The following is a 57,671-nucleotide window of genomic DNA, read 5'->3' as shown; positions in this document are numbered from 1 at the left end:
TGTGACCCGGAAATCGTCGGTGGTTTGGCTGGGGATGATCTTGAGGGTGTTGCCCAGTTCGTCAATGATCCTGGCCGCGCCTTTGACGTGGCAGGCGGTGCCGTCGCACACGCGCACGATGTGACGCCCACGGGGGTGCAAATAGAACTGCGAATAGAACGTGGCGACGCCGTAGATCTTGCTCAACGGCGTGCCGGTGCGCTCGGAGATGACTTCCAGCACCGGCGCGGGCAAATAGCCGTATTCATCCTGCGCATGCTGCAAAATGGGGATGAGCGCGCCTTTCTGATCGGCGTATTCGGCCAAAATCGGTTCTAACAGGCTCAAATCAACGGATGGCTGTGCCATGTGGGCATTCCTCTCCAATCAAGATCAATCGTTTTCTGATCGTGCAGGGCAGCCTGCCGGTCCATGTTGACACGCTGCGATTATAGCGCGGCGACCGGCCGCACCCTATGACAAAAGTCATATCCTCAAGTCAATTTGTGCAATTTGGCACAAACCTCAACCAATGTCAATGGCAAGCCGCGCCGGGCAGCGCAGCGCCGCGGCCAGTTCCGGGATGGTGAGCGCGGTCAGGCGAACCCGTGTGCGTCCGATCATTTCGTTCAGGCGGTGCGCGTCGCCGTTTTGCACCAGGGGCCAGGCGCCCAGCATGGGGAATTGCGCTCGCGCCTGCGCCGGGGTCAGACGGGCGGAGATTTCGAGCGCCGGCGCGGCGAGATCGGGCGGCACGAAGCCCAGGTTGGCAAGCAGGCTGAAACTGGGGCGATCCACATGGCAGGGAATGACCAGGCCGCCCAGCGCGTTGACCTGCGCGGTCGCCTCCTCGATGCTGAACGCGGTGGAGGTGAGCAGAAGGGGTGTGTGGTGACGGATGAACTCGCCCGTTGCGTCCACCACGAACTGCCCGCCGAAATGCTCCGGATCATTCATGAGCGGCGGCAGGCTGGCATCCACCCGCGCCTGCCAGGCGAAGGCGGCCGCGTTATTGTCGAACAGGCAGAGCAGGTGAACCTCCTCCCGCGTCTGCACCTCCATCCCCGGCCAGACCGTCAGCGGCGTGCCGGCCGCGGCCCGCTGCACCGCCTCGACGTTGTGCGTGGCGTTATGATCGGTCACTGCGATCAAGTCCAGCCCCAGCGCCAACGCCCGGCGCACGATCAGCGGCGGGATCATCTCCACCTCCGCGCAGGGCGACAACACCGTGTGCAGATGCAAATCACAGCGAACCCAGCGCCCCTCAGACCCCCAATCGAAGATCAGAGATCCGAGATCAGAGATCGGGTACGTGGAAGACGGGAGTTGGCTGGTCTCCGCTCTCACTCCCCCCTCACCCCCATGCCCGCCAACTGCCCCACCACCGTGAATGTGCCGGCCGGGGTGCTGAACAGGGGGACATTCTCCTGTTCGGCGCGGGCCAGGGTTTCGGCGCTGATGGTCGCGCCCTCGGTGATGATGACGCCGGCCAGGTTGAGCAGGCTGGCCACCGCAACCACATTGGGGTGCGCCTGCAGCGTAACCCACAAGGCGCCGGCTTTTGCGGCCGCCATCACGCAGCTCAACAGGTCGGCCGCATAGCCGCTGAGCACCGGGCGGTCCAGCGAAGTCGTGGGGGTCATCAGGGTTAGTTTGAGTGCATCTGCGATTTCCTGCAATTGCATCTGATCTCTCCGTCATATCTCGCAAAACCAGGGGCTACGTGTGGTTGCCGACGAGGAAAACGGCGCGCAAGGTGGTGCCGCGTCCCAGGGCTGAGTCCATCTCGACCGAGTCACTGTAGCGCTTGATGTTGGTAAGCCCCATGCCGGCGCCAAAGCCCAACTCGCGCACCCAATCCAGCGCCGTGGTAAAGCCGGGTGCAAAGGCCATCTCGATATCGGCAATGCCCGGGCCGTCGTCCGCGGCGCTGAGGGTGATGCGATGGGGGCTGATCTCGACGCGCAGCTCACCGCCATGGGTGGCGTGGATGACCAGGTTCAGCTCGGCCTCGTAGGCGGTGATTGCCAGGCGCCGCACCAGGGCCGGATTGGCGCCCAGGCGTTCCAGCGCACGCTTGACCTTGCTGGACGCCTCGCCCCCGCGCGTAAAATCACGTGGAGCCACCTGATAGCGTAGCAGCAGGCTGGTCTCATCCGACACAATGTCATCGAAGATGTGGCTGGCGCGGTAGCGGCGCATCTCCTCGTCCTGCAGGCGGCGGTTGAGGGTGCGCAGCAGCCCGCGCGTGATGTCGCTGGCGGTGACGATGCCGACCAGGCTACCGGCGTCGTCCAGCACCGGCAGACGGCCATAGCCGTGCTGGGCAAACAGATTGACCGCCTTGACGGCCCGGTCATCGGTGCGCACCGCCATCACCGTCGGCGTCATGTGATCGGCCACCCGGTCATCGGCGCGCTGGTCTGCCAGTGCTTTGATCAGGTCCTGGATGCTGATGATGCCGAGTAGGCGCCCATCCGCGGGGTCCACCACCGGCGTGCCGGAGATGCGCCGTGTGCGCATGATCTCCATCAACTCGGCCAGCGGCGTGTCCGGGGTCACGGTGATCGGCGTGGCGGTCATCACCTCCTGCACGCGCAACTCATAGACCAGTTCCTGCACGCGGGTCAGTTCGTCCCGTTCTGGGGCGGTGATAGCCGTGACGGCTGCGTTTGTCATCACGGCTGCTCAGGTCGAAAGTCGGCCAGGCGGTTGTTGGGCAATCCCGCCTGATAGAGGAGACCGCAGGCCTGGTACATGCTATAGTCGCAGGCGATGAGGGGAATGTGCAGCTCGTCGGCCAGCTCGATCGTGGCTGACGGCGGCTGCTTGCCGCGCACGAAGACGATGGCGCCGACGTTGGCCATTTCAGCCGTGCGCACCACCTGCTGGTTGGTCAGCCCGGTGAACAGCAGGCTGTTGCCGTCCGTGGTGAAGGCCAGGACGTCGCTCATCAGGTCGGCGGCCCCGCCAGAGGTCAACTCCAGCTCTGGGTTGTCGGTGTTGTTGACAATGCGGCCGTTGAGGATACGGAGAATTTCGTGTAGTTGCATACAGTCTGATCGTTCCAATCGCTGGCTCAGGCCGGCGGCATGGCCGTGATCTCACGCGCGCGGATGAGCAGAACCAGTTCCCCCATACTTGGGGGCCAGGGGGCCCGTGATCTCACGCGCGCGGATGAGCAGGACCGGCACCGTGGCCTGGCGCAGCAGCTTATCGGCGACGCTGCCGAAGACCCAACGGTTGATGCCAGAACGACCGTGGGTTGACATAACGATTAAGTCGGCTTGAACAGCGGCCGCCAGGGCCAGAACTTCTTCGGCCGGATGGCCGTAGCGGACATCAACATGGCAAGGGGCGCCCCAGTCATTGATCTGCGCGGCCACCTGTGTCAGGTACGCGCGCAGATCGAGCTCCAGTTGTTCCAGCTCACGTCGCGCCATGTCCAGGTGGTCTTGTGAAATGTAGAATGGGTAAAGGCTGACCATCGTGACGGAGCGGTCCTGCAGCAAGGGCGCGACCGACAGCAGATAGACATCAACCGGTTCAGGGCTGGCTGCAACCAGCGCCTGGACGTGTGGCAGAGCCTGCTCGGCAAATGCAGAGCCATCGAGCGGTACCAGAATATGGCGATACATAACTCCCTCCCTCGTCACCGATTATAGCGACGCGGAGACCGCGATGCTATGATTGGGGTCATAGGGCAGGGAGCAGAGGGCAGAGATCAGAGATCAGAGATCAGAGAGCAGAGATCAGCAGCAGTTCCAAATGTAGCCTGGTTTTTAACCACAGAGATCACAAAGAACGCAGAGAGGTGGCCGATTTGCGTCTGATCTGCCGTTTCTTTGTGTTCTCTGTGCTCTTTGTGGTTGAATGTGTGCTACATTTGGAACTGCTGAGAGATCAGAGGGCAGAGATCAGAGAACTCAGAGAGGAATGCTGAACGAGGACGATCTTTTGTGAAAACGCCGGGAATGCTGGCGATTTTCTGCGAAAACGCGTCACTACTCAGCCTGCCCCTGGCATCGGATGAATCCGACGCCTGATACCCCTGGAAACCCGCTTCAGCGGATTGCGGACGGCGTTTCGAACCTGCTTCAGCAGGTTTTCGCTATTTCAGCCGCCGATTTCAATCGGTGGCTGAAATCGGTGAGCGAAAGTGTGAGCCGCAGACTCTGGCCCGCACATCATTCGTCTTTCACGCACCTGATCTCCGATCTCTAATCTCCGGTCTCCACTCAGTATCCTTACTTGACGCCAGCTTTGGCTAGAATTTCCAGGGTTTCTGCACCGAGTACGAGCCGAATGTCCAGGTTGGCCTGGTCAGGCGGTGGATTGCGCACTTCGGAGGCGGTGACGTTGAAGATGGTTGCCAGTTGCCCCAGGGTGTAACGCTTATCGGTGTAGGTCATCAGGGTGGCGCGTGCGTAGGTCGAAACATCGGCGTCGCCCAGTTGCTCAACCACGAAGCCGAGCGATTGCAGCCAGGTGGCTGTGCGGCGCGCCAGGCCGGGCGTTTCGGTGCCGTTCAGGAGGATGATCCTGGCATTTTCGGTCGTCAGGCGTTGACGATCGAGGGTGACGGTTGTGGTGGGCGCCGTCGTGCCGGTGATGGGTTGACCGCCGGCGAGCGGGGGCGGCGTCCCTTCCGGCATCACGATTGGCGTGGCGAACAGGCGATCCACCACCGCGCGAATCTTGTCGCGATCGGGGATGAGAATCCACGCACCAGCTTCCGAATAGGTGCATTCGCCCAGGGAGCAATCAATGACAGCCTGCTCGATCTGATCGAAGTCCACCTGGCGCCCCAACTCGGCCAGGGCCAGCAGACGATCGAGCGGAAGGTCGGTCTGCACCGATTGGGCCAGGGAGCGCACCAGGCCGGGCAGATTGCGGATAAGGGTGGGCAGCATGCCCTGGCTGAGAATCTTGTTCTTGAGGGCCAGGATCACCTGCTGCTGGCGCCGGGCGCGGCCAAAGTCGTTATCAACGTGGCGCGTGCGCGCGTATTTCAAGGCCAGGGTGCCATCCATGTGCTGCAACCCCTTGGGGATGAACAGCGGATCGAACCCGTAGTCGTCACTGGGATAGGTTGGATCGTTCAGATCACGCGGTACATCAATGTCAAGGCCACCGACGTAATCAATGATCTCGCGGAAGCCTTCGAAGTTGAGGCGCACATAGTAATGAACCGGGTAACCGATCAGTTCGCTGACCGTTTGCTTGGCCAGCGCCGGCCCGCCGCCGGGATAGTCCTTGAGATCACCGATGCGGTGCGCGGTATTGATCTTGTTGTAGATCTCGTAGCCGGGAATCTTGACCCAGGTGTCGCGGGGAATCGAGAGCATGCCAACCTGACCGTGCGCAGGGTCAATGGTGATCAGCATCATGCTATCGGTCAGGCCGGGAATGGTCTGGGAAGGGCGTTGATCCACGCCCAGGATCAGGATGTTGACGCGTTCAAGTCGCGAGACATCCCAGGTTGGCGCCGGCTGCACGACAGACGCCGGTTCGTCGGGGCTGGGTGTCTGCACCGGATCCGACGCGCTGGATGCGCCATTTTGTCCCGGTAGCGGCAGATTGCTGAAGGTGATGGCCGGCAGCTGGGAGGTTTGGGCAATCACCTCGCGTGCCCAGTGGAAGAGTAGGAAGCCAGCGTAAACAAACGTGAACAGGAAAGCGGCCAGGAGCACAGTCAGCACCAAGCTGGCCCACCGTGAACTACGTGGGGCAGCCACAGGCCGCGGACGCATCGTACTCAGGCTATTGATCGTTTTCGATGTCGAACTCATGGCGGCGATTATAGCACACACGCACAAGGTACCCAAATGGCCGTCAGGAATTCCAAATGTGGTTGCTGAAGACATCTGGAGACATCTGGAATGAAGGTTTTAGCCGGTTATTGGGCACTTGAGAACCCTGTGGCAGACCGGCTGAAGCCTCGATTCCGGGTACAGTCACGGGAATGCGCCTAGCGCGGAATGTCCGCCCGATAGAGCGCGGTGCTGGTCAGCAGGAAGAAACGCGCGCCTGGCTCATCCACGAACAGGCTGCGTAAGCCGCGCAGTTTTTGTCCGTCCGCCTCGCGGAATTGGCGCGTGTAGACGCCGTTCTTGTCGAACTGGAAGATGCCGCCGTTGCCGGCTGCGCCCACGTAGAGGTTGCTCACCTCCACGCCGCCGTCAATGCCAACGAATAGCCCAACCGGCTCTTGCAGCGGGTCGGGGAGACCCTGCAGCGAGAATGGTTCGGCCTGACCGCTGCGGAATTTTTGCACGCTGCCATTGGCGAGCAAAATCCAGACGTTGCCATCAATACCCATGTCTACGGCGCCGGTCAGGTCAATCGGTGTTGTCGGCGGGAAGTATTGCTCTGGCGCCGAATCGTAGGCCAGGTCAGCGCCTGGGCGATACTTGAGAACCTGCTGGAGGGTGCTATCGAGCACATAGAAATTGCCCGCGTAGCTGGCAGTCAGGCGCGGGCCTTTCCACATATCGCGCATGGCCACCGGTCGCGCCTTCAGTTCCCACGGCGCACGGAATTCATACAGCATACCGGTGGCATCCAGCACGAGTAGGGTTGAATCGGTGCGCGGGCCAACCGGCGGCGCCCACACCATGTCAATCAATTCACCGACGACGAGTGAGCCAACCGACTGTCCTCGCGTCACGAGCGGGCCGCCGTCATTGGGCTGCAGACCGTCGCCCTGTTGGTTGAGCCGATAACGCTCCACGGTGTCGCGCCCGCGGTCGAGGATGAAAATATCGGCTCCATCCACCAGCACGCGTGCCAACTCGCGCCCGGTGCCCTCGAATTCCTTCAGCGGCGCCACCAGGTAGAGCGGCACGACCCGATTGACGCGATCCAGTTCGGCCCGGACACGCCCCTGCACATCTTGCGCCTCTAAGTTGCCCGGCTTGAGGGCCAGTGCATCGGTGATCTTCGTCTGGGCGGTGGTGAGCTGGGCACGCGCCTGCGTTTCATCCAGCGACGCCACGGCCGCGATGGTTGTCTGCGCTTCGTCCAGCAGCGATTGGAAGCGCTGTTCGCGATCGCGCGCGCGCAGCACATACATCACCGCGACGATCGTCAGGATGATGATCGGAATAGCAATCGCCAGGATCAACGGCAGCCGCGAACGCGAGGCGGGTTGGGCGGGCGGACGCGGGCGTGGTGGACGCGCCGCGGCCGCCGGTGCTGCACTGGTCTTGGGAGCGGGCGCCATAGCGCCGGTGGGGGGCCGCGTGGCGCCGCTCTTGCCGGGGGTATCCGGCAGGACGCGTTTGATGAGCGTGCGCCCGGCTTCTATGAGGTTGCTGCCACCCGGCTGACGCGCGTCGGTGCGGCTCGGTTGGCGCGGCGCGGCGGTCGGCGGCGCGGTCACGGTGGGCGCAGCCAACTCGGCATCCTCCCACCAGGCATCTTCATCGGCCCAATCGGCGTTGCTGCTTTCCTCATCGTCTGTCACCAGGGGGATGACAAGAGGGCGTTCTGTCGTCGCTGCTGCCTTGCTGCTGGTTGCTGGCGCTGCTGTAGTTGGCTGGGTGCGTCCCGGCGACGGGGCTGCTGTACTGGCGCTCTCTTTGACCATGACGATCAGGGCCGTCAGGTGCGCATCTTCGGCTAGTTGCACCAGGTAATCGGTGATGGTGGTGAGCCTGGGGGCTGTGGCCGCGCTGGCCAGCGCTTCCAGGCCGGCCTGCGTGGCCCAGTCGCTCTCCAGCAGCAGAATGACGTTGCCCGGCTCGATGCGCGTGTGGTAGAGGTCAATCATCGGTGCATTGTCGTCGCCCAGCGCGTCCTGCGGCGGTTCGGCGTAGACCGGGAACATCTCAACGGTGGCCGGGTGCGTGACCATGACCGTGGCCGGGCCAGCCTGTGCCAGATAGACGTGATCCTGCCACAGCGCCACGCAGCTCATGCCGCCACGCCAGCGCTGATCTCCGCTGCGGCCGGCGTTAGCCTCGCTCAGCAGGCGGTGCCCCTGTGACACGGCCGTGTGCAGGATGTCGTCCACGTTGCCCGATGTGTTGTAATAGGTGGACTGCACCTCGCTGAGGACCTGACGGTAGAGCCGGCTGCGTCCATCCTGCGGTCCGGTTAACTCTAAGAGGAGGTACAGGTTGCCTTTGGCTTCGCCTGGCTCCACAGCGCGCACGTTGGGGGCGTGGTCGCGGCGCTGACCGCGGGCGACTTCTAACTGACCGATGGTTGTTTGCAAAACGGTGCTCATGGTTTACCTCCCCTGTACGGGCGGTCTGCGTGTTCATACTGTCTGTGCTGACTGCCCGGCGGGCAGCCTGGGTTTATGCTTCGGCTTGGATGATGGGCGCCGCCGCGTGCAGCAGGCGTTCGATGCGTTCCGGCGCCACTTGGCGATAAGTGAAGTAACGCTGTAGCGCGGCTTGCGGCGTTAGCTCTTCGATACTTCCGGTGTCGCCAGACAGACGCAGGCGTACACTGCGCCGGACATCGTGCGTCAAGGTTGCGACATGAAAGGCCGGCGCCAGCGCCTTGCTGATCTGTTGATCGTCAATGAACTTCTCGATCTCCGGCGTGGTGTGGATGATCAACTTGACCACCGCGTCCGTGATCGGTTGGCGCTCGATGGCGGCGATGATCGCGGCGGTCGGCTCGTCCGCGGGCGCTTCCACATTGATGCTGACAAACGGCCGGGCGTTGACCTTGTGAAAGCGCCAGTTTGCCCTCTGCCCTGGCTCACTGAGTTCGACCATGACAAAACCCTTGTCCTCGCCCGCCTCGCCGAAATCAATCCGCTCCAGGCTGCCGGGGTAGACGATGGGCGGATCCGCGTCCAGGCTTTGGTGCTTGTGAATGTGCCCCATGGCCACGTAGCTGAGTAACGGATGGGAGACCAGGCTGCGCGGCAACGTCAGGTCATAGCCCAGCATCACGCTGCGCTCAGAGCCAAAGACCGCGCCCTGCACGGTGCCGTGGGCCGTCATGATCGCGGGCAGATCGGGGCGCAGTTTGGCGAAGAGGGTGCTGAGCACTGTATCCAATTTGCCCAGCAGGGTCTGGTTGATTTCTTCCAGGCTCAGGCCGGTGTACTGGTCGCGGGTGAGCAGGGCGCTGCGCGTCACCCAGGGCAACGCCACCAGTTGCAGAGCGCCGTGCCGCGTCGTGATGGTGAACAGATCCGGTTTGCGGGCCACGATCACGCCGGGAACTTCGAGGGTATTGAAAATTTCCAGGCTGTGCGCCTGACTGCTGGCATTGGGCACGTCATGGTTGCCCACCAGGAGAAAGACCGGGATTTGATGGGTGACCGCCAGGTGATGAATACGCCGGGCAAATTCACGCTGGTAGGTTGGGCTGGGATCGCGTGTCTTGAACGCGTCGCCGGCGAAGAGAACCAGGTCAACCGGGCCGGGTCCCTCTTCCTGCACGGCGTAGGCGATCAGTTCATCGAACACGCGCAGGAAATCGAGCGCGCGCGTCGAAAGGCCGGTCTCAGGATCGAGGCGGCCATAGTTCTCAACACCCAGGTGCAGATCGGCGAAGTGTAAGACACGAATCATGTTACCATTTTACTACGATATGCAAAAAGCGTAAAGTAGCGGACGCGGTCAACCGCTATGCGTGGACGACCGCAAGAGTGCCGCCTGAGCAGTTACCCGCAAGAACAGAAAGATGTGCCTTGACACGCCTTAGCGCTTGCCGGTCAGGGCGCCGGTGACTTCCTGGCGGTTGTGGAAAAGCTGGCGCGCACCGAGCACGCGGTACGCGGCTTCGAGGCCCTTCAGTGCCCGCGCCACCAGGATTTCCGCGTGTTGTTCCGGCAGTTTGAGGGTGATGAAGCCCAGACCCCCGCCTTGCAGCCAGGCGGCCGCACGCGTCATCACTTGCACCGAGGCCAGGGCGTCCATGCGCAGGTCATTGGTGATGACCACGAAGCGCTGCGCGCCCGGATCGAAATTTTGCACCAGGCCGCGCACATGGCGCACGCCGGGCATGTTCAGCAGGCGGCCGTCCAGGTCTGCCGGGTCAAGAGCGACGACATCGAGACCGCGCAGGCGCAGGATGCGTGTCCAGCCGCCGGGCGCCGCTCCCAGGTCGAGTGCGGCGCCGCGCGTGGGCAGTTCCAGTTTGAAGACGTCCAGCGCCTCCAGCAGCTTGAACTCGCTGCGGCTGATCTGCTCGCCCTCCTCACGGGCAAAGCGCATCTGGCCGCCCGACCAGGTGCTCAAATTCAGGCCGACCGGCGAGATCCCCAGGTAGGCTCGCTCCGCGGTGGCCGTCAGCGAGAGCACCTGGGCCGGCGCCCGCACATCGAGCGGCGCGCCGGTCAGCGTTTGCAGGAGGGCAGCCAGGCGCTGGTTGATATCAAAACGCGCCAGGGGCCAGGGGCCAGCGCCTACCAGGCGGCTCTGCACCGAAAAGGGGAGGTCAGCGTCCAGCCGCGCCGCCAGCGGCCTGGCGACATCTTCCAGACGGCTGAGGCCCGGCTCACCGCCCAGGAGCGGCGCCACCGCATGCACAGGGTGTACGTGCCGTACCCAGATGGGCGGCGCGTGTTGCCAGGCCGGCAGCAGGGTCTGCATCGGATCGGTCACCGCGACCAGCAGCGTGCCAGGTTCCAGCCGGCGCACCACCTCGGCGCCCGCGGCGGCGCGGCGCACCTCCGCGACAGCGGCTGCCTCCGAAGCAGGCGCCGCTGAGAGAATCACATGATCCGCAGTGTGGGTATTTTCCATGCCCGGATTGTACTCTGCCTGCAGGCTGGCTGCAAACCATGCGTGGCTGGCGCCGCGCTGACTTGCCGCCGCCCGCTGCGCGGTGTTACAATAGCTGCTATGATGGATGTGCAGGCGGCCGTGGCCGCAGCGATCAGCGCCTCAGCGCTGTTCGACCCGGACGAGTTGCTGGTGGTGGGCGTCTCAGGCGGCGCTGATTCGCTGTGCCTGCTGCACGTCCTTTGCGCTCTGCCGCCTGCGTTTGCGCCGCGCGTTCATGTCGCTCACCTGCACCATGGCCTGCGGGGCGCGGAGGCCGATGCCGACGCGGCCTTTGTCGCCGGCCTGGCCGCGGCCTGGCGCCTGCCCTGCAGCGTCGGTCAGGCCGATGTCGGTGCGCAGGCGCGCGGCGCCGGTCTTTCGCTGGAAGAAGCCGGCCGCCGCGCCCGCTACACCTTTCTGGGCACGGTTGCGCAGTCTGTTGGCGCCCGCACCGTGGCCGTGGCGCACAACGCCGATGACCAGGTAGAAACCATCCTCATGCACTTCTTGCGCGGCAGCGGTTTGTCCGGCCTGCGCGGCATGTTGCCGCTCAGCCCGCTGCCCCGGCCGCCCTGGGGGCGCGCGGTGGTAGATCGCCCACTGGAGACACGGGCCGGCGCGCCGGCTGCTGTGGACTTGCGCCTGGCGCGCCCCTTGCTTGACGTTCCCCGGCCGGACATCGAAGCGTACTGCCGCGAACACGGTTTGACGCCGCGCGTCGATCGCACCAATCTCGATGTCACCCTCTTCCGCAATCGCCTGCGCCATGAACTGCTGCCTTTGCTGGAAACCTATAACCCCGGCGTGCGCGCGGCCCTGCGGCGATCGGCGCAGGTGGTCAGCGATGAACAGCAGGTGCTGCGCGAGCTGCTGGCGACCCTCTGGCCGCAGGTGGTTACGCACAGCGACGCCGGCGCGGTCACGTTCGCGTTGGCGCCCTGGCGCCAGTTGCAGGTGGCCTGGCAGCGCAGCCTGCTGCGCGAGGCCATCCACCGTCTGCGGCCCGGCCTGCGCGATGTCGGCTTCGAGCATGTGGAACGGGCGCGCCGCCTGCTCATCAGCCCCGCCTGCGCCACCGGTCATCGTGTAACCCTGCCGCGCGGGCTGGTACTGACGGTCGGCTATGCCTCGTTCACGCTGGCGGATGACCAGGCCCGGCCGGATGATCACGCCGGGCCACAGTTGCTTGTACTCGCACTGCCGGTCGCCGTGCCGGGCGTGACCTGCCTGCCGGCAAGCAGTTGGCGGCTTGAGGCCGAGATGCGGCGGCCGACTGAGTTGCCGCTCGCCTGGCGAACAGAGCCGCAGCCCTGGCGCGCCTTTCTCGACGCCGATGTGATTGGCCCGGCGCCGTTTCTGCGCGCACGCCAGCCGGGCGATTGGTTGTACCCGCTCGGCCTGGGCGGTCACCGCACCTCCCTCAATGCCTTCATGATCAATCACAAGCTGCCGGCCGCGCTGCGCTCCCGCTGGCCGTTGTTGGTCGGCGCACAGGGCATCGCCTGGCTTTGCGGCCTGCGCCCAGACGAGCGCGCACGGGTACAGCCGGGCACGCAGCGGGTGCTGTGCCTGACCTGGCGCTACCTGCCTGCGGAGACCTTGTTTGAGCACGGGGAATAGGACGAGGATGACGAGGAGATGAATATGAAAGAGCCGCACGTGGTGCTGAAGCCGGGCAAGGACAAGCCGCTGCGCCAGCGTCATCCCTGGGTGTTTTCCGGCGCGCTGGCGCACATCGTGGGGGAGCCGGCCGATGGGGACGTGGTGCCGGTACTCGATGCGAACGGGCAATGGCTGGCCCGCGGCTACCTCAACCGCCGTTCGCAGATCACGCTGCGCCTGCTGACCTGGCAGCAGGACGAGGCCGTGGACGACGAATTTTGGCGCCGTCGTCTGCAGCAGGCCATCCGCGCGCGTCAAGCCCTGGCCGCCAGTCAGACCACCGACGCCTATCGCCTGGTCAACGCCGAAAGCGACGGCTTGCCTGGCCTGATCGTTGACCGCTATGGCGACTGGCTGGTGGTGCAATTGCTGACGGTTGGTGTGGCGCAGCGCCAGGCCCTGCTTGTGCGCCTGCTGAACGAACTGCTGGCCCCGATGGGCATCTACGAACGCTCCGATGTGGATGTGCGCAGCCATGAGGGTTTACCGCCCGTCAGCGGGCTGCTGTCAGGCGCGGCGCCGCCGGCGCCGTTGTGGGTGTCCGAGAATGGACTCCAGTTTGGGGTCAGCCTGGCCGAGGGTCAAAAAACTGGCTTCTACCTGGATCAGCGCGAGAACCGTGCGCACTTCGCCGTCACGTTGGCAACGATGCCGGGTGCGCGGGTGTTGAACTGCTTTTCCTACAGCGGCGCCTTTGGCGTTTACGCGTTGACCGCGGGCGCTGCTCATGTCACCAACCTGGATAGTTCGTACGCCGCGCTCCTGTTGGCCGAGGAGAATCTGCGCCGCAACCGCTTCGACCCCGATACGCAGGCGGACGGTTTGGCGGGTGATGTCTTCCAGGTGCTGCGTGACCTGCGCGGCCAGCGGGCCAGTTTCGATGCCGTTATCCTCGATCCGCCCAAATTTGCCCATGCCCAGGCGCAGGTGTCCGCGGCTACGCGTGGTTACAAGGACATCAACCTGCTGGCGCTGCACCTGCTGCGTCCCGGCGGTTTACTGGCGACCTTCTCCTGCTCCGGCCTGGTCAGCGCCGATCTGTTCCAAAAAGTGATCTTCGGCGCTGCGCTCGATGCCGGCCGCGAGGCGCAGATCATCGGGCGCTTCACGCACAGCGCCGACCATCCCGTGCTCCTGAGCTTTCCGGAAGGGGAGTATCTCAAAGGGCTGCTCTGTCGTGTCTGGTAATTACGCGACGACGGTCGGTTCGGCCATGTCGCCATCCCACCAGGCATGCGTCATGCGCACCGAGTTGAACGCCGCGCCCACCCGGCCGTGGCGATCGAGGACGATCAGCCCGGCCCAGCCGCCCGTTCGTGCGGCCAGAAAGGCCAGGGCCGCCTGCGCGGCGGCCTGCGGATCAAGACCCCGCTCCAACGCTTCCACGGCGCGGCGTGCCAACACCACCCGTGCAATCGTTTCACCCCAGCCAGTGGTGACGCAGCCGCCGGCCTGACTGTCAGCATAATAACCACAGCCCGGCAGGGGTGAATCGCCCACGCGCCCTGGTTTTTTCCACGACATGCCACCGGTGGAGCAGGCCGCGGCCAGGTTGCCGTGGATATCGAGAGCCACCGCGCCCACCGTGTCGGCCACCGCGCCCCGCTGCTCGGCCGCAAGAGTGGCAGCGAAGTTGGCCTGCTGCACATGCGCAAACTCCTGTGTGCGTGCAGGCGTCAGCAGCGCCTCGGTTGACACGGCGGCGACGCCCTGCGCCTGCGCAAAGGCCTGTGCGCCCTCGGCTGCGAACAGGATGTGCTCGCTCCTCTCCATGACCAGGCGGGCGACGGCAATGGGGTTGGCCACATGGGTGATGCTTGCCACGGCGCCCACGCGCAGATCGCGGCCATCCATCAGGCCGGCGTCCATCTCGATCGTGCCGGCGCTGGTCAGGCAGGAGCCGCGGCCGGCATTGAAGGCGGGCAAGTCTTCCAGGATCATGACGGCCGCTTGCGCCGCATCCAGGGCCGACTCGCCGCGCGCCAGCAACGCATAGCCTGCCGTCACCGCTTGTCGAATTCCGGCCGCATGGGGGGCACGCTGGGCCTCGCGAATGTTGCCGGCGCCGCCATGAACGATGATGGCAAATGGCATTCGAATCTCCTTTTCGTTGCTGTGCGCAACGGACAAAAAGAACCGGTTTGCAGGCCGCTGGTAGAATCTACCTGGCTGCAAACCGGATCAAGGGCTTGTCAAGAAACAACGTTCAGTTCTTGGAATTACGCGGTCTGGCGCAAGCGCAACGTACGCACAACGATGTCTTCCTGCTCATTGCGGAAGTCGTCTGTCCGTCGGTGCTCGCGATCCTTTTCCGTGCGTTTCTGACGGCGGGTGTCCTGCTCCACATCCTGGTCCATGGCGGCCTGCAGGGCCAGGGCCATCGCAGTGGGGCCGGCTTCTTCGCCGTCCTTCAGATAGTCCAACCACTCCTCTTTCCCGCGCTCGCGTTGGTTACCGCCGCGGTCACGTCGGGGACGACGATCGCCGCGATCAGCGCCGTTGCTACCGCTACTGCCGCTTCCGCCGCTTCCGCCGCCACCACCGCGCTCAGCACGGTTACCGCCGCTGCGTGGCTCACGCTCGCGTCGAGCGCCGCCCATGTCGGGCATTTCTTCGTCGGACCGTCCGCGTCCGCGGCTGGCAGCCTCGCTCATGCGCGCACGGTCACTCATCTCCTCGAGCGTCGGCTCCGGTGGCGCTACCAGTGCGGTTTCTTCTGGTCGCAGCCCCTTCAGGCTGAGGTCAATGCGCTGGCGGCGGCGATCCAGGCTGACAATTCTAACCTCGACCTCATCGCCCACATTCGCCACATCTTCGACGCGGCGCACGAAGCCGTCTGACATCTCGCGGATGTGCAGCATGGCGTCACGGCCGATGCCGATGTCCAGGAAGGCGGCGTAGGGCACGACTCGAGTCACGGTGCCAGTGACGAGATCGCCCTCTTGCAGGTCGCGGATGGTCTTGGTGCCCGGCTCGATCAGGGTCAGACTGATACGATTACGATCGCGGTCCAGTTCTTTGATCCACGCCTTGACCGGGTCGCCCTCTTTGAGGCGGTCACTGACCTTGCCCACGCGGCCGGTGGAGAGTTCAGAGATGTGAACTAAGCCATCGGTGCCCACGCCGATGTCAATGAACGCGCCAAACTCGGCGACGCGGCGTACCACACCGTCAATCTCCATGCCCACACTGAGAACTTTGACAACTTTTTTAGGTGGGATCACGCGAATGGGGAGGTTGCCAGGGCCATTACCGCGATTGCGGCGTCGGCGCCCGCTGCGCTCAGCGGAACCCTCCTGGGCTTCGGGTCTTTCGGTCTCATCCGGAGTCTCTGTCACTGTGACCGCCGTGTCTTCTTCTGCGGCTGGCGCCACGACTGCGCTCATCGTGTCAGCAGAACCCTCCTGGGCGTTGGGTTTCCTGGTCTCATCCGGAGTCTCTGTCACTGTGACCGCCGTGGCTTCTTCTGCGGCTGCTGCCACGACTGCGCTCATCGTGTCAGCAGAACCCTCCTGGGCGTTGGGTTTCCTGGTCTCATCGGGAGTCTCTGTCACTGCGGCCGCAATGGTTTCTTCTGCGGCTGGTGTCACGACTACGCTCATCGTGTCACTGGAGGCGGTCATGTCGTTTGGTTCCTGAAGATTTTCCTGCACTGTGCTTCCTCACTTCATACCCAGGCGCCGCTGTGAAAGACGGCGCCTGACTCATTTCTCACACCCATGGGTACCAGGATCAAGAATTTTTGACTGTCTGGTTCAACGGCCCACGGGGTGGCAGTGTTCTGACACTTATTCAATTCTCGTTCCTCGCGCCATTCATGCGCGCTGGCCATGCCGAAGCGAGTGCTTGAGTTGACTCTTGTCCACGCAAGGAAGAGCACTGCATGATCAACGGATATGGTGGGCATAGGGGCGTGCGAACAATTATACTATTCTAGCAATTAACGTGGGCCATTATACAGACGTTCGTGCCTCATGTCAAACCCACAAACCGCCCTTGTCAAGCCAATGGCCCCTGTCAGTCAGGCTACCGGTTCACCCGTGGGAGGCGGAGATGCGGCCCGGCGCAGGCGATAGGTGAACACCGCCAAGCCGGCCAGACCCGCGGCCAGCGAAAAAAACTGTCCCAACGTCAAACCCAGGGCCAGCGGCGTGCCCAGGCGGATGAACTCGACCAGAAACCGTCCGAGCGGATAGGCCACGACGTAGAGGTTGAAAATGGAGCCGGGCGGCCATTGCCTGGAGAAGCGCCGTGCCAGCCACAGCAGAACCAAGCCAACGCCCAGATTCCAGAGCGATTCGTACAAAAAGGTAGGATGAAAGCGCGCGGCTTCGGTAAACTCGCCCAGGGGTGGGCACAGATACGGAGAGATGCGATGCGCACAGTCAATGGCAATACCCCAGGGCAGATTGGTAGGCCCGCCGTACAGTTCTTGATTGAAAAAATTGCCCCAACGGCCCACGGCCTGGGCAAACGGGAGGCCCACGATGGCGATGTCGGTCCATGACCAGAAGGGGAGGCGTTGGCGCCGCGTGTACAGGTAGAACGCCAGCAGCCCGCCACCCAACGCACCGAAGATGCCCACACCACCTTCGCGGGTATTGATGATGCTCAAGGGATTGGCGAGATACCCTTGCAAGTAAGCCGGGTTTTCCAGGGATGCGGTGATCACAAATTGTAGCCGGGCGCCGATAATGCCGCCGATAAGGCACCACATGAAGACCGACCAAATATGATCGGGGTCCTGCCCCCGCCGTTTCGCCTCGCGGCTGTCAATGTAGGCCGCGGCCACGGCACCGACCACAATCAGCAGGCCATACCAACGCACCAGGGCTACCGAACCGATTCGAATTGCAACGGGATCCACGCCTGTCCTCCATTCATGTAACTGCTCAGCGCAGCAGAGCGATTGAAATCGCGCCTCAAGGGCGTAGCGGCCGGGCGTCCACCTTCGTGGACGCGATGCTGGTCGGCGCAGGCCGACCTGGCGGCGGAACGCCCCTTCGCCCCGAATTCATTCGGGGCCGCATTGTAACCCTGTCCGTGTGCCTTGTCAAAGATGCCAACAGACCGGGCTGCGTGATTTGAGGGCCGTTGATCTTGTGGTATACTGCGCTGAACTCTGGTCAGAACACAGTCGAGCTTGCACAAGGCAAGCTCTCTCAAGGCAAAAAGGGAACGTTGAAAAAGGAAACGTTGGATGGAGCCAGATAACAAGGCCATTTCATGGCACAGCCAGCCCGTCGAATCTGTCGTCTCCCATTTGGAAACGCGTTTGGACAGCGGCCTGACGGCATCAGAAGCCGGCGCTCGCCTGCTGCGCGACGGCCCGAATGATCTGCGTGAGCACCCGCGACCCCCATTTTGGAAACTCGTCCTGGAACAACTGAACAGTTTCGTGGTGCTCCTTCTGATTGCCGCCAGCGTCATCTCGGCGCTGCTCGGCGACTGGGTGGAGGCCGGGCTGATCATGACCATCGTGGTGCTCAACTCGATCCTGGGCGTGGTGCAGGAGAGCCGGGCGGAGCAGGCCCTGGCCGCGCTGAAGAAGATGGCCGCGCCCGAAGCCGACGTGCTGCGCGACGGGCATCGTCTCAAAACACCCGCGCGCGAGTTGGTGAAGGGCGATGTCGTCCTGCTTGAAGCAGGCAACTATGTGCCGGCCGATTTACGCCTGGCTGAGACGGTCAATCTCAAAATTGACGAGGCCTCCCTCACCGGCGAATCGGTTGCCGTAGATAAGCACGCCAGCATGACCCTGGTCGGCGATATTCCACTCGGCGATCGCCGCAACAGCGCCTACATGAGCTCCCTCGTCACCTATGGTCGCGGCAAGGGCGTGGTGGTCAGCACCGGCATGCAGACCCAAATCGGCCTCATCGCCGACATGATCCAGTCGTTCGAACAAGAACAGACTCCGCTGCAGCGTAAGCTGGAAGAACTGGCCAAGACGCTGAGCACTGCCGCGCTGGTCATCTGTCTCGGTGTTTTCCTGGTCTCCGTGATTCGCGACACCGACCTGGGTCTCCTGCTGGCGGCCGACGGCGGCATTATGGTCTATCTGCGCACCTTCCAGTCCAAGCTGGTCGAGGTCTTCCTGATTGCGGTCAGCCTGGCCATTGCGGCCGTGCCCGAAGGCTTACCGGCCATTGTCACGATCAGCCTGGCGCTGGGCATGCGCGAGATGATCCGCCGCCATGCCTTGATTCGCAAACTGTCGGCGGTGGAAACCCTCGGTTCGGCCACGGTGATCTGTTCCGATAAGACGGGCACTCTGACCCAAAACGAGATGACGGTCGTGCGTCTGTGGGTACACCATGCTGAGGTGACGGTGGAGGGTCAGGGTTATCAGCCGGAGGGCATCTTCCGCCGCCCGGACTATGACAATCGCCAGGTTGAGGTGCGCGATGATGTGGAAGTGGCCGGCCTCCTGTGGGCCGGCGCGTTGGTCAACGATGCCGAGTTGGAGGAGTCCGGCCGCAGCGATGACAAGGTCACCTACCGCATGGTGGGAGACCCCACCGAAGGCGCGCTCCTTGTGGCCGCGGCGAAGGCCGATCTGTGGCGCCACCAACTGGAGCAGAGCTACCCTCGCGTGGCCGAGGTGCCATTCGACGCCGATCGCAAGCGCATGAGTACGGTACACAGGCTGCAGGTGGTGACGGAAGATGACGGCAGCCCGTTCCAGCCGGGGGCAACCGGCTATGTGGTTTGTGTCAAGGGTGCGCCTGACCTGCTGCTGCAACAGTCCACGCACCTTCTGCACCGCAAAGGCCCCCTGCGCCTGGAAGAGCATGACTATCACGAGATTGAGGCCGGTAACTCGCGCCTGGCTGCGCAGGCGTTACGCGTGCTGGGCGTGGCCTACCGCTACCTGCCTGAACTACCAGACGCCATAACGGCTGATGCCCTGGAGCATGACCTGGTTTTCATTGGCCTGGTGGGCATGATTGACCCGCCGCGACCGGAAGTGGCCCCGGCTGTGGTCAAGGCGCGCGCGGCCGGCATCCGCACGGTGATGATTACGGGTGACTATTCGTTGACCGCGCAGGCCATTGCCCAAACGATCGGCTTGCTGCGGAGTGATGGGCAGATTCACACCGGCGCCGAACTCGATACCATGACGGATGAACAGCTCCGGCGCGTGATCGAACACACCGACGTGTTCGCCCGCGTCAGCCCCCAGCATAAGGTGCGCATTGTTGAGGCGTTCAAGGCGTGTGACCATGTGGTGGCTATGACCGGCGATGGCGTCAATGATGCGCCGGCGCTCAAGCGTGCCAACATCGGTGTGGCGATGGGCATCACCGGCACCGATGTGAGCAAGGAGACGGCCGACATGGTGCTGACCGACGACAACTACGTTTCGATCGTGGGCGCTGTGGAGCAGGGCCGCATTATCTATGGCAACATCCGTAAGTTTGTCTTCTACCTGCTGAGCTGCAATGTGGCCGAGGTCGCCATCATCTTCATCGCGGCGCTGGCCGGCTGGCCGCCGCCGTTGACGGCCATTCAACTGCTGTGGCTCAACTTGTTGACCGATGGCGCGCCCGCGCTGGCCCTGGGCATGGAGAAGGGCGATCCCGATGTCATGCAACAGCCCCCGCGCCCTGCGCGTGAACCCATCGTTAACCGCGTCATGCTCGTGCGCATTGCCATTATGACCGTCGCGCTGACCACGGTTGTGTTGACGGCTTTTTGGATTGGCCTGCAGGAACATGGCAAAGACCTGGCCGAGACCATGGCCTTTGCGACTCTGGCCCTGGCCGAACTGCCCATCGCCTATACGACGCGCTCCGAACGTTACCCGCTCGTGCGCCTGGGCCTGTTCACGAACAAATGGATGCAGGCGGCCGTTGCGGTCTCCGCGTTGCTGACTGTGGCGGTGATCTTTGTGCCGTTCCTCAACGGGCCGTTCAACACCGTGCCCCTGACCCTGGCGCAGTGGGAACTCGTGATCCCGCTGGCTCTCATTCCGGCCCTGGTGGCTGAGGCCAGCAAGTTTGTCTTGCGCGTTGGTGACCGGCGCCGGCAGCACGCCAGCGCCTGATATGCTGCAAGCGCAGTTCCAAATGTGGTCGCTGAAGACATCTCTGCGCCATTGTGTGGCGCATCTGCGCCATTGTGTGGCGCATCTGCGCCATTGTGTGGCGCATGGAATGAAGGCTTTAGCCGGTTATTGGGCACTTGAGAACCGTGTGGCAGACCGGCTGAAGCCTTGATTCCGGGACCATTTGGAACTGCTGATTTGTTCCGGGTGCAGGCGAATGGCAAAATAGACCTTAGCGGGAATGACGCCGGCGCCACGACTTTTTGGAGGTTAGATCATGGCTATACGCTTACACTTTTTGCTTATTGGCGCCTGCCTTTTCGGTCTGCAAGCGGCCGTCGGCGCTTTTACTCCTTCTGGCTCACGTTCAGCCGCGGCCGTGCCGCTTGCTTCCTGGGCCGTGCAATACCAGGCCCCGGCGGGCATCACCCTGCGCGGTATTCGCATGTTGACGACTGACCTGGGCTATGCCGTGGGCGGCCCCGACTGGGGATTCCAGGGCGATCCTTACGTCCTTAAGACCACCAATGGCGGCGCGTCCTGGGGGCGCAGCAACCTGCCGGCGCAGGTTTCGGGTTGGCAAGGCGGCATTGATTGCCTTTCCACGGTGACCTGCCTGAGCGTGGGCATCACCGGCCAGGCGATTCGCACCAGCGACGGCGGCGTCACTTGGGCGCTCTCCGCCATGCCCAACTACGGCGGCTATCTCTACACCGCTTACCTGGCTAACAGCAGCCTGGTGCTGGCTGGCGGCACCAATGGCCATTCGTTCCGTTCCACCAACGGCGGCGCCAGTTGGCATGAGTTCTTTCCCGGCGGTAGTGTGGTGATTTGGGAGTTCGTCTGTTTTGGCAGCACCTGCTATGGCGCCGGTAATGGCGCCACGATGGCCATTTCAACCGACAGCGGCGCCTCCTGGACGCGACGCTTTGCGCCGCAGGGCGACCTGCTCGGCCTGCACTTTTTCAGCGCCAGCAGCGGCTACTTCGCCGGCCAGGGCGGCCTGATCTACTACACCACCAATGCCGGCCTCAGCTTCACTACCCAGATGTCTATCAATAGCGTTGATTTGTTCGACATCGAGATGGTCAACACGCAGGAAGGGTGGGCCGTGGGCGGCTATCGCGTGGGCGGTGAGAATTACGACGGCCGCATGTATCACACCATGAACGGTGGGGGCGCCTGGACGCGCATCACCGACATTCCCGCCACGGCGCTGATTTGGGAAGCCGACTTTGTGGACGCCAGCCACGGCTGGGCGGTGACGCACGACGGCAAGATCCTGGCCTACAGCGCCGGCCCCGCCGCCACCCCCACCGTCACTCCCACCTCTACTATGTCGCCGACACCGACGCCCACGCGCACCCCCACTATTTCGCCGACGCCGGCGGCCACGCCCACCGGAACACCAACGCCCCTGCCCAACAGCGGACACGTAGGCGGCGTTGTCTTTGACGACCTGGACGGCGACGGCATGCGGGATGTTGGCGAGCCGGGGCTGGCCGCGGCCCTGGTAGACCTGTTGTTGCCTGGGGGCGGGCTGGTCAGCCGCTTCACCACCGGCGCTGACGGCGCGTTCATCTTCCGCGATGTGACAGCCGGCGCCTATCGCCTGCAGGAAACCGATCCGCCCGGCTACACCTCACCGCCTTCCTCCAACCTGGTGGATTTTGAACTGCTGGCCGGCGCTACCCGCCTTTTCGATTTCCCGGATACCCGGATTCCCCCCACGGATGTGCCCACCCCAACCGCCACGCAAACGCCCACGCCGACGCCTACCGCGACGCCCACGCCCAACACGACGGTGCTGTGGGGGCAGGTGATAGCCGGCAACGATGACGCCACGCAGCGTCTCGGCAGCGGCCTGGTTGATCTTGTCAGCATTGTCTTGCGCCTGGGCAATTCGGCCGGCAACCACCTGGTGAGCGGCGCGCGCTTTGCCCAGGTGGACATTCCTTTCCATGTGCGCATCACGCAGGCGGCCGTCTTGCTCTATCGCAGCTATCACCCCGCGGCTTTTCCATCCGTGACGCTGAAGATCGAAGGCGCCGCGCTCGATAACCCGGCCGACTTTGCCACTATGCCGCCGCTGCAAATGCCGCGCACCGCGGCCAATGTCCCCTGGACGGTGACGAGCACCGAGCCGCTCGATTGGGTCTCCTCGCCGGACCTCAGCCGCGTGGTGCAGGAAGTGGTCAACCGGCCGGCCTGGCAGAGCGGCAACGCGCTGGCGCTGCTGTTGACGAGCGACCCCGCCAATGCCGGCTACTTCGATGCCCTGGCGTACGAGGGCAATCCGGTGTTCGCGGCCAAGCTGAGCGTGACCTATGCGGCGTGCCTGGCGGCGGATATTGATTGCAGCTGTCAGGTGGGCGTCAATGACCTGTTGGCCGTGGCCGCGCACTTTGGCCTGGTCAGCAGCGACCCGGCCTGGAACCGCCTGTACGACCTGGCGCCCGATGGCGTGATTGACGTGGCCGATGTGGCGGCCGCGGCCGGCGCGTGGGGCCAGTGGGGGTGCCAGTAGGCCATCATGACTATGCTTTCAACGGGCAAGCTGCCGCCCGCGCTGCTCGATCGCCTGTTGCACCGCTTCAGCCTGCCCGATGAGCGCCTGCTGGTTGGCGCGCAGCGGTGAGGATGCGGCCGTCATTGATTTCCGGACGACAGCCCTGCCGCCGGCCGGCTGCCTGCTGATTGCCAAGACCGATCCCATCACCTTTGCTACTGATGAGATCGGCTGGTATGCGGTTCATGTCAATGCCAACGATGTGGCGACGATGGGCGCACGGCCGCGCTGGTTTCTGGCCACGGTGCTGTTGCCGGCCGGGCAGACCAGCGTGGCGTTGGTGGAATCCATCTTCGCGCAGATCCATGCGGCTTGCGCCGACCTGGGCATCGCGCTGGCCGGGGGCCACACTGAGATCACCCACGGCCTCGACCGCCCCCTCGTCTGCGGCACGCTCCTGGGCGAGGTGGCGCCCAACGACCTGGTGATGACGGCCGGCGCGCAGGTTGGCGATGCGGTGCTGTTCATCCGCCAGGCGCCCATCGAAGGCGCTGCGCTGATTGCCCGTGAAAAAGCCGCTGATCTGCGCCGCCGCGGCGTGGACGAGGCTTTCATCGGTCGCGTGCAGGGTTTCTTGCACGACCCCGGCATCAGCGTGGTGCGCGCCGCACAGCTCGTGTGCAGCCAGGCGCCGGTTCACTCGCTGCACGATCCGACCGAAGGCGGTGTGGCTACCGGCCTGTGGGAGGTTGCGGCCGCGGCCAGCGTCGGTCTGCAGGTTGATCTGGCCCTGGTCCCGCTGCTGCCCGAAGCGGTGACGCTGGGCCAGATCTACGGTCTCGACCCGCTGGGCATGATCGCCAGCGGTGGCTTGCTGGCGACGGTGGCGCCTGCCGATGTGGCCGCGCTGGCGGCTGCCTGTCACGCGGCCGCCATTCCGTTCGCCCGCATCGGCCAGGTGGTGCCCGCAGCCCAGGGGGTGCAGGAATGGCACCCGCAGCGCGGCTGGGTGCCGCTGCGCGAGTTCGGCGCCGATGAACTGACGAAGATCTTCTGAATACCAGAAACCCGGTTTCTCACAGAAACCGGGTTTCTTTGTCTGGCCCTGATCAGAGACCCGGTTTCTCGCAGAAACCGGGTCTCTTTGATTCTACGCCGGCGGCGGCTCGTTTTCGGCGGCGGCCCGCAGGTCGTCTTCCAGGTCGCTTAGAAAAGCGGACGGCTCTGCGTTTTCGGAGAAAACGCAGAGCGCATCGTCCGTCGTTGACATAAGTGCTTGCTCACCCGCGGCGACCGATGGCTGCGCGGGCGCCAGGGGCAACTGCGCGACCGGCGGTTGTGAACCTGGCGGTGTGGCTGTCGTGCTGCGATAGGTTTGCGTGCCGAAGCGCGTCAGCACGATGGCGCCCAGGCCGAGCGCTGTGATGATGAACCAGAAGAGCCAGCCCAGGCATGGCACCGCGCGCCAGAGCAGCGTAATCAGGATGATGCCCAGGATGGCTTCCAGCAGCGGGCTGGGATTGCGCAGCTTGAACGCTTCCAGGATGCGTTGACCCACCAGCCACCCTAGCGCCACCCAGGAGAAGACCCAGGCCACCGCCGCCACCAGCATCAGCAGGAGCGCGATCGGCGCCAGACAGATGGTGACGGTCAGGATGGCCGCCAGGCCAAGCACGATCAGCAAGGTCAGTACACCGACGCCAAAGGTGACCCCTGGCGCGGCCACGGCCGCATTCGCCACGCGTTCCGTCGGCTGCGGGAACATGACCATGGCCAGCAGACCGAGCGCGGCGAGGGCCAGGGCCAAGCCGATGGCGCCCATCACTTGCCAGAAGTAGTTCAGGATGGCGCGCAAGACCGATGGCGGCTGCGGCGCCTGCGGTACGGTCATGGTAGGCGGTTGGAACGTGTCCTGATTGCCAAAACCTTCGACCAACTGGCCGGTGATGACCGCGCCCTCGGCCTGCGTCAAGGCGCCGCCAAAGGTGGCTACGTCTCCTTCCACCACGGCCGTCTCCTGCAGGGTGACACTGCCGCCAAACACGGCCACGTCGCCGTTGATGCTGCCGCCAACCGTCAGCGAGCCGCCGGCAACCGCGACGTTGCCGTTGACCGCCGCGCCCTCTGCGATGAGCGCACTGCCGCCGAGCACAGCCAGGTCGCCCTGCAGCTGCTCTCCGGCAGCCAGCACATAGCTCTGGCCGACGATGACCTTGCCGCCGCCGCCGTCCTGGGCCAGGGCCGGCGCCACACTGACGAAGAGCAGCGCGGCCAACACGCTGAGGACAGCGAGTATTCGTTTCGAAAACATAGAAAGTACCTCCTTTTGATCTGCGGGAGCTTCAAGTTTGGCAAGCAATCCGGCGGATTGCGTCACAAGGCTATTTTCAGGTCAACTCTTAGCCGGGCAGGGCGGACAAGCGACCGCGCTGCCAGTTGACCAACTGCGCCCAGATCACCGCCATGATGAGCAGGCCGCTGCCCAGGGTGATAGACAGCACGGGCGTCGGAATCTGCAGCAGCCCATTGATGAAAAGGCGCAGCGTGACGGTCAGTGGTTGCAGGGTGTGCGCCAGGCGCACGGCAAATTGCACCACCGAGCCGGCCCAAGCCGGGTGCGCACTGACCCAGGAGACGCCGAAGATCAGCCCAACCAGGGCAATGAGGCTCCACAGCGAGACCGAGCCGGTCAGCAGGACGACGCCGCCCAGCAGACCGCGGCGGGCGGTCCGGCGTTGCTGCAGGCGCTTTTCGAACCGCTGCACAAAACCGGGCGCAGGCCCAATGAGCGGCGCCTGCGAGAAGCGATTGCCGAGGACGTGCCAGGCGTCCCATTCTTGCCTGCACGTTGGGCAGCCGGTCAGGTGCTCCCGCGCGTCTGCTTGTTCCTGGGGCGAGAGGCGCCTGTCCAGGGCTAGTGAGATCTGTTCTGTTGAGATGTGCGTGTGCATCAGAAATACCCCTCTGTGATAGGTCTTTGGGACTTCCCGTGATGTATCCGTAGTGGTGCGCGACCGTCCAATCCATAGGGTGTTTGGGTCTTCCACGGGAAGTCCCAAAGACTCTTTACAGAACTTGCACCACGCCAGACTGGCGGGGGGCAGTGGTGACGGCGGACGCTGGCCGCTTCGTCAGGTGATCGGCCATCTGCAGGCGTGCTCGATGCAGCCTGGACTTGACCGCGGCTTCGGTGATGCCCATGACGCCGGCAATCTCCGCGTAGGACAGGTCATGCCAATAGCGCAAGATCAGCGGCAGGCGATAGGTTGGCTCCAGGCGATCGAGTTGGGCGCGCACCTCGTCGCCAGCCTCACGGCGCAGGGCCGATTCATCCGGCCGGCCGCTGCTGCTGGCTAACCATTCCAGGGCGGGGTTGTCCTCGATGGATAGCCACGTGAAGCGGCGCCGGCGCAGCCGGTCAATGCACTGGTGCGATGTGATCGAAAGCAGCCAGGTTGAAAACTTGTGGCTGCGATCATAGGTCTGCAAGCGCGTCAAGGCTTTCAGAAACGCGTCCTGCGCGGCTTCTTCGGCTTCGCCTGGATTGCCCAACATGCGGTAGGCCAGGTTGAACACCGGCGCCTGGTACACCTCCACCAGTCGGCCAAAAGCCTGTTGATTCCCTGCCAGCGCCTGGTTTAGCCAGGCTTGTTCTTGTTCTGGATTGCTCACGTTTCCGTCCTGAGAAAGAAAGACTCTACCGGGCATCAAGGGTCTTTGGGACTTCCCGTGATGTACCTGTAGTGGTGCGCGACCGCCCAATCCACAGGGTGTTGGGGTCTTCCATCGGAGCCGCGCTTGCCCCAGATGGGAAGTCCCAAAGACCTCTCGCCGTGTATCATCCACAGTTCTGATACGCACGGCTTGCGCAAAGGTTTCAGTCGTCGGCCCCCTATTCGCGCTTGACAACCGGCGGGGACACGTGTAAGCTACGGTCAGTGCCCTCTGCGTTTTCTCCGAAAACGCAGAGGTTGCCTGGGAAACGAGGTGCAACATGAATGGGATCAGGCCGCCCGCGGTGGCCGGGCTGTTCTACCCGGCCGCGGCCGACGAGCTGCGTCGCCAGGTGCAGCAGTTGTTGGCGCAGGCCGAGGCCCCTGCGCTGACCGGCATCCGGGCGTTGATCGTGCCTCATGCCGGGTTCCGTTATTCTGGCGTCATTGCGGCCTCTGCTTTCAAGCCGTTGGCCGCCCTGGCCGGCCAGATCGGCGCCGTTGTTCTATTCGGCCCCGCGCACCGTGTACCCTTCGATGGCGTGGCGCTCAGCGCGTTTGCGGCCTTTGCCACTCCGCTCGGCCCCGTGCCCGTGGACCTGGAAGTTCGGGCACAGCTCCTGGACTATGGGCCGCCCTTTGTCACCTTTGAACGGCCGCATGAGCCTGAGCACTGCCTGGAAGTGGAACTGCCCTTCCTGCAGGTGGTGCTGCCCGCGGCGCGCATCGTGCCCCTACTGTGCGGCGATGTGGAACCGCGCGACGCGGCGCCGGCCCTGGTCAACGCACTGCGCACGACCGGCGACGCCATCTTGATCGTCAGCTCCGATCTCAGTCACTATCACCCCTACGCGCAGGCCACAGTGCTTGACCGCGCCCTGCTGACTGCGCTGTTGGCTGGGGATGACGCGGGCGTGCGGCGCAAGCAGGCCTGCGGCATGTTGCCTATCCTGACCCTGATGGAGATTGCACGCCAATGTGCCTGGCAACCGCATCTGCTCGACTATCGCAACTCCGGCGATACAGCCGGCGACCGCAGCACGGTGGTTGGTTATGCGGCCGTGGCCTACACTGGCTGAAGGCTGAAGCCGCACAGGGCACCGGCTGTCGTGACGAAAGGAAGTAGACATGAAACAGGAGAGCCTCGCGCTGCGCCTCGACCGCCTGACCGAGCCGGGTTTGCTGGTGGAACCGTTGACCGCTAAACCAGGCTGGGTACGTTGCCTGGCGTGCGCCCATCAGTGTAAGATTGGCCCTGGCCGACGTGGCATCTGCCAGGTGCGCTTCAACGCCGACGGCGTCTTGCGTGTGCCGTTTGGCTACGTAGCCGGTTTGCAGTGTGATCCGGTGGAGAAGAAGCCGTTCAATCATGTTTTGCCCGGCAGCCAGGCGCTGACCTTCGGCATGCTCGGCTGCGATCTGCACTGTGACTATTGCCAGAACTGGCTGACCTCGCAGGCGCTGCGTGATGACCTGGCTGGCGCCTCCCCGCAGACCATCACGGCTGCAGAGATTGCGGCCGCTGGTCAACGCCTGGGCGCCGCGCTGGTGGTCAGTTCCTACAACGAACCGCTCATCACCAGCGAATGGGCCGTAGCCGTGTTCAAAGCGGCCCGCCAGCGTGGCCTGCACACGGCCTTTGTTTCCAACGGCAACGCCACGCGTGCCGTTCTCACTTTTTTGCGGCCCTGGGTTGACGCGTACAAGATTGACCTGAAGACCATGCATGACCGCCGCTACCGTCAGCTTGGGGCCGTGCTTGCTGATGTCCTGGACGGGATTCGCCTGGTGTTCGAACTGGGGTTCTGGCTCGAAATCGTCACGTTGGTGGTGCCCGGTTTCAATGATGATCCCGGTGAGCTGGCCGCGGCCGCGGAGTTCATCGTCGGCCTGTCGCCTGACATTCCCTGGCATGTCACCGCGTTTCACCAGGACTATCGCATGCGTGATCCGGCCCACACGGTTGCGCAGGACTTGGTCCGTGCGGCCGAGATTGGGCGCAAGGCCGGGTTACGCTATGTTTACGCCGGGAATCTGCCGGGGCGTCTGGGTGATTGGGAACATACCGTTTGTCCGCAGTGTCAGGCCCGGCTGGTGACGCGCCGAGGTTTTCAGATTCTGGAGCAACGTATCGGGGCCGACGGTTGTTGTCCGCAGTGCGGGCTGGCGGTGCCCGGCATCTGGCGCTGAGCCTGTTTTCGACATAGAACAGATGTTTCCATACAACAGCTTCTTGTGGCAAGTGCCTGACGACCTACTACCCATTGGGGTGTCGAAAACAGGCTGAGAGTGCATCAGCGGCGGCGCTGATAGCCTTTCAAGCGGCGGCCGATGCGGGGGTGGCGCAGTTTGCGTAGGGCGCGCATTTCAAGTTGACGCACCCGCTCCCGCGTCACGCCCATCAACACACCCACTTCTTTCAACGTATGCACACGCTCGCCGTCCAGGCCATAACGCAGGCGCAGGACTTCGGCCTCGCGTGGTTTGAGGTCGGCCAGGACGGCTGCCACATCATCGCGCAGTAGGCGCTGCGCGGCTAGTTCGGACGGGGCCAGGCTGTTCTCGTCTTCGATCAGATCGGCCAGGCTGCTGCCATCCGACTCCCCCTCGCGAATGGGCTGGTCGAGTGAAACCGCCTGCTGGCCCATGTTCTGTAGCCGCTGCACCTGGCGCGGGGTCAATCCCAGTTCGGCCGCCAGCTCGTGCGCGTTGGGGGTGCGCCCCAGGGTTTGCTGCAATTCCTGGGCCACCTTGCGCAGCTTGCGCTCGCGCTCGCCCGCGTGGATGGGCACGCGGATGGTACGGCTCAGGTTGGCCACGGCACGGATGATGGATTGGCGAATCCACCACATGGCATAGGTGGACAGGCGATTGCCTTTGGCCGGATCGAAACGCTCGATCGAGCGCATCAGGCCCAGGTTGCCTTCTTGAATCAGGTCGAGGAAGGGCACGCCCAGGCCACGATAACGCTTGGCGACACTGATGACCAGGCGCTGGTTGGCCTTGATCAGGGTCTCGCGAGCCATGTCGGAGACCAGAAGATCTGCCCGAAGCTGACGCTTGCGCTCCAGGGTCAGGTTGCCGTTGTCCAACTCGGCCTTGAGCGCCTCACCGCGCGTCACGTCACGCGCCAGCTTCATTTCTTGCTCGGCAGTCAGCAGGGGGGTAAGGCCCATCTCGCGCAGATAGAGAGCCAACGGATCCGCACCGGCGCTGCCCAGTGATGCCGTCTGGTACTCTTCTTCGCCCTCGATGTCAACCTCGACCTCCACCCCGGCGTCGGCCTCGGCCTGTTCGGCCAGTTGGATACCGGCAGCCTTGAGCGCGGCCAAGACATCTTCCCAGCTTTCTGGGTCTTTATTGGCGTTGGGAAACGAGCGCAGGACATCTTCCAGGGACACCCGGCTGTCGCGTACACGCGCCATGAGGGACTCTGGTAATCTGAACTGACCGCCCCCGGTAGGGCTTCGGGCCATGCCAACCTCGATCTTGTGTGAATCTGAACTGGGCTACTACGGCAACTATTGTACCACAGGTGCCATAGGACATGGCAAATTGGCGCCGCGCCTGTGAAGTCAGGTAGAGCCTGGGAGGAAAAGCCCAAATCAATGGCGCCATACGTGACCACTTGACAAAGCGCAAGGCGTGTGGTAAATTCGCCCTGACATCCGATACAACGATCAGCGATGAACCGGAAGAGTAGCTGCCAAAGCGAGTTCCAGAGAGTCTCCACCGGGTGGAACGGGGATAACGGCGCAGGCAGGGAATGGACCGGGGAGCTGCGTACTGAAGGCTTCAGGCCTGTAGGCTACGCCGGAGACGCCACCGTTACCAGGGCGCGCGATATCGAACCTCGTCATGGACGATGAGGGTTCTGTATCTGGCGAGTGAGGCTGACCAACCGGCCCTGGCGCAACCACCCAGGCCTGCGGTTGGACGCCTAAGCGGGGTGGCACCGCGGGAGACTTCAACTCCCGTCCCTGGGCAGTCAACGCACTGCCGTGGGACGGGAGTTTCTTTTGGGGAATTTTCTGGCTGCACGGCGCTAAGCGAACCAATTGACATCAGTAGGTGAAGGAGAACCGCATGGTCAAGCCAACTCTCGACGAATTCAAGGCTCTTGCCGGCCAGGGTAACCTGGCGCCCATCGTTCAGGAGCTACCGGCCGACCTGGAAACCCCTGTGTCGGTCTACCTCAAACTGCGCAGCGGCGGCCCCTCCTTCCTGCTGGAGTCGGTGGAGCGCGGGGAACAGTTGGGCCGCTATTCGTTCATCGGCGTGCATCCACCTCTCGTGCTGACCGCCCGCGGCCCGACGGTGACTATCAAGAGCGCGGCCGGCGCGCTGTTGGAAACGCGCACCCTCCCCGATGACCCCCTGGCCGCGGTGGCCGACCTGCTGCACCAGCGCCATCCGATCGAGCTGCCCGGTCTGCCCCGCTTCACGGGCGGCGCAGTGGGCTTTCTCAGTTACGACTGGGTGCGTTTCCACGAACGACTGCCGCAGACGGCGCCCGATGACCTGAACCTACCAGACTTCATCTTTCTGCTGGCCGACAACCTGGTCATCTTCGACCATGTGCGCCATCGCCTGCTCGTGCTCGCCAATGCGCGGCTGGATGACGACCCGCTCGCCAGTTACGCGGACGCCGTGGCGCGCATTGATGGCATCGTGGCGCGGCTGCGCCAGCCATCAATGGCGCCCGCCATCCCAGAAACAGTCAGCGGTGCGCCCTGGCGCAGCAATTTCAGCCAGACCGAATTCGAGACCGCGGTCAGGCAGGCCAAGTCGTACATCGCGGCCGGCGACATCTTCCAGGTGGTGCTCAGTCAGCGCCTGCAGCGTGACACCGACGCCGATCCGTTTACCATCTACCGGGCGTTGCGCATGCTCAACCCCTCGCCCTACATGTTCTTCCTGCAATTGACCGATGACCTGCACATCGTTGGCTCTTCGCCGGAGATGCATGTGCGCCTGGAGGGACGGACCGCGCAATTGCACCCCATTGCGGGCACGCGCTGGCGTGGCGCTTCGCCGGCCGAAGATGCCCGCCTGGCTGCGGATCTGTTGGCCGACCCCAAGGAGCGCGCCGAGCATGTGATGCTGGTGGACTTGGGCCGCAACGACCTGGGGCGCGTGTGCGAGGTTGGCACCGTCAAGGTGCCGCTGATGATGAATGTGGAACGCTATAGCCACGTGATGCACATCACCAGCGACGTGCAAGGCACCCTGGCCGCTGAGCATGACGCCTTCAGCCTGCTGCGCGCCACCTTCCCGGCCGGCACGCTCAGCGGTGCGCCCAAGGTGCGCGCCATGCAGATCATCGAGGAACTGGAAGGCACCCGCCGCGGCGTCTACGGCGGCTGTGTGGGCTACATTGATTACGATGGCACCATGGACACCTGCATCACCATCCGCACGATCGTCATGCGGGGCAAAACCTGCTTCCTCCAGGCCGGCGCCGGCATCGTGGCCGACAGCGATCCCACGGCCGAGTGGCATGAGAGCATGAACAAGGCCAAAGCCCTGGCTGTGGCCGTCGAACAGGCAGAGCACGGTCTCTGATCTCCGATCTCTGATCTCCTCTGATCTGACAAGGAATGATCTATGACCAACAACAAACGCGTCTTCTCCGGCATCCAGCCCTCCGGGAACATCCATCTCGGCAATTACCTGGGCGCAATCACGCAGTGGGTGGCATCGCAGGATGCCTACGACAACGTCTTCTGTATCGTGGACTTGCACGCGATTACGGTGCCCTATGACCCGCAAACGCTGCTGGCCAAGACACGGGAGCTGGCCGCGCTCTACCTGGCCTGCGGACTCGATCCCCAGAAGAGCGCGATCTTTGTGCAATCGCACGTGCGCCAGCATACTGAGCTGACCTGGCTGCTCAACTGCCTGACCCCCCTGGGCTGGCTGGAGCGCATGACCCAGTACAAATCGAAGGCGCAGAAGCAGGAGAGCGTGGGCACTGGCCTGCTTGATTACCCTGTGTTGATGGCCGCGGACATTCTGCTCTACGATACGGACCTGGTGCCGGTGGGCGAAGATCAGAAGCAGCACGTGGAACTGACGCGCGACCTCGCGCAGCGCGTCAATTTTATGTTCGGTGACATCTTCGTGGTGCCCGAGGTGGTGATTCGCCAGAGCGGCGCCCGCATCATGGGTTTCGACAATCCCGAACAGAAGATGAGCAAGAGCGAGAAGGGCCAGTTTCATGCCGTCAACCTGCTGGATGACCCCAAGCTGGTGCGCAAGACGATCATGCGCGCGGTGACCGACTCTGGCAGCGAGACGCGCTTCGAGCAAGCCGGCGCGGGGGTGCTGAATCTGCTGACCGTCTTCGAGATCCTGGCCGGTTGGGAGCGGCCGGCCATCGAGGCGCACTTCGAGGGGAAGGGCTATGGTTTCCTCAAGAAGGAGGTTGCCGAAACCGTCATCGCGACCCTGGAGCCGATTCAGGCGCGCTATCGGATGTACGCGGACGACCCGGCCGAGCTGAACCGTGTCCTCAAGCACGGCGCGGACAGCGTGGCCCCGCGCGCAGCCGCAACCATGAACAGGGTCAAATCGGCCATGGGCTTTGTTCTACCGGCCTGAAAAGCGGGGAGGGGATCGTGATTGCCTTTATTGATAACTACGACAGCTTTACCTATAACCTGGTGCAGTATGTGGGCGAGATCATCCTGCAGGAGAAGCTGGGCGACCCGCAGGAGATGCTGCGCGTCTGGCGCAATGACCAGGTGACGGTGGATGAACTGGCGGCCCTGGCGCCCAGCCACATCATCATCTCCCCCGGCCCTGGCACACCCGAACACGATTCCGGCATTTCCAACGCGGTCATCGCACGCTTTCATACCACCACCCCGATCCTGGGAGTCTGCCTGGGGCATCAGTGCCTGGGGCATGTCTTTGGCGGCCAGGTGGCGCGCGCGCCGCGCCTGATGCATGGCAAGACTTCGCCAGTCTATCATACCGGCCGCGGCATCTTCAACGGCCTGCCCAGCCCCTTCACCGCCACCCGTTATCATTCGTTGATCGTGCTGGAACCGCTGCCGCCCGTCCTCGAAGTCACGGCTTTCACCGCTGAAGGTGAAGTGATGGGGCTGCGCCATCGCCAGTTTCCGCATATCGTCGGCGTGCAGTTTCACCCGGAGTCCATCCTGACGGAGTGCGGCAAGGATTTGCTGCGGAATTTCCTCGCACTGAGGGGATAGAGATCAGAGATCAGAGATTGGAGATCAGAGATTGGAGACCTGTCCTGAGCGAAGTCGAAAAATTGGGACGTGGGGAGCGAAAGGCGGGGGGTGAGGAGCGGGGGGATGATTCAACAGGCGATTGCCAGGCTTTTGGAACGACAGGATCTCAGCGAGGACGAGGCGTTCGCGGCCCTGGGCGAGATCATGCGCGGGGAGGCGACGCCGGCGCAGATTGGCGGCTTTCTGGTCGCGCTGCGCATGAAGGGCGAGACGGTGGCGGAGATTGCCGGCTGCGCACGCGCGATGCGCGCCAGCGCCATCCCTGTCTACTCCCGGCGCTTTGGCCCCGATGAGTTGGTGGACACCTGCGGCACGGGCGGCGATCATGCCGGCACCTTCAACATCTCCACCACGGCCGCCTTTGTGGTGGCCGGCGCGGGGGTGCCGGTCGCCAAGCATGGCAACCGTTCGATCACCAGCCGCTCGGGCAGCGCCGATGTGCTGAACGCGCTCGGCGTCAACCTCGATCTGACGCCAGAGCAGGTGGCGGTTTGCCTGGATGAAGCCAACATCGCCTTTCTCTTTGCGGTCAAACATCACCCGGCCATGCGCTTTGCCATCGGTCCGCGGCGTGAGCTGGCCGCGCGTACGGTGTTCAACCTGCTCGGCCCGCTGACCAATCCGGCCGGCGCCAAACGCCAGGTCATCGGCGTCTACGATCCTGCTCTGACCGCGGACATGGCCGGGGTGTTGGGACGCCTGGGCAGCCGCGCCGCCTTTGTCGTCCATGCCCTGACGCCGGACGGCAGGCCCGGCCTGGATGAGCTGAGCACGACCGGCGTCAACCGGGTCAGCCAACTGCACCCTGACGGCCATGTCAGCACGTTCGACCTGGATACGCGGGAGTTGGGCCTGGCGCCGGCCACGTTGGACGATCTGCGCGGCGGGGACGCGGCGGCCAATGCCATGATCACCCGCGGGATTTTGGATGGCTCACAGCGAGGCGCGCCGCGCGATGTGGTCTTGCTCAATGCGGCCGCCATGCTGGCCACCCTCAGCGGCGATTGGGCCTCTGGCCTGACCCGCGCCCGCGCCAGCCTGGACAGCGGCGCGGCCCTGGCCTGCCTGGAAAAGCTGATTGCGACCAGCCAGGCGGCGGGCTGAAGTGCAAATTTGGACAGGATGAACAGGATAATTGCCCTGCGCTGGGCAAGACGATCGGTGCAGAGGTTCGAAACATCCTGTCAATCCTGGTAACTGCTCACCCTGCAGGCCGATTTGGACAGGATGAACAGGATGTACAGGATTCTTGCTCTGTGGTGTGCAAAACTATCGGCACGAGAGTTCGAATATCCTGTCAATCCTGTGAATCCTGTCTGAATTCCAGGCAGACCCAGCAGTTACCAATCCTGTCTCAAATAGGGCCAGGCTGGGTAGTCACAGCGGGCGTGGATAAGGTTGATGAGATGTCAGGCGACCATAGGAGATGTTCATATGGCGAGCAAGGGTGAGGAAAAAAGGCAGCGGGCGGCGCTGGGGCAGCAGCAGCGATTGATGCAGCAGGGCACGTTCCTGGATCAGATCATGGCGCATAAGCGTGAGGAATTGGCGAAGGAGAAGCGGGAGGTGCCGCTGGCCGATCTGCGCGCAGCCGCGGCGGTGACGGAGCCGCCGCGTGATTTTGCCGCGGCGCTGCGCCCGGCCACTGGCCCGGTTGGCGTGCGCCTGATTGCTGAAATCAAGCGCGCCTCGCCCTCCAGGGGCTGCTGTGCCACGATTTTGACCCTGTGCGCCTGGCCGACGTTTACAGCGCCAACGGCGCGGCCGCGATTTCGATTCTGACCGATGCGCGCTTTTTTCAGGGCGACCTGGTGCATATCAGCCAGGTGCGCCAGCATTTCATGACCCAGGCCAGCGCGCAGCCCAGACACCCGCTTTCGTCACGAGACCGGGCCTCTGGGATGCCGGCGACCGTGCGCCCCTTGCCCCTGCTGCGCAAGGACTTTATCTTCGACCCGTACCAGTTGTGGGCCGCACGCGCGGCCGGCGCCGACGCCCTGCTGTTGATCGCGGCGGTCCTCGGCGACCGCGAGCTGCGCGATCTGCTGGCCGAGACCCGTCGCCTGCAGATGGAAGCGCTGATCGAGGTTCATGATGAAGGCGATGTGCGCCGCGCCCTGGCCGCCGGCGCGCGCATCATCGGCGTCAACAACCGGGACTTGCGCACCTTTGCGGTTGATCTGGCGACCACGGCGCGCCTGCGGCCCCTGGTGCCGCCGGAGATCATCTTCGTGGCCGAGAGCGGTATCCAAACGGCGGCCGATGTACATCAACTGGCGGCGCTGGGGGTGGATGCCATGCTGGTGGGTGAGGCCTTTGTCAAGGCCGCGGCGGCCGCGCGCCCCGCCCGTGTGCGCGAACTGGCGCAGGCCGGCCTGGCAGAGATGCAGGAGGCGCAAGCATGATCGGCACCATTCTCAACATCGTCACCGTCATCATCGGGGGCGGCCTGGGCAGCCTGCTGGGCGACCGCCTGCCCGATAAGACGCGCGAGACGGTGCTGGCCGGTCTGGGCCTGATGACCAGTGCGGTTGGCATGAGCATGGCGCTGCAAACCAAGAATGTCCTGATTCCCATGTTCAGCGTACTCCTGGGCGGGGTGCTCGGTGAATGGGCGCGGCTGGAAGATCACCTGGAGGCGGTCGGTCGTTGGCTGGAGCGGCGGGTCGGCCAACGCATGGCGAGCGGGCAGCGCAGCGTGACCCGCGCCTTTGTCACCGCCAGCCTGGTCTTCTGCATCGGCCCGATGACCATTCTCGGCTCGATCCAGGATGGTCTGACCGGCGATTTTCAACTGTTGGCGGTCAAGTCGTTGCTCGATGGCTTTGCCTCGCTGGCCTTTGCCGCCACCCTGGGGCCAGGCGTGATCCTGTCTGCGTTGACGATTCTGGTCGTGCAGGGCAGCATCACCGGCCTCACCGTCGCGCTCGGCAGCACGCTTGGCGAAGTGACCCGCCAGACGCCATGGGTGATCGAGATGACCGCCACGGGCGGCGTACTTGTCCTGGGCATCAGCCTGCTCCTGCTCGATCTGCGCCGCGTGCGGGTGGGCAATCTGATGCCGGCTGTCCTGCTGGCGCCGCTGATCGTGGTTGCCTTGCAGGCGCTGCACATCAACTATTAACGGCGGTGGCGATGACAAGAGTCAAAATATGTGGCCTGACGAACCTGGAAGACGCGCTGGTCGCCATCGCGGCGGGCGCGGACCTGCTCGGCTTTGTTTTCTATGCCAAATCGCCGCGCGGCGTCACCGCGGCGCAGGCGGCCTCGATCATCCAGGAAATCAGGCGCAGGCCATACGGGCAGGGCGCCGTGCAGATCGTGGGCCTGTTCGTGGATGCGCCGTTGCACGAGATGCAGGAGACGATCCTCGCCTGCCAGCTCGACCTGGTGCAGTTGCATGGCGGGGAGCCGCCGCACCGGCTGGAACAACTGGCGCCCCGCGCCTACAAGGCGCTGCGTCCCACCTCGCTGGACGAAGCCGCAGCCGAGGCCGAATGGTACGCTGATCTGGGACCGCCGGCCGGGCCGCAACTGCTGCTCGATGCCTTTCACCCGCAGCTTTACGGCGGCAGCGGGCGACTGGGCGATTGGGCGCTTGCCGCCGGCCTGGCGCCCCGCTACCGGATTCTGTTGGCCGGCGGTCTGACCCCGGACAACGTGCGGCAGGCTGTGCGCCAGGTGCGACCCTGGGGCGTAGATGTCAGCAGCGGGGTGGAGGCCGCGCCAGGCCGCAAAGACCCGGAGAAGGTCAGGCGCTTCGTGGCCGAGGCGAAACAAGCATTTGACAGAGGCGCCCAATGACACAAGCCGTTTCCAAGCCAAACGCTTCCCGCCAGGGCTGGCAGATTCGTGCCAGCCGGCATCTTTATGAAAGCCACTGGTACAGTGTGCGCCAGGATGAGATTCGCCTGCCCGATGGTCAGGAGATCACCTTTACCCAGATCGAGCATCCGGGCTTTGTCTCCGTGGTGCCGGTGACGCCGGATGGACAGATCATCCTGATCTACTCCTATCGCTACACGGTGGATGACTGGATGTGGGAAATCCCGGCCGGCGGTCTGGGTAACAAGCCTGGGTTGACGCCGCTGGCGGTGGCGCGGGAGGAGCTGGCCGAGGAGGTGGGCGGCGTGGCGACAGAATGGCGATCGGTCGGCAGCTACTACGCGGGCGTTGGGTCGAGCAATGTGCGCGCTCATGTCTTTCTGGCGACTGGCGTGCAGTTGAGCGGCGCACAGCATCTGGAGAGCACCGAGATCATCCAGGTGCGCCGTGTGCCGATCACCGAGGCCCTGCAGATGGCCCGCTCCGGTGTCATGCAGGACGGGCAGAGCGCCCTGGCCCTGCTGCTGTGCGAGCCACTGCTGCGGGAGGCGCTCAACGGGAAAGGATGATGACCATGAACCAGGGAAGCGAGCCGGTGAATAACCCGGACCCTCCGACAAACCAGTTTCTTGACGTACCAGACGCCGCGGGTCATTTCGGCCCCTACGGCGGCAAGTTCGTGCCGGAGACACTGATGCCCGCGTTGGACGAATTGGAAGCGGCCTATCTGGATGCGATGGGCGATGCGGCTTTTCGCGCGGAGTTGGACAGGCTGCTCACCACCTACGTCGGTCGCCCCACGCCGCTGACCTACGCCCGCCGCCTGAGCGAGCATCTGGGCGGCGCGCAGATCTACCTCAAGCGCGAAGACCTGGCTCATTCGGGCGCGCACAAGATCAACAACGCGCTCGGCCAGGCGCTGCTGGTCAAGCGCATGGGCAAGCGCCGTGTGGTGGCCGAGACCGGCGCGGGTCAGCATGGGGTAGCCACGGCCACGGCCTGCGCGCTGCTGGGCCTGGAGTGCGTGGTCTACATGGGCACGGTGGACATGGCGCGCCAGCAGCCTAATGTTTTTCGCATGGGGCTGTTGGGCGCGGAGGTGCGGGCTGTGGAGAGCGGCAGCAAGACGCTCAAGGATGCCATCACCGAGGCGATCCGTGATTGGGTGACGAATGTGCAGTCAACGCACTACCTGCTTGGCTCCGCGCTGGGGCCGCATCCCTACCCGCGCATGGTACGCGATTTTCAGCGCATCATCGGCGTGGAGGCGCGGCAGCAGATGCTGGCGCAGAGCGGACGCCTGCCCGATGCCATTGTCGCCTGTGTGGGTGGCGGCTCCAACGCGATCGGCATCTTCCATCCCTTCCTGGCCGATGAGGAGGTCATGCTGATCGGCGTGGAGGCCGGCGGGCGCGGCATGGCCGGCGGCGAACATGCCGCCCGTTTCGGTGACCCCAACAAAGGCCGCCTGGGTGTCTTGCACGGCACGCGTACCTACGTCTTGCAGGACGCGGATGGGCAGATTGCGCTGACCCATTCGGTCTCCGCCGGGCTGGACTACGCGGCCGTGGGGCCTGAACATGCCTGGCTGCGCGATCAGGAGCGAGCGGGTTACACCTTCGTCACCGATGAGCAGGCCCTGGCAGGCTTCCACACGCTCTGCCGGCTGGAGGGCATCATCCCCGCGCTGGAGAGCGCACACGCCATCGCCCACGTCCTCGACCTGGCGCCCACCATGCGCAAGGATCAGATCATCCTGGTCAACGTCAGCGGGCGGGGAGACAAGGATTTGGATACGGTGCTGCGGGAGGGGGGAGGTTAGAGATCGGAGATTGGAGATCGGAGATTGGAGATCGGAGATCGGAGAGTGGAGAGGAGGCACGGGACCCCCCCCCCCCCCCCGGGCCCCCCCCCCCGGCCCCCAACGGCCGCCCCCCCCCCCCCCCCCCCCCCCCCCCCCCCCCCCCGCCCCCCCCCCCCCCCCCCCCCCCCCCCCCCCCCCCCCCCCCCCCCCCCCCCGGACCGACCCCCCCCCCCCCCCCCCGGCCCCCCCCCCCACTGGAGAGTGGAGTTTCGCCCGCGGGACCCAAAAAAAAGGAAAGGGGCGCGGCCAAAAAAAAGGGGGAGGGCCAATAAAAACCAAAAGGGGGAAAAAAAAAATTTTTACCGGAAAGTGTCTTTGTGTTCTTTTTTTTTTTTTTTTGTTTTTTTTCCCCAAAAACCCCCAAAAAGGGAAAAAAGGGGGGGAGGAGGGGGGGGGTTTGAAAAAATTAAAACCGGGGCCCACCCCCGACCCCCAAAAACCACCCCCCCCCCCCCCCCCCCCCCCCCCCCCCCAAAAAAAGGAACGGGCCCCCCCCCCCCCCCCCCCCCACCCCCCCCCCCCCGGGGGAAAAACACACCCCCCCCCAAAGGCGGGAACCCCCCCCCCGCATGGGGGGGGGCCGGGGTCGGTCCCCCCCCGGGCCCCCCCCCCCCCCCCGGGGGGCCCCCGCCCCCCCCCACCCAAGGGAGGCCCCTTTTGGAACCCCCCACACCGGAGGGAAGTGGATCATGGAGAATGGGGATCGGGAATTGCAGACGGGGTTGGGGCATGTGGAGGCGATTTTTGCCGCGGCGCGGCGTGAGGGGCGCGCGGTGTTCATGCCGTACCTGGTGATCGGTCATCCTGATGCGGAGACTTCGCTGGCGTTGGTGGAGGCCCTGGTTGCGGTGGGTACGGAGATGTTCGAGCTGGGCGTGCCCTTCTCGGACCCGCTGGCCGATGGGCCGGTGATCCAACGGGCCACGCAGCACGCGTTGGAGCAAGGTGTGACGCTGGCCGGATGCCTGGCCGCGGTGCGTGAACTACGGCGCCGGGGGATCAGCGCCGGCTTCAATCTGATGGGCTATGTCAACCCGCTGTTGGCCTATGGCCTGGAGCGTTTTTGCGCCGATGCGACCGCCGCCGGGGTGGATGGCGTGATCGTGCCTGACCTGCCGCCAGAAGAGAACGGTGAGTTGGCGGCCGCATGCAGCCGTCATGGCCTGGCCCTGATCCGCTTTTTGGCGCCGACCAGCACTGCGGCCCGCGTGCAGGCGGTTACGCAGCAGGCCGAAGGATTTCTGTATTTGGTCAGCCTGACCGGCGTCACCGGCGCCCGCGAGGCCCTGCCGGTTGATCTGGCGGCCTTTGTGGCGCGGGTCCGCGCGGCAACGACCGTACCGCTGGCCGTTGGCTTCGGCATTTCGACGCCCGCACAAGCGCACGCCGTGGCCCAGATCGCCGATGGCGTCATCGTCGGCACCGCCATCGTCACCCTTGCGGCCGGCCCCAACCCGGTGGCGGCCGTGCGCGATTTTGGGCAGGCGATGGTAAGGGCGCAGCACAAAGTGCAAAGTGCATAGGTCAAAGTGCAAAATGAGGAACGCTCAGAGCTGAATGCTGAACAGAGAACAGAGAACAGAGAACAGAGAACAGAGAGCAGAGAACAGAAATCGAAAATCGGAGATCGAAGTCTTGTCCTCTGCCCTCTGCATTCAGCGTTGCGTTACGGCGCCTGGTAGATTACCTTCATCTGCGGGCGCACGAAAGTCACGATGTAGTCGGACGAGGTGAATTCAAGCTCGGCATTGGTGCTGCCGTCACCCATGACGACGATGCCGTGGTTCGATGTCGGATCCATGACCCACATCTGCGCCAGGTCCGTCACGTCGAACCAGACCCAGCGGCCAGAACCGCCGACGGAGGTCCGGTCGGCCGCCGTGCTGCTGCGGTCGCTTGGCCCCATGGCGCCGGGCGTTTCCCAGGCCATTCCGGCGTCCGCTTCCATCCAGGTGGCGCCGGCCTCTGACCAGGGCTTGAGCACGCCGTAGGCAGACATGTCCACCGGATTGCCACTGCTGTAGGTAACCCACACGCCGATCTGCGCCTGTGACACATACGCCACGCTGCTGATGCCCGCTAGATCGAACTGTACCAGCGCGCTCTTGACGCCGGGTTGGCGCACATAGAAGTTGGCATCCGCGCCGTACGGCATCATCGGCATCCAGGCGTCGAGGAAGGTATCGCTGGTACCGCTGTAGCCGTTGACGCCATCCTGCAGCACTTCCTGGTAGTCATGCAACGCCGGGACGCTGAGGACGCTGGAGGCCGAAGCGATTTCGGTGTTCATCTGATAGGAATGGAGCATGAAGGTTACACCGGCGCCGGCTGCGCCCAGTTCCACCTTCGCCTGGAAGCCAAAATGCACCTCTTCGCCGGCCGCCTGATCGCCAATCCAGGCCACGGCTACCACCGTGCTGGTGGCGCTGGCCGCGCGTAGGGCTTTCTCACCGCCCGCCTGGAACAGGCGCAGCGCCTCGCCCAGCGGGATGGAGATGGGGAAAGCGCCGCCAAACGCGCTGCCATCCACATAGGAAACCAGGTTGTGGTCAATCGGCACAATGTGCATGACGCCCATCGCAGCACCACCGTCGTTCATTGCGTGTGCGTGGACGGTCACGGTTTCGCCTACGATGGCCGTGTCTGGCTCGACCGTCACCGAGTCGGTGATGCCGATGCGCACGACGCGGCCCATGCCCGGCACCACACCGTATTCCGCCACGTAGAGCGCGCCGTCCGGGCCATAGGCCAGGCCGGTGGGCAGGAAAAGGTCGCCGGTGATCATGGTCTTGCTGCCGTCCGGCGCCACGCGGTAGAGGGCGCCAAACGGGCTGCCCGACAGCAGACCCTCATGCGCCATTTCGACCACGTACAGATTGCCTTCGGGATCGAAGGCCGTGTCCAGGATATTGGTGAAGCCGCTGGCGTAGGTGTCGAAGCCGCTGTCTGTCACGCGATAGACATTAGCGCCGCCAACCGGGAAGGGGAAGCCGGTCAGTTGACTCACATAGTAAGCGCCGTCAGGCCCCTGCGATACCGAAGTGGGCACGGCCTGCATGGGGATCATGCTGCCGGAGCCGGGCGGGAATTCCACCATGACATCCGGGAAAACGGCCATCGTCGAGATCGTGCCGGTCATCCAGGCGTGCAGCAGGTCGTTGCCGCCGGCATCCGCCACCACGAAACCGTCGCCGTACGCGAACAACGCGTAGGGGTTGCTGTCGAGCACGCCGCCGTCGGGATTGGCGACGCCTTCGTAGCCGGCAATATCAATGAAATTCTGCCAGCCGCCATCCTCATGGAACGCCACCAATTGGCCGAAGTTCATGCCATCGGCGCCCAGGAAACCGAGCGGGTCGCGCAGGGCAGGGTCAGCGCCCAAGCCTACGACACCGAAGAGATGGCCGCCTGGATCGAAGGCCACATCCTGCACGCCTACTGCTTCTCCGTCCGGCGTGGACAATGAGATCAGCGCGGGGCCAAGAACAGTCTGCTGGCCGTTGAGCACGCGCGTGACCTGGCTGGTGTAGCCCCAACAGACCTGTGAGCCGTCCGGGAAGGTGAAGCACGTGGATCCACCAACGCCTGCCTCGGCAATATAGAGACCGCCGTCCGGGCCAAAGGTCATGCCGCGCGGGTTGTTCAGGCCCTCGGCAACCACCTGGAAAGAGGTCGGATGCAGCGGGGCCGCGGCGCCGCCCAGGTAGTGACCCCACACCGATGGTTTGATCACCGGTTGTGTGGCGGGAGCGCTGGCGCCGGCGACAGGCGCCAACGCCACAAGCAACAGGGTCAAGATCAGGGAGAAAGTGAAAGCTCGATATGTATGCTTCTTCATCATTCGTGTACCTTTCGCAACTGATAACTGGATTGTCTTGAGTAGAGACAGACACACACTCGTGACTCGAGGCGCCTCCTTGCGATGACAAACAACAAATGGCTGGGGTCGCAGCCGTGTGGGATTGTTGATCGTACGACCTGGATCGAGTTGACTAACGCGCGGGAGTCAGTGGCACAGGGTCCCGCCAGGCAGGTCAGCCAGGTGGGCGTGTTGATGGCATCCCGTAACATTTGTAGCACATTCAGCGGGGTTTGTCAACGAATATAGAAATTTCCGGGCAGAGAAGGCTGGGCGGATTCTTGCCACGAATTGCACGAATTGACACGAAGGCAGAAGCTCGATTCGTGCAAATTAGTGAAATTCGTGGCAGAGAAAGCTGGGCGGCTCCTTGCCACATAGAACACAAAGAGCGCAAAGACGCCGCCAATCTGCGAATCTTCTGCCGTTGCTTTGTGTTCTATGCGTTCCTTGTGGTCAATCGTCCGCCCAATTCGGAATTGCTGCGCCCAAATTGTGCCTCTTAACAGATCGCTGCGGCCGTGGTATGCTGTTTTCGTCAACAACTCTGTTCCCCCGCCTTCCGAGTCGCCTCCCGCCTTCGGAAGTCCCTGGCGTGAGTTCTCTCTCCCGCCCGCGACCTCCTTCAGCAGTCAGGAAAATGTCCCTGACCCCGTCCGTTTCGTTTGCTGCACGAAAGGAGTCTGTGGTTATGTTACGCCGCTCTTCTACTTTCTCTTTTCTCTCTTCTCGACATTCTGCTCGCGGCCGGCTCGCGCCGCGCCTGTCGTCGTTGGTTCATCTGCTGGTGGTGTGCAGTCTGCTCTTTTCCACGGCGGCGGCTGCTGCCCCCCCCCAAATAAATACCGCTACTAAATTCATGTCCCCTGATCCCAATTTCGATCCTATTTCCGATCCCGATGCGACGCCCGCGCCTGCGATGGTGCAGTTGACGCTGGCCGCGGCGCCGCCACAGGTGGAGCCGGCGGGCGTTGTCACCTACACGGTGGTCATCACCAACACCCTGGCCGACCGCGCCCTGAGCGGGCTGGTGGTGAGCGATACCCTGCCGCTGGAGCTGGCCTATTGGCCGGCCGGGGAGGGGGATTTCAGCTACCTGGAAACCGAGCGCCGGCTGGAGTGGGCCATTGGCCAACTGGCCGCGGGCGCGACGCTGACCGGCACGTTCCAGGCGCAGGCGCTGGGCGCGGTCAGCGGGCAGGTCATCACGAACACGGTCGCCATCGTGAGCGAGGAGGTGGGCGCGGGGGTGCAGGCCAGTGCGGCGATCACGATCACCGCGGCGCCCTGCCTGGGCGAGGACTGTGCGCCAACGCCGACGGCCGAGCCGCCGCCCTGCCAGGACGAGGAGTGTACGCCAACGCCGACGCCGACGATCGAGCCGCCGCCTTGCCAGGACGAGGAGTGTACGCCAACGCCGACGGCGACTTGGACACCGACGGCCACACCGACGCCGACGGCCACACCGCCGTCCTGTCAGGACCAGGAATGCACGCCGACGCCGACGCCTGGGCCGGATGAGGTGTGGTTGACGCCGGGCGAGGGCGGGGTGCTGGTCAGTGCGGATGGGCGGGTGCGGGTGGAAGTACCACCGGGCGCGGTGCGCCAACCAACGCAATTGCGCTACCGCAGCTTGCCCACAGCCCCCACCGACGGTCTGATAGCGGTCTTCGCCCTGGAAGCAACGCCGCCTGACGGAGACTTCGGCCAGCCGGTCAGTCTGAGGGTGCGCATAACGGCAGCGGAAGCCTCGCATGGGTTGGAAGAGCTGCGGCTGCTGACCTGGGATGAGCAGGCGGGGGATTGGCGTGCATTGAGGACCACGGCCGAGCTGGCGATCGGTCGCCTGGCAACCACGGTGTTCAGCACGGGCGTGTATGCTGCGGCCAGCAGCGGCCCAACCTACGGCGTGACGATCTTGCCCAGCCTGAAGGCGTTCACCAGCGACCTGTGGAGCGGCGCCGCGAGCGTGGGCTACGACCTGGACGTGCCTGCGGGGCCGGCCGGGCTGGGAGTGGGACTACGACTGGCCTACAACAGTCAGGGCAGCAACATTCTGGGGCAGGTGGCCGACAGCGCGTACCAGGCGCAGGCGTCGTGGGTGGGTCTGGGTTGGGACCTGGCGGGCATCGGCAGCATCAGCCGGCCGCTGGGCAAGACCGGGCCGTACAACCTGAGCTTCGGCGGCGGCGCGTTCGAGATCAAACAAAGCGGCGGGGTCTTGACCACCGACCCACAGGGGTTTCTGAAAATCGAGCACAGCGACGGCCTGGCCTGGAACACCCAGCCGTGGACGGTGCGCACACCGGATGGCATGAAGTACACGTTTGGCAACCCGGCCGGCGCCGTGGGCGGCGGCACGGCGTATGAAGCGTTCTGGACGGGATGGGGCCAGGGCTGCGGCGTGCGCGCGACACAGTGGGGTCTGACGCGCATCGAAGACCCGGCGGGTAACCGTTGGGACATCGCCTGGGCGCACGAAACCAAGGGGGTGAGCAACGGCTGCACGGGAAATGCGGGGCAGTACACGCGCGCCAGTTACCCGGAGACGCTGACACTGACCCCGAAAAACGGCGCGGCGACGGTGCGGGTGCGGCTGGTGCGGGAGCCGCGCAATGACAAGAACGTCTGCAAATACAGCGACCCCTACCAGATCAGCTCGTTTGGCGACGGCCGGCTGAAACAGGTCTTCGTCGAGGCCTATACGGCGGCTGGCGCCTGGCAGCTGGTGCGGCGCTACGACCTGGGCTACACCTACGACAGCACCACGTTGGGCTGCGGTACGGATCCCGGGTCGGGCAATCATTCGCTGCTGACCTCGATCACGCAGTACGGCTCCAACGGCGCGAGCGCGCTGCCGGCCTACACCTTCGGCTATCAGGGGAGCGGCAACAGCGTGCGTCTGCGCACGGCAAACAACGGCTATGGCGGCGCGGTGCAGTTCAACTACAGCCCGGAATTCGTGGGCAACAACGCCGGCTGCACCAGCTATCAGTGGCAAGTGGTGACCAGCCAGGTCATCACCAACGGCGCGGCGTCGGGGCTGGGGCTGTTCTCGACGACCGAATATGCTCCGACAGGCGCGTATGCCTACGTGACGCCGGTGGGGTGCAACAACGGCGCCGAGATCCCGCGCGACACCTACGAATTTCTGGGCCACACTGCGGTGCAGGAAGTGGCGAAGGATGCGGCCGGCCAGGCGGTGACGCAGCGCAATCACAGTTACAGCTATCAATACAACGCCAGCGCCGGCAAGCCCGACCCGCGCAAGGGCAAGGAGACGTTGGTCATCACCACGCAGCCGGGTGGGGGCGAGCTGGCGCGTACGGCCACCGGCTGGCTGTTGCAGACGGTGGGCGGGGTGGATTGGCCTTACACGAGCGCGGTGACCCAAACCCAGGGCAGTGCGGTTGCGGTCACGCGTTACGCCTATGCGATCGCCAACCAGGGCGGCAGCAAGCAGTATGGCAACGTGACCCACATCCGGGAGTACGCCAATGCGACCGACGCCACCCCCTACCGCACGACCGAACGCTGGTACTACCCGCGAGATGACGCCAGCGCCTACATCGTCAACCGGGTGGCGCAGGAGAAGCTGTGGGCGGGCGACAGCGGCGGCGCGCAGGAGCCAGGCGCGGCAGATGCGACACGACCGGCTTCAACCAGCAGCAGACGCCGCCGACCAAAGGCCAGTTGAAGGAGGTGTGGCAGGCCAAGACCTGCGATAGCGCCAACCAGGCCGACTGGGCGCGGCCGGCGCTCTACAGCTACGATCTCTACGGCAACCGCACCGGCGAGACCAACGCGGCCGGCGCGACGGCGACCACAGCGTACGATGCGACCTTCAAGACGTACCCGGTGACCCAGACGACCACCCCCGGCGCGGGCGGCGGCGCAACCCGCGACGACGAGCAACACCTATTACGGCGTGACCGGCGCCGAAGTGGGCGGCAGCGGGTTGGCGGGGCAGTTGCAGCGCAGCACCGACCCCAACAGCGCAGCGATCCGTCTGACGTATGACGTGTTCGGCCGCGTGACCGAAATCCGCAAGCCGGGCGCGGTGGGCGAACCCGGTCACCGAGAAGTACGCCTACAGCGACAGCCCTGCGCCGCTGGCGGTCAGACACAGTTTGCGCGACGATCAGAACGGCGACGCATCGGGCACAGTGACCTACCTGGACGATTGGGCATTCTACGACGGCCTGGGGCAGGTCATCCAGACGCAGCAGGAGGCCGCGTCCGACAGCCAGAGCATCGTGGCAGCACGCAGTATCACCCGTTGGGCGGGGTCAAGCAACAGAACGTCCCCTATTTCTATGCGGCCGCCGGCGGCGCGTATCGGCCGCCGGACTGGGGCCAGGCCAAGACGCAGACGACCTATGATGCGCTGGGCCGGCCGCTGGTGGTCACGCAGCCTGACAGCTCGACCACCGAGACCCGCTACGCAGTCGAATACAACCCGGCCGACCCGGATTTCAGCGCCCCGCGGCCTGTGGTCTACACCATCGACGCCAACCGGCGCTTCGTGCGCCGTGCGTCCGATGTGTTTGGCAACCTGCGCAGCGTCTCGGAGAGCACCGGTTCGTGGCCGGTCGGCCAGCCCAATCCTACCTGGGGCAGCGAATACCGCACGCGCTACAGCTACGACGTGGCCGGCCGGCTGCTGACGGTGCAGGATCACGCCAGCAACCAGACGACGCTGACCCACGACCTGTTGGGCCGCAAGACGAGCATGAACGATCCGGACATGGGCGCGTGGCAGTATCGCTACGATGCGGCGGGCAACCTGGTGAAACAGCGCGATGCGCGCTACCAGGCGATCTGCTTCTACTACGACGGCCACAATCGGCTGGTGGGCAAGACCTATCATGCGGGCGTCAGCAACCTGGACACCCTGACGTGCAGCGGGGCTTATGCCGTCGGCTTCAGCTACGACAGCACGGCGAACGGCAACCTGGGCAAGGGCCGACGCACGGGCATGAACGATCCATCGGGCAGCAGCGCCTGGGCCTATGATCTGCGCGGCCGGGTGATCACCGAGACCCAGGTGATCAGCGGTACAGGGGGCGGCGCCTTCGTGACGGCCTGGCGCTATGACTCAGCCGACCGGCCGCTGTGGCAAAAGTATCCTGGCGGCAACGCGGGCCAGGTGGGCGAGCAGGTGAATTTCACCTACACCACCCAGGGGTTGCTGCGCCAGGTGCAGAGCAACGGCAGCACTTACTATGTGGGCGAGACGCTCTACAACGCGTTGGGCCAGACGACGGAACGCTGGCTGGGCAGCACGACGGGAGTGGTGCAGCAGCTCTACACCTACACCGCGGCCGAGAACTTCCGGCTGGTGACGCTGAAGACCGGCAACGCGTCCCCCTACACCAATCTGCAGAACATCAGCTACACCTACGATGACGCCGGCAACGTGTTGAGCATCATTGACATCGCAGCCTACAACGGCCCTCCGCCAACGCCGCCGGCCACCCAGACGCAGAGCTTCAGCTACGATGCGCTGCACCGTCTGAGCACCGCGCAGGCCAGTGGCGCCACGGGCTACGGCGGTTACAGCCAGAAGAACTACGGCTACAACGCCATCGGCAACCTGACCCACTTCGAGAGCACGACGCAGAATCAATGCTTTATCAGAATGGCGCACACAAGCATGCTGTGACCCATGTTGGGGGACGACGGCAGGCTATCAGAAGTACTGGTATGACGCCAACGGCAACGCCACCCGGCGCATCAACGGCAGTCAAGATGTCACGTTGACCTACGATGCCGAGAACCGATTAACCGCGATGTCCGGGGGCGTCACGGCGAGTTACGTGTACGACGGCGACGGCAACCGGGTCAAGGAGACGATCAGCGGCGTCACGCGGGTCTTCGTGGGCAACACTTACGAAATAGACAACGGCACGGTCAAGAAGTATTATTACGCCGGCGCGACGCGCGTCGCGATGCGCACCGGGGCCAGCACGATCAACTATCTGTTGGGCGATCATCTCGGCTCCACGGCGCTGACGCTGAACAGCGCCGGCAATCGCACGACGGAGTTGCGCTACTATCCCTACGGCGCGGTGCGTTACAATCCGGGCAGTCAGGTAACCACCTACCGCTTCACCGGTCAACGCTGGGATAGCGGCACGGCGTTGTATTTCTATCAGTCCCGCTGGTACGACCCCGCCGTCGGACGGTTCCTGAGCGCGGATACGATTGTGCCGGGGGCGGAAAATCCGCAATCGCTCAACAGGCACTCTTACGCGGCCAATAACCCTGTCAGGTACACGATCCTCCGCCATTGGTTCAAAACCGCGCTGGACATCGCGTTCCTCGCCTATGACATCTACGACATAAAAACCAATGGCCTGAATTGGACAAATGGGCTATCATTGGTGGCCGATGGCGTCACCACGATTTTGCCTGTAATCGCAGGGGGCGGCGTACTCGTGCGGGCCTTGATGCATGGCGACGATGCGCTGAAAGCGGTAGCGCACGCTGATGATGCAGTTCAGGCGATGTCGCATGTTGATGACGTCACTGATGCAGTCAAGCGGTTGGATGACCTACCGGACGATGAAATCTTGTACCAGTTCTCACGTCGTCCTGACCCGGATACAGGGGCATTTAGAGGCTTCCCTGATACCTTGCGCACAAAACAGTGGGAAACGGGTATGTCTTGCCAGATTGCATCTCTGTGTGGCCCTGACTCTGTTCAGGGTTCCAAACAACAATTCCCCAATAGAAAAGAGGGACCAGGTGCTGGCGATTGGGTGCGAGAGACGACAGTGGGCGATGTCAAGCAATGGGGAGGTTGGGCCGATCCGGACTATCTGAAAGATACTAAGCTGCCATTTGGTCACGCTACGATTTACTCTTCAGGAGGTAAATGGGGTAAACCGTTTGACCGCATTTGGCGAAACGGACGTCCGATAGCAGAATGAGGTGATCCATGTCCTTAGCACATACAGCCTTTCTGTTTGATTACCGCGCTTTTCAATCTGCTGCGACTCCGCTGGCAGCAGAACTGGATGCTGGCAATCCCGAGCCACTCCGAGCACGGGTCGCTGAAATTCGTCGCAAAGTCGGCAGTTCTAAAAACTGGATTCTTCATGATAAGGGAACCGAAATGGGAGATTTCGGCCGGGATCGCGACCCACGATATCAGGGTGGTCTGTGGGGGAATTGGTTCCTGACCATTCTGTCTACCTTTCTGAGTCCCTGCGTAGAACTAGGATATGACTGGCCCAAACTATCGTGCATGCTCCATAGCTTCAAGTGGACCGATGAGGATGTATGGAAGGTGCTAGTAGGATTGCCAACCGTTTTACTGTCAAGACCCAATGTTCCATATAATATTAACCTGAATGAGGTAGTTCCTATAGAAAACCAGTACCCTATTGGTATTTGATGGCACCTGACCGAAGCACCTATTGTGGTTGGCTGCCGGTGGAGAAAGTGGAGAAATTACATCAGCGATTGCTAGTCGGCCAGCACATGCTTGAAGAGGATCTGCGGACACGGATTGAGCTGCCACCCAACGTCTCTGCAGCCAACGCTCACATCTCCCCGGATCTCAACCCTGACTACTGGTACGAACGCATTCCCATTGTTTACCAGCAAGCGGTTGAGATGATGAGCCAAGCTGAGGATGCCGGGGTAGGACTATTCTCGATTGTATATCAAGCGTATGGTGATCCAGAAGAATGGGGAGACAGAAACGGCGAGACCAAAGTTAGCGCACACACTCTGTACTTTCAGTCAAGCAGTCCGTCTCAAGCCCGCTTCCCATGATATCCATCAGCTACGGAAAACGGCAGGAGTCCCCATCGCGCGGCTACGCTGGCGCACCAACCTCCCGAGGCCCACAGACCGGGTGGATTGGCGCGACCCCAACGGCAACGCCACGCGGCGCATCGATGGCGGTCAGGACATCACGTTGACCTACGACGCCGAGAATCGGCTGACCGGCATGAGCGGCGGGGCAACCGCCAGCTACGTCTACGACGGGGGATGGGGCGCGCGTCAGGAGACGAGCGGCAGCAGCACCACGACCGTTTATGTTGGCAACTACTACGAGCGGCTGCGTACCTGGAGGACTTCAACGACGGGCAGGCGCAGGGCTGGACGGCAAGCAGCGGGACGTGGGCGGTGACGGAGTGGCGGCTATCGCCAGAAGCGACGAGCAGCAACACCAACGCTAATCTCGCCTTCGGACAAACCGCGGCGCTGAACTACGAGTGGACAGCGACCTACACCAGCAGGACGAGCGCCGGGCTGTACCTGTTCGCCTCGGCGGCCAGCGGGAGCCAGCGCGGCAACAGCTACCGCATCTGGCAGGATGCGACGCATGTGCGCATCTACGAGAACGCTGGCAACGTCGCCACGCTGCGCGTCAGTTTCGCTGCGGCGAATGCGGCCGAACAGACGCACAGCTACAAGGTGAGCTACGATCCGTTGACCGGGCGCTTCGACCTGTGGCGGAATGGCGGCAACCTGGGTGCGTGGACGGACGACCGCCGTGAAGAGCGCAGTTTCGTCTCGCTGCGCACCGATGAACTTGAACGTGCTGTTCGACAACCTCACGTTCACGTGAGAGCAAATGCTACGTCGGCGGGCAGCGGGTGGCGGTGCGCCATAACACCAGCGCGGCGGTGAACTACCTGCTGACGGATCATCTCGGTTCCACGGCCATCACGCTGGATCAGAACGGCACCGCGTGACCGACTGCGCTACTATCCCCTGGCATGGCGCGTTACAACGCTAACAACCAGGTGACGACCTACCGCTTCACCGGACAGCGATGGGACAGCGGCACGGCGTTGTATTTCTACCAGTCCCGCTGGTACGACCCGCTCATCGGGCGATTTCTCGCCGCAGATACGATCGTGCTGTAACCAACAAACTACACCCCAAGCATCACAACCTGTTTTCTCTGCGGACGTTATTACCGTCACCGGCCCGCCCACCTATTGCGGACGGACGATGCCGCTGCTCGCGACCCACGAAAGACCCGGTCAAACCTGGTTCGAGGTCGAACAGGCCCCTGGCATACGCCGCTGGCTCCCTGTGGGCGTGACCGACCAGAGCAACCTGGCGCAACCACGTACCTCGTGTCCCCTCGGCTGGCATTCTGTGCGACAATTGCTGGCACTACTACGGCGATCATCGCCGGGCCAGAAGGGACGCAGCAGATGGATGCCCAGATGAGAGGAGGGCAGACGGGACTGCGGCCGGTGCCATCGAGTCTGATGGCACCGGCGCAGTGTGAGAGGTATGACGGGCGCAACAGGAGCGCGTGCGTCGGATCGTGGCATAGGTCTGCCGGGAGCGGCTGGACGAGGGGCGGTGCGATGAGCCAGCGTGAAGGGTCCCGGCAAAGTGAGCGGAAGCGCCAGCAACCGGATGGCTTACGTCTATATTCGGCAATCACGCTCCCGCAAGTGGTACGCAACCCGGAGAACCAGGTCAACCAACGGCAGATGGTGGGGCGGGCGATTGGGTTGAGGGTGGTCGGCAGAGCGCATCGAGGTGATAGACGAAGATCAAGGGCGCTCAGGCAGCGACAAGCGCAAGTCGGAGCGGATTCCAGCGGCCTGGTGACGGAAGTCAGCATGGGGCAAGTCGGCATCATCATCGGCTACAAAGTATCGCGCCTTGCGCGGAACAACGGAGACTGGTATCATTGCTTGACTTGGCGGCTGTATGCGACACGCTGATTGCCGACCACGACGGCGTCTACCATCCGCAGCAGTTCAACGACCGGCTCTTGTTGGGACTGGAGGGGACAATGGTGAGGCAGAACTCCACATTCTGGAAACAACGATTGGAAGAGGACGGCTGCGGCAAGTGGAACGGGGAGCGTACCGCCAGGTGTTGCCGGCGGGACAGGACGGGCCGCCGACGGGCGGGTGGAGAAAAGACCCGGACAGGCGGGTGCGCGGGAGCATCGAGTTGGTGCTGGCAAAATTCGCCGGGTGGGGAGTTGCGGGCAGGTGTTGCACTACCTGCGGCGCGCAGAACTGCTGCTACCGCGTCGCCAGCTGCATGGAGCAGTGCTGGAGAGATCGTGTGGAAGCCACCAACAGACACGGCGATCTACGAGATCGTGCGCAATCCGGCCTATGCAGGTGCGTTTGTGTGTATGGGCGAAGGCGCCACACGCCGGGGCGACCGCCAGCCGTGCGGGGGCGTCGGCCGCAAGAGGAATGGATCGCCATTGTGTGCGACGTCTACCCGGCCTACATTACGTGGGCGCAGTACGAAGCAGACCAGGCGCAGTTGGTCAGAATGGACGGCGCACCGGCAGGTGCAGATCTCGCAGTGGGCGCAGCACGGGAAGGGCCTGGTTTGCTGCAAGGACTGGCGGTGTGCGGACACTGCGGCTACCATCGTCAAGTGATGTACAAAAGAGGTTATCACCACTACCCGTGCCAGAACATGCGGCGCCGGTACGGCATGGCGGCCTGTCCCACGATTCACGGGCCCAAGGTGGGCCGCGGCGGTCACACAAGCCTTCTTTGCGGCCCTGCGCCAGCCAACCTCGACGTACTGGCAAGAGGTATTAGCGGCTCGCGCACAGAACAGGAACAATGCTGACGGCGCAATGGGCCGCACAGGTCAAAGCAAGCCGGTACGAAGCGCAGCGGGCGCAGCGGCAGTACAGCCAGGTCGAACCGGAGAACCGGCTGGTGGCGGGCGAACTGGAGCAGCGCTGGGAGGAAAAGCTACGCCAGTTACGCAACGTCGAGGAAACGGCGCAGCGCGGCGTGAACGCAACCAGTGCGCCGCAGAAGATCACGCTGAGCTGCGTGAGCAATTTGCCCCCTCTCGGCGCACCTGCCCGCAGTATGGGAAGGTTGCACACCTGCACAGCGCAAAACCCTGCTGCGCAACCTGGTCGAACGGGTGATCCTGAGACGAGACATAGCCGACCGGGTGCATATGCGCATCGTGTGGCTCTCCGGCCACTACACCGGCCCGAGGTGCAGACGCCGGTCGGCGTACAAACGACCGTCAACGGCTATGCGGCGATGGTGGAACGAGTGGGCGCATTGCATGCGCAGGGCCTGGACGACACCCAGATTGCGGCGCAACTGGGTCAGGAGGGCTTCCACTCCAACGGCGCAGCGATGTGGCGGAGGATGCCGTGACGACGATTCGGCATGCATACAGGTGGCTCGGCCGAACCGGTCCTCGACCGGTCATTAGCGAGGATATCATACCGTCCCGTGGCGCAACGCCTGGGCGTCAGGCTATGGGTCTACCGCCGGCTGCATACCGGTCAGATCGAAGCCGAATACGTGACCCGCGACCCACGGACACAGCAGTGCTGGATTCAGGATGATCCAGCATTGATGTCCCCCTGCAAGATCAGGCGTGATACTAATTGCAAGGTTAGGAGGGCATTGTGATGATACGATCGTTCCCCGGCCGGAAGATCCGCAAAATCTGAATCGGTACAGCTACGTCGGGGAATCAACACTGACGTCCAGCATAATGCACCTCAAGTGAGTGTAGGATTGGGGGATGGGTTGGGGTGGCCGCTGGATGTACCAGCGCCAGACGTGCGCCAGATGCGATAGGCGAGCAGGAGTACCCGCCTGCCGCTGGCGAATGCTCAGGACTGAGGCCCAAGGCGGACGGTGCGTCGGCCTCGAGGATCAAATCTGGGAGGTCCGGAAGCTTGTGGCGCCGCTGGCAGTGGTGATCCGCCCTCTGTCAGAGCGCACCCAGAGCGGGGCATGGGTTGACGCTGTTCACCCACCAGTCGGCCGCAGCGATCTGATACTGAGATCGTGCCAAGCGAGACGTTGAGTTGTTGCGCCGCCTCCGCTGCCGAGTAACCCATCTCACGCGCAGGCCGGGTTGCCTGGCGGCGGGAGACCACTGCAGTGAGGATGCGATGCCCGATGCGCGTCTGACGCACGTTTCTTTCGTCGGGCGTGATGCGTCGCCGTCTGCCGCCCTTCGGCGTTCAGGATTTCGGCGATCCGATAGTCCCAGCTCCGTCGCAGCAAGCTCCCGTAGCCGAGCCAGCGCCGACATTGGGGCGATGGAAACCAGCAGGACGCGGGCGTGGGACTGTCACCTCTGGTGGCGGCGCCGGTCTGCCACAACACCTGGATGCGGTAAAGCCAACCTGACTACGGAAACTGTCGAGGTCACGGTTTTTGATGACGGAGCGCAACGAGCGTTAGCGGTCGCCGTTCGTTGCCTTAGTCAGGGCATGCCAGAGGGCAAACTGAATCTTGCTGGCCAGACGGCGGATTTGTGCCTGTTCAGCGCTGCTGAGTGGCCGAAGCTGCGGCTTGTGGTACAGTCAGGCCCGCTCGGCTGTCGAACGGCGACGAAGTTTATTCTTCCCACCGTCGTTCCAACTCGGCGGCGACCAGGCGGTTGACACCAGTTCACCTGTTCGTAGCGCAAACGGGCGAGGTGGCCTCGTAGCAGGCGTGTTCCAGGCAGCCAAAGCCAATGGCGCTGTAACTGCTGACGTTCAGCCTCGGCGCCGTTGGCTGGCCGCAATGTAATTCGAGTTAGCGAGCCGGTTGCACGGCGGCTAACGGAAGCTCGCCAACGGCGACATCCCCGTACGTCACGCCGAAACGTTGGCAGCGAGGGCTGGGCCAGGGCTTGGCTGAGCGCCTCGCAGACATGAATCGTTGTTGCGGGAATGCGCAGGTGCAGCGGGCAGCCACAGCGAGCGCACAAGGCGATGCCTTACGCGAGGGCCGCCCCTTCCCGCGCCGGTCGGCGCTGGCCCGCGGGCGCGAACTGACGATTTTCGGCCAGTTGTTTGGTTCTCAGGCACTCAGCCCGGGTGGTGTAGCCCTCGTGGGCGTCGGGTTTGAGCACAATCCATTTTTCCTGCGGCAATCGCTGCCAGGCGCGCTTTGCCCCTGGCTGCCCGGCAGGTGTTGACCCTGCGTACGACCATAGGCATAGACGCCAGCATAGATGGGACGTTTCAATATCTGATAGATAGTTCGGTAAAATCGGCCCTGACACGCCACCAGCCGCCACTAACTCATCAGATGTCAGGTACGGCAGGGTCGGTTGGTGGTCGTGGCGGTAGTGCAGGATGCGTTGCCACTGCCCGAGTGGCGAAGAGCGCAAAGACCAGGCGGATGGCGTCCTGCACCTGGCGGTCGGCGGTCAGCACGACTCGGCCATCTGCAAGCCGATCATACCCCCCGGCAGACGTAAGGCAAGGTTCGCCGCGTCTGGCTTTGTTGAAGTGGCGGCAGGTCAGGTGGGTGCGCATGTTGTCCCGCAGGCTTCGGCGAAGTGCCCTTGAGGCCGAACAGCCAGACGGTCATCGAACAGACGGGTCGTAGATTCCAGCGGAATCGGAGATCAAGAGTGGCAGAGAGGCCAGATCGAAGCCTATACCAGTCAGCGCAGTTGCGGGCCAGAAGCGAGAGTTCCGGTGACCAAATGATGCCAACCTGGGCGAAGGCCGACGGCGGTAACCAACGTCTGAAAGCCGGTCCCACTCGGCGCTGGAGATGCCGGATTGCCCAGGTCATCGTCAGCGTCTGCACCTGCTCACGGGCCAACCAGGCTGACTGACAACGTTGGGCGAGTTGGTATTGCAGAGTCCACGGCTCTCCAAAGTGCTGCAGCCTGACCGGGAGTGGACTGGCAGATGTAGACCTGGCACCCGACGAGCCAGATGGCCGGGTTGAGATCTTGAGTCGGGCTGGTCATGGCTGGCCTCCGCTCTGTGACCTTGACAAGGATGCGTGCCAGAATCAAGCACAGCCTGCCTCTGCAGGGGTGAGGCGAACTCGGCCGAACATCCTGACTCCTGATATGGAGCAGTGGAGGAGGTTGTTGGGGTGAAAGGGTGGACTGCAGGGCTGAGTGAGTGTGACTGGGACATGGTGCGTTTCCTCAGCTGCATGAGGGTTCGCACCGTTATGGCGAGTTGGCGCAAGAATTGTCACGTGTACGGGAGGGGAGGTCGGCCCAAAGTTATCGGCGGGAAGTTCACGCTGTCACTCAACCGCGCACGACACCAGGCTTTACTGGCACAAGCTGCCGGGACGCCTGCGTCCGTCTCGATGAGCCAGCATGGTTCATCCGCATGCAGACCGCCGACCATTCCGCAACACTTGACGATCTGTCACGCAAGGGTGATGTGGCTGCACGATCCGTACATGCCGCAGAACTGTAACCGCTTCGAGGTGGCTATGTTGATCTACTAACTCCT

45 protein-coding genes and 1 pseudogene (1 of these 46 running past the window's edge) are annotated in these 57,671 nt (G+C 63.7%); 28 read left to right on the top strand and 18 right to left on the bottom strand.

All coding sequences use genetic code 11. The annotated features are described in order from the left end of the window. The 10 genes from IPM84_26320 to IPM84_26275 all read right to left on the bottom strand — a co-directional run. Window positions 1-348, bottom strand: the 5' portion of a protein-coding gene (locus IPM84_26320) for an NAD(P)H-dependent oxidoreductase subunit E (protein MBK9096206.1). 120 nt of this gene lie to the left of the window's left edge; only the first 348 of its 468 coding nucleotides appear in the window; its start codon is at window positions 346-348; the stop codon falls past the left edge of the window. Between the two features lie 156 nt (window positions 349-504). Next, a complete protein-coding gene (locus tag IPM84_26315) occupies window positions 505-1,179 on the bottom strand; it encodes a histidinol-phosphatase (GenBank protein MBK9096205.1) in 675 nt (224 codons plus the stop codon). A gap of 143 nt (window positions 1,180-1,322) precedes the next feature. Next, a complete protein-coding gene (locus IPM84_26310) occupies window positions 1,323-1,664 on the bottom strand; it encodes a hypothetical protein (GenBank protein ID MBK9096204.1) in 342 nt (113 codons plus the stop codon). A gap of 34 nt (window positions 1,665-1,698) precedes the next feature. After that, a complete protein-coding gene (locus IPM84_26305; protein MBK9096203.1) occupies window positions 1,699-2,658 on the bottom strand; it encodes a CBS domain-containing protein in 960 nt (319 codons plus the stop codon). After that, window positions 2,658-3,032 (bottom strand): hypothetical protein, encoded by a 375-nt coding sequence (locus IPM84_26300; protein ID MBK9096202.1) that lies wholly within the window; start codon window positions 3,030-3,032, stop codon window positions 2,658-2,660. Before IPM84_26300 ends, IPM84_26305 begins: the two co-directional genes overlap by 1 nt. Before the next feature lie 51 nt (window positions 3,033-3,083). Then, window positions 3,084-3,617, bottom strand: coding sequence for a universal stress protein (locus IPM84_26295; GenBank protein ID MBK9096201.1), 534 nt, complete (start codon window positions 3,615-3,617; stop codon window positions 3,084-3,086). Between the two features lie 609 nt (window positions 3,618-4,226). Beyond that, on the bottom strand, window positions 4,227-5,681 hold the full coding sequence (locus IPM84_26290; protein ID MBK9096200.1) for an LCP family protein: 1,455 nt from the start codon (window positions 5,679-5,681) through the stop codon (window positions 4,227-4,229). Between the two features lie 269 nt (window positions 5,682-5,950). Beyond that, window positions 5,951-8,212 carry a hypothetical protein gene (locus IPM84_26285; protein ID MBK9096199.1) on the bottom strand — a complete coding sequence of 754 codons (2,262 nt, stop codon included), beginning with the start codon at window positions 8,210-8,212 and terminating at the stop codon, window positions 5,951-5,953. 73 nt (window positions 8,213-8,285) lie between these two features. After that, complete coding sequence (locus IPM84_26280; protein MBK9096198.1) at window positions 8,286-9,518, bottom strand: exonuclease SbcCD subunit D; 1,233 nt, start codon at window positions 9,516-9,518, stop codon at window positions 8,286-8,288. Between the two features lie 132 nt (window positions 9,519-9,650). Continuing rightward, entirely contained in the window at window positions 9,651-10,697 is a 1,047-nt protein-coding gene (locus tag IPM84_26275; GenBank protein ID MBK9096197.1) for a 50S rRNA methyltransferase, read from the bottom strand. Between IPM84_26275 and tilS the strand changes: the two genes are divergently transcribed. Continuing rightward, window positions 10,671-12,338 carry a tRNA lysidine(34) synthetase TilS gene (gene tilS, locus IPM84_26270; GenBank protein MBK9096196.1) on the top strand — a complete coding sequence of 556 codons (1,668 nt, stop codon included), beginning with the start codon at window positions 10,671-10,673 and terminating at the stop codon, window positions 12,336-12,338. The genes IPM84_26275 and tilS overlap by 27 nt on opposite strands. Before the next feature lie 24 nt (window positions 12,339-12,362). After that, the gene (locus IPM84_26265) at window positions 12,363-13,568 is read left to right on the top strand and encodes a class I SAM-dependent methyltransferase (GenBank protein MBK9096195.1); all 1,206 of its coding nucleotides are present in this window, start codon (window positions 12,363-12,365) and stop codon (window positions 13,566-13,568) included. Here IPM84_26265 and IPM84_26260 read toward each other — a convergent pair whose 3' ends face one another. From IPM84_26260 to lgt, 3 genes are all read right to left on the bottom strand, one after another. Beyond that, window positions 13,569-14,474, bottom strand: a complete 906-nt coding sequence (locus tag IPM84_26260; protein ID MBK9096194.1) for an isoaspartyl peptidase/L-asparaginase — start codon at window positions 14,472-14,474, stop codon at window positions 13,569-13,571. Window positions 14,475-14,599: 125 nt separating this feature from the next. Further along, a complete protein-coding gene (locus tag IPM84_26255; GenBank protein MBK9096193.1) occupies window positions 14,600-16,003 on the bottom strand; it encodes a S1 RNA-binding domain-containing protein in 1,404 nt (467 codons plus the stop codon). Window positions 16,004-16,401: 398 nt separating this feature from the next. Continuing rightward, a complete protein-coding gene (lgt, locus tag IPM84_26250) occupies window positions 16,402-17,247 on the bottom strand; it encodes a prolipoprotein diacylglyceryl transferase (GenBank protein MBK9096192.1) in 846 nt (281 codons plus the stop codon). Window positions 17,248-17,580: 333 nt separating this feature from the next. Here lgt and IPM84_26245 point away from each other — a divergent pair, with 333 nt between their 5' ends. The 3 genes from IPM84_26245 (at window position 17,581) to IPM84_26235 (ending at window position 23,996) form a co-directional block, all read left to right on the top strand. Beyond that, window positions 17,581-20,430 carry a cation-translocating P-type ATPase gene (locus IPM84_26245; GenBank protein ID MBK9096191.1) on the top strand — a complete coding sequence of 950 codons (2,850 nt, stop codon included), beginning with the start codon at window positions 17,581-17,583 and terminating at the stop codon, window positions 20,428-20,430. Window positions 20,431-20,707: 277 nt separating this feature from the next. Beyond that, window positions 20,708-22,957, top strand: coding sequence for a hypothetical protein (locus IPM84_26240; protein MBK9096190.1), 2,250 nt, complete (start codon window positions 20,708-20,710; stop codon window positions 22,955-22,957). A gap of 79 nt (window positions 22,958-23,036) precedes the next feature. Continuing rightward, window positions 23,037-23,996: a hydrogenase expression/formation protein gene (locus IPM84_26235; GenBank protein MBK9096189.1), complete on the top strand. Its 960-nt coding sequence runs from the start codon at window positions 23,037-23,039 to the stop codon at window positions 23,994-23,996. A 93-nt stretch (window positions 23,997-24,089) separates the two neighbouring features. On the opposite strand, the gene IPM84_26230 is transcribed toward IPM84_26235, so the two are convergent. The 3 genes from IPM84_26230 to IPM84_26220 form a co-directional block, all read right to left on the bottom strand. Beyond that, window positions 24,090-25,250 carry a polymer-forming cytoskeletal protein gene (locus IPM84_26230; GenBank protein MBK9096188.1) on the bottom strand — a complete coding sequence of 387 codons (1,161 nt, stop codon included), beginning with the start codon at window positions 25,248-25,250 and terminating at the stop codon, window positions 24,090-24,092. A gap of 88 nt (window positions 25,251-25,338) precedes the next feature. After that, window positions 25,339-25,890 (bottom strand): zf-HC2 domain-containing protein, encoded by a 552-nt coding sequence (locus IPM84_26225; GenBank protein ID MBK9096187.1) that lies wholly within the window; start codon window positions 25,888-25,890, stop codon window positions 25,339-25,341. Window positions 25,891-26,005: 115 nt separating this feature from the next. Continuing rightward, the gene (locus IPM84_26220) at window positions 26,006-26,647 is read right to left on the bottom strand and encodes a sigma-70 family RNA polymerase sigma factor (protein ID MBK9096186.1); all 642 of its coding nucleotides are present in this window, start codon (window positions 26,645-26,647) and stop codon (window positions 26,006-26,008) included. A gap of 286 nt (window positions 26,648-26,933) precedes the next feature. On the opposite strand from IPM84_26220, the gene amrB reads away from it, so the two are divergent. Both amrB and amrS read left to right on the top strand, forming a co-directional pair. After that, window positions 26,934-27,731, top strand: coding sequence for an AmmeMemoRadiSam system protein B (amrB, locus tag IPM84_26215; GenBank protein MBK9096185.1), 798 nt, complete (start codon window positions 26,934-26,936; stop codon window positions 27,729-27,731). Between the two features lie 49 nt (window positions 27,732-27,780). Then, window positions 27,781-28,842: an AmmeMemoRadiSam system radical SAM enzyme gene (gene amrS / locus IPM84_26210; GenBank protein ID MBK9096184.1), complete on the top strand. Its 1,062-nt coding sequence runs from the start codon at window positions 27,781-27,783 to the stop codon at window positions 28,840-28,842. Window positions 28,843-28,946: 104 nt separating this feature from the next. Here amrS and IPM84_26205 read toward each other — a convergent pair whose 3' ends face one another. Continuing rightward, complete coding sequence (locus IPM84_26205; GenBank protein ID MBK9096183.1) at window positions 28,947-30,077, bottom strand: sigma-70 family RNA polymerase sigma factor; 1,131 nt, start codon at window positions 30,075-30,077, stop codon at window positions 28,947-28,949. Between the two features lie 661 nt (window positions 30,078-30,738). Here IPM84_26205 and trpE point away from each other — a divergent pair. From trpE to IPM84_26155, 10 genes and pseudogenes are all read left to right on the top strand, one after another. Further along, complete coding sequence (trpE, locus tag IPM84_26200) at window positions 30,739-32,217, top strand: anthranilate synthase component I (protein MBK9096182.1); 1,479 nt, start codon at window positions 30,739-30,741, stop codon at window positions 32,215-32,217. A gap of 42 nt (window positions 32,218-32,259) precedes the next feature. Beyond that, window positions 32,260-33,255: a tryptophan--tRNA ligase gene (gene trpS / locus IPM84_26195; GenBank protein MBK9096181.1), complete on the top strand. Its 996-nt coding sequence runs from the start codon at window positions 32,260-32,262 to the stop codon at window positions 33,253-33,255. Between the two features lie 17 nt (window positions 33,256-33,272). Then, window positions 33,273-33,872, top strand: coding sequence for an aminodeoxychorismate/anthranilate synthase component II (locus IPM84_26190; protein ID MBK9096180.1), 600 nt, complete (start codon window positions 33,273-33,275; stop codon window positions 33,870-33,872). A gap of 105 nt (window positions 33,873-33,977) precedes the next feature. Then, complete coding sequence (gene trpD / locus IPM84_26185; GenBank protein MBK9096179.1) at window positions 33,978-35,018, top strand: anthranilate phosphoribosyltransferase; 1,041 nt, start codon at window positions 33,978-33,980, stop codon at window positions 35,016-35,018. 390 nt (window positions 35,019-35,408) lie between these two features. Continuing rightward, a pseudogene (gene trpC / locus IPM84_26180) lies at window positions 35,409-36,319 on the top strand (indole-3-glycerol phosphate synthase TrpC). Next, window positions 36,316-37,038, top strand: coding sequence for a DUF554 domain-containing protein (locus IPM84_26175; protein MBK9096178.1), 723 nt, complete (start codon window positions 36,316-36,318; stop codon window positions 37,036-37,038). Before trpC ends, IPM84_26175 begins: the two are co-directional and overlap by 4 nt. A gap of 11 nt (window positions 37,039-37,049) precedes the next feature. Then, complete coding sequence (locus IPM84_26170; GenBank protein MBK9096177.1) at window positions 37,050-37,718, top strand: phosphoribosylanthranilate isomerase; 669 nt, start codon at window positions 37,050-37,052, stop codon at window positions 37,716-37,718. After that, the gene (locus IPM84_26165) at window positions 37,715-38,308 is read left to right on the top strand and encodes an NUDIX hydrolase (protein ID MBK9096176.1); all 594 of its coding nucleotides are present in this window, start codon (window positions 37,715-37,717) and stop codon (window positions 38,306-38,308) included. The genes IPM84_26170 and IPM84_26165 overlap by 4 nt, the downstream gene beginning before the upstream one ends. 5 nt (window positions 38,309-38,313) lie before the next feature. Continuing rightward, window positions 38,314-39,561 (top strand): tryptophan synthase subunit beta, encoded by a 1,248-nt coding sequence (gene trpB, locus IPM84_26160; GenBank protein ID MBK9096175.1) that lies wholly within the window; start codon window positions 38,314-38,316, stop codon window positions 39,559-39,561. 731 nt (window positions 39,562-40,292) lie between these two features. Further along, window positions 40,293-41,126 carry a tryptophan synthase subunit alpha gene (locus tag IPM84_26155; GenBank protein MBK9096174.1) on the top strand — a complete coding sequence of 278 codons (834 nt, stop codon included), beginning with the start codon at window positions 40,293-40,295 and terminating at the stop codon, window positions 41,124-41,126. A gap of 143 nt (window positions 41,127-41,269) precedes the next feature. Here IPM84_26155 and IPM84_26150 read toward each other — a convergent pair whose 3' ends face one another. Beyond that, window positions 41,270-43,444, bottom strand: coding sequence for a ScyD/ScyE family protein (locus tag IPM84_26150; GenBank protein MBK9096173.1), 2,175 nt, complete (start codon window positions 43,442-43,444; stop codon window positions 41,270-41,272). A 709-nt stretch (window positions 43,445-44,153) separates the two neighbouring features. On the opposite strand from IPM84_26150, the gene IPM84_26145 reads away from it, so the two are divergent. From IPM84_26145 to IPM84_26095, 11 genes are all read left to right on the top strand, one after another. Beyond that, a complete protein-coding gene (locus tag IPM84_26145) occupies window positions 44,154-47,159 on the top strand; it encodes a DUF11 domain-containing protein (protein MBK9096172.1) in 3,006 nt (1,001 codons plus the stop codon). Further along, window positions 47,156-47,482, top strand: a complete 327-nt coding sequence (locus IPM84_26140) for a hypothetical protein (protein MBK9096171.1) — start codon at window positions 47,156-47,158, stop codon at window positions 47,480-47,482. Before IPM84_26145 ends, IPM84_26140 begins: the two co-directional genes overlap by 4 nt. Then, window positions 47,391-49,127: an RHS repeat protein gene (locus IPM84_26135; GenBank protein ID MBK9096170.1), complete on the top strand. Its 1,737-nt coding sequence runs from the start codon at window positions 47,391-47,393 to the stop codon at window positions 49,125-49,127. The genes IPM84_26140 and IPM84_26135 overlap by 92 nt, the downstream gene beginning before the upstream one ends. A gap of 94 nt (window positions 49,128-49,221) precedes the next feature. Next, window positions 49,222-50,397: a hypothetical protein gene (locus IPM84_26130; GenBank protein MBK9096169.1), complete on the top strand. Its 1,176-nt coding sequence runs from the start codon at window positions 49,222-49,224 to the stop codon at window positions 50,395-50,397. An 8-nt stretch (window positions 50,398-50,405) separates the two neighbouring features. After that, window positions 50,406-50,864 carry a hypothetical protein gene (locus IPM84_26125; protein ID MBK9096168.1) on the top strand — a complete coding sequence of 153 codons (459 nt, stop codon included), beginning with the start codon at window positions 50,406-50,408 and terminating at the stop codon, window positions 50,862-50,864. Between the two features lie 47 nt (window positions 50,865-50,911). Continuing rightward, on the top strand, window positions 50,912-51,247 hold the full coding sequence (locus tag IPM84_26120) for a hypothetical protein (GenBank protein ID MBK9096167.1): 336 nt from the start codon (window positions 50,912-50,914) through the stop codon (window positions 51,245-51,247). An 82-nt stretch (window positions 51,248-51,329) separates the two neighbouring features. Further along, window positions 51,330-51,608 carry a hypothetical protein gene (locus tag IPM84_26115; protein ID MBK9096166.1) on the top strand — a complete coding sequence of 93 codons (279 nt, stop codon included), beginning with the start codon at window positions 51,330-51,332 and terminating at the stop codon, window positions 51,606-51,608. After that, entirely contained in the window at window positions 51,605-52,111 is a 507-nt protein-coding gene (locus IPM84_26110; GenBank protein MBK9096165.1) for a hypothetical protein, read from the top strand. Before IPM84_26115 ends, IPM84_26110 begins: the two co-directional genes overlap by 4 nt. A gap of 89 nt (window positions 52,112-52,200) precedes the next feature. Beyond that, a complete protein-coding gene (locus tag IPM84_26105) occupies window positions 52,201-52,350 on the top strand; it encodes a hypothetical protein (protein ID MBK9096164.1) in 150 nt (49 codons plus the stop codon). Between the two features lie 1,172 nt (window positions 52,351-53,522). Next, entirely contained in the window at window positions 53,523-53,855 is a 333-nt protein-coding gene (locus tag IPM84_26100) for a hypothetical protein (GenBank protein ID MBK9096163.1), read from the top strand. A 190-nt stretch (window positions 53,856-54,045) separates the two neighbouring features. Next, a complete protein-coding gene (locus IPM84_26095; protein MBK9096162.1) occupies window positions 54,046-54,606 on the top strand; it encodes a hypothetical protein in 561 nt (186 codons plus the stop codon). The last annotated feature ends 3,065 nt before the right edge of the window (window positions 54,607-57,671 follow it).

Origin of the sequence: Candidatus Amarolinea dominans (genome assembly GCA_016719785.1) — a bacterium.
Taxonomy (GTDB): Bacteria; Chloroflexota; Anaerolineae; order SSC4; family Amarolineaceae; genus Amarolinea; species Amarolinea dominans.
This window is presented reverse-complemented; position numbering and strand designations above follow the sequence as displayed.

Excerpts from the sequence above, each read along its gene's own strand:
- IPM84_26315 (MBK9096205.1), bottom strand. The coding sequence starts at position 1,179 with ATGATCCCGCCGCTGATCGTGCGCCGGGCGTTGGCGCTGGGGCTGGAC.
- IPM84_26310 (MBK9096204.1), bottom strand. The coding sequence starts at position 1,664 with ATGCAATTGCAGGAAATCGCAGATGCACTCAAACTAACCCTGATGACC.
- IPM84_26305 (MBK9096203.1), bottom strand. The coding sequence starts at position 2,658 with ATGACAAACGCAGCCGTCACGGCTATCACCGCCCCAGAACGGGACGAA.
- IPM84_26300 (MBK9096202.1), bottom strand. The coding sequence starts at position 3,032 with ATGCAACTACACGAAATTCTCCGTATCCTCAACGGCCGCATTGTCAAC.
- IPM84_26295 (MBK9096201.1), bottom strand. The coding sequence starts at position 3,617 with ATGTATCGCCATATTCTGGTACCGCTCGATGGCTCTGCATTTGCCGAG.
- IPM84_26285 (MBK9096199.1), bottom strand. The coding sequence starts at position 8,212 with ATGAGCACCGTTTTGCAAACAACCATCGGTCAGTTAGAAGTCGCCCGC.
- tilS (MBK9096196.1), top strand. The coding sequence starts at position 10,671 with ATGATCCGCAGTGTGGGTATTTTCCATGCCCGGATTGTACTCTGCCTG.
- IPM84_26275 (MBK9096197.1), bottom strand. The coding sequence starts at position 10,697 with ATGGAAAATACCCACACTGCGGATCATGTGATTCTCTCAGCGGCGCCT.
- IPM84_26265 (MBK9096195.1), top strand. The coding sequence starts at position 12,363 with ATGAAAGAGCCGCACGTGGTGCTGAAGCCGGGCAAGGACAAGCCGCTG.
- IPM84_26260 (MBK9096194.1), bottom strand. The coding sequence starts at position 14,474 with ATGCCATTTGCCATCATCGTTCATGGCGGCGCCGGCAACATTCGCGAG.
- IPM84_26255 (MBK9096193.1), bottom strand. The coding sequence starts at position 16,003 with ATGACCGCCTCCAGTGACACGATGAGCGTAGTCGTGACACCAGCCGCA.
- IPM84_26245 (MBK9096191.1), top strand. The coding sequence starts at position 17,581 with ATGGAGCCAGATAACAAGGCCATTTCATGGCACAGCCAGCCCGTCGAA.
- IPM84_26240 (MBK9096190.1), top strand. The coding sequence starts at position 20,708 with ATGGCTATACGCTTACACTTTTTGCTTATTGGCGCCTGCCTTTTCGGT.
- IPM84_26235 (MBK9096189.1), top strand. The coding sequence starts at position 23,037 with ATGAGCGCCTGCTGGTTGGCGCGCAGCGGTGAGGATGCGGCCGTCATT.
- IPM84_26230 (MBK9096188.1), bottom strand. The coding sequence starts at position 25,250 with ATGTTTTCGAAACGAATACTCGCTGTCCTCAGCGTGTTGGCCGCGCTG.
- IPM84_26225 (MBK9096187.1), bottom strand. The coding sequence starts at position 25,890 with ATGCACACGCACATCTCAACAGAACAGATCTCACTAGCCCTGGACAGG.
- IPM84_26220 (MBK9096186.1), bottom strand. The coding sequence starts at position 26,647 with ATGCCCGGTAGAGTCTTTCTTTCTCAGGACGGAAACGTGAGCAATCCA.
- amrB (MBK9096185.1), top strand. The coding sequence starts at position 26,934 with ATGAATGGGATCAGGCCGCCCGCGGTGGCCGGGCTGTTCTACCCGGCC.
- amrS (MBK9096184.1), top strand. The coding sequence starts at position 27,781 with ATGAAACAGGAGAGCCTCGCGCTGCGCCTCGACCGCCTGACCGAGCCG.
- IPM84_26205 (MBK9096183.1), bottom strand. The coding sequence starts at position 30,077 with ATGGCGCGTGTACGCGACAGCCGGGTGTCCCTGGAAGATGTCCTGCGC.
- trpE (MBK9096182.1), top strand. The coding sequence starts at position 30,739 with ATGGTCAAGCCAACTCTCGACGAATTCAAGGCTCTTGCCGGCCAGGGT.
- trpS (MBK9096181.1), top strand. The coding sequence starts at position 32,260 with ATGACCAACAACAAACGCGTCTTCTCCGGCATCCAGCCCTCCGGGAAC.
- trpD (MBK9096179.1), top strand. The coding sequence starts at position 33,978 with ATGATTCAACAGGCGATTGCCAGGCTTTTGGAACGACAGGATCTCAGC.
- IPM84_26175 (MBK9096178.1), top strand. The coding sequence starts at position 36,316 with ATGATCGGCACCATTCTCAACATCGTCACCGTCATCATCGGGGGCGGC.
- IPM84_26170 (MBK9096177.1), top strand. The coding sequence starts at position 37,050 with ATGACAAGAGTCAAAATATGTGGCCTGACGAACCTGGAAGACGCGCTG.
- IPM84_26165 (MBK9096176.1), top strand. The coding sequence starts at position 37,715 with ATGACACAAGCCGTTTCCAAGCCAAACGCTTCCCGCCAGGGCTGGCAG.
- trpB (MBK9096175.1), top strand. The coding sequence starts at position 38,314 with ATGAACCAGGGAAGCGAGCCGGTGAATAACCCGGACCCTCCGACAAAC.
- IPM84_26155 (MBK9096174.1), top strand. The coding sequence starts at position 40,293 with ATGGAGAATGGGGATCGGGAATTGCAGACGGGGTTGGGGCATGTGGAG.
- IPM84_26150 (MBK9096173.1), bottom strand. The coding sequence starts at position 43,444 with ATGATGAAGAAGCATACATATCGAGCTTTCACTTTCTCCCTGATCTTG.
- IPM84_26145 (MBK9096172.1), top strand. The coding sequence starts at position 44,154 with ATGTTACGCCGCTCTTCTACTTTCTCTTTTCTCTCTTCTCGACATTCT.
- IPM84_26125 (MBK9096168.1), top strand. The coding sequence starts at position 50,406 with ATGTCCTTAGCACATACAGCCTTTCTGTTTGATTACCGCGCTTTTCAA.
- IPM84_26105 (MBK9096164.1), top strand. The coding sequence starts at position 52,201 with ATGGCGCGTTACAACGCTAACAACCAGGTGACGACCTACCGCTTCACC.
- IPM84_26095 (MBK9096162.1), top strand. The coding sequence starts at position 54,046 with ATGCTGACGGCGCAATGGGCCGCACAGGTCAAAGCAAGCCGGTACGAA.